The 57671-nt window shown below is 64.8% G+C and carries 46 protein-coding genes and 1 pseudogene (1 of these 47 running past the window's edge); 22 read left to right on the top strand and 25 right to left on the bottom strand.

The window, feature by feature from the left end; translation table 11 throughout:
* Both ACMHYJ_RS03805 and ccsB read left to right on the top strand, forming a co-directional pair.
* Positions 1-284: the final stretch of a cytochrome c biogenesis protein ResB gene (locus ACMHYJ_RS03805; RefSeq protein WP_414245197.1), read on the top strand. It extends 1696 nt beyond the left edge of the window; 284 of the gene's 1980 nt are visible here — the last part of the coding sequence; the start codon falls outside the window, past its left edge; it ends in the stop codon at positions 282-284.
* A gap of 47 nt (positions 285-331) precedes the next feature.
* Entirely contained in the window at positions 332-1642 is a 1311-nt protein-coding gene (gene ccsB, locus ACMHYJ_RS03800) for a c-type cytochrome biogenesis protein CcsB (protein WP_414245196.1), read from the top strand.
* A 243-nt stretch (positions 1643-1885) separates the two neighbouring features.
* On the opposite strand, the gene ACMHYJ_RS03795 is transcribed toward ccsB, so the two are convergent.
* Positions 1886-3517 carry a methyl-accepting chemotaxis protein gene (locus ACMHYJ_RS03795; protein ID WP_414244886.1) on the bottom strand — a complete coding sequence of 544 codons (1632 nt, stop codon included), beginning with the start codon at positions 3515-3517 and terminating at the stop codon, positions 1886-1888.
* A 148-nt stretch (positions 3518-3665) separates the two neighbouring features.
* On the opposite strand from ACMHYJ_RS03795, the gene ACMHYJ_RS03790 reads away from it, so the two are divergent.
* The gene (locus ACMHYJ_RS03790; RefSeq protein ID WP_414244885.1) at positions 3666-4028 is read left to right on the top strand and encodes a helix-turn-helix domain-containing protein; all 363 of its coding nucleotides are present in this window, start codon (positions 3666-3668) and stop codon (positions 4026-4028) included.
* Positions 4029-4160: 132 nt separating this feature from the next.
* Here the strand turns inward: ACMHYJ_RS03790 and ACMHYJ_RS03785 are convergent, their stop codons facing one another.
* The 4 genes from ACMHYJ_RS03785 to ACMHYJ_RS03770 all read right to left on the bottom strand — a co-directional run bounded on the left by ACMHYJ_RS03785 (position 4161) and on the right by ACMHYJ_RS03770 (position 11097).
* The gene (locus ACMHYJ_RS03785; RefSeq protein WP_414244884.1) at positions 4161-7058 is read right to left on the bottom strand and encodes a putative bifunctional diguanylate cyclase/phosphodiesterase; all 2898 of its coding nucleotides are present in this window, start codon (positions 7056-7058) and stop codon (positions 4161-4163) included.
* Between the two features lie 134 nt (positions 7059-7192).
* Positions 7193-8467 carry a diaminopimelate decarboxylase gene (gene lysA, locus ACMHYJ_RS03780; RefSeq protein ID WP_414244883.1) on the bottom strand — a complete coding sequence of 425 codons (1275 nt, stop codon included), beginning with the start codon at positions 8465-8467 and terminating at the stop codon, positions 7193-7195.
* 6 nt (positions 8468-8473) lie between these two features.
* Positions 8474-8647 carry a hypothetical protein gene (locus ACMHYJ_RS03775; RefSeq protein WP_414244882.1) on the bottom strand — a complete coding sequence of 58 codons (174 nt, stop codon included), beginning with the start codon at positions 8645-8647 and terminating at the stop codon, positions 8474-8476.
* On the bottom strand, positions 8647-11097 hold the full coding sequence (locus ACMHYJ_RS03770; RefSeq protein WP_414244881.1) for a penicillin-binding protein 1A: 2451 nt from the start codon (positions 11095-11097) through the stop codon (positions 8647-8649). The genes ACMHYJ_RS03775 and ACMHYJ_RS03770 overlap by 1 nt, the downstream gene beginning before the upstream one ends.
* Positions 11098-11268: 171 nt before the next feature.
* Here ACMHYJ_RS03770 and ACMHYJ_RS03765 point away from each other — a divergent pair, with 171 nt between their 5' ends.
* From ACMHYJ_RS03765 to ACMHYJ_RS03750, 4 genes are all read left to right on the top strand, one after another.
* Positions 11269-11844: a shikimate kinase gene (locus ACMHYJ_RS03765; RefSeq protein WP_414244880.1), complete on the top strand. Its 576-nt coding sequence runs from the start codon at positions 11269-11271 to the stop codon at positions 11842-11844.
* A 4-nt stretch (positions 11845-11848) separates the two neighbouring features.
* The gene (gene aroB / locus ACMHYJ_RS03760; RefSeq protein WP_414244879.1) at positions 11849-12925 is read left to right on the top strand and encodes a 3-dehydroquinate synthase; all 1077 of its coding nucleotides are present in this window, start codon (positions 11849-11851) and stop codon (positions 12923-12925) included.
* Positions 12926-12927: 2 nt separating this feature from the next.
* The gene (locus tag ACMHYJ_RS03755) at positions 12928-14055 is read left to right on the top strand and encodes a deoxyguanosinetriphosphate triphosphohydrolase (protein ID WP_414244878.1); all 1128 of its coding nucleotides are present in this window, start codon (positions 12928-12930) and stop codon (positions 14053-14055) included.
* A gap of 210 nt (positions 14056-14265) precedes the next feature.
* Positions 14266-16995, top strand: a complete 2730-nt coding sequence (locus tag ACMHYJ_RS03750; RefSeq protein ID WP_414244877.1) for a diguanylate cyclase — start codon at positions 14266-14268, stop codon at positions 16993-16995.
* A 25-nt stretch (positions 16996-17020) separates the two neighbouring features.
* On the opposite strand, the gene uvrA is transcribed toward ACMHYJ_RS03750, so the two are convergent.
* Complete coding sequence (gene uvrA / locus ACMHYJ_RS03745; protein WP_414245195.1) at positions 17021-19873, bottom strand: excinuclease ABC subunit UvrA; 2853 nt, start codon at positions 19871-19873, stop codon at positions 17021-17023.
* Between the two features lie 155 nt (positions 19874-20028).
* On the opposite strand from uvrA, the gene ACMHYJ_RS03740 reads away from it, so the two are divergent.
* Positions 20029-21234: an MFS transporter gene (locus ACMHYJ_RS03740; protein WP_414244876.1), complete on the top strand. Its 1206-nt coding sequence runs from the start codon at positions 20029-20031 to the stop codon at positions 21232-21234.
* A 419-nt stretch (positions 21235-21653) separates the two neighbouring features.
* On the opposite strand, the gene ACMHYJ_RS03735 is transcribed toward ACMHYJ_RS03740, so the two are convergent.
* The 5 genes from ACMHYJ_RS03735 to ACMHYJ_RS03715 all read right to left on the bottom strand — a co-directional run bounded on the left by ACMHYJ_RS03735 (position 21654) and on the right by ACMHYJ_RS03715 (position 27342).
* Positions 21654-22673, bottom strand: coding sequence for a peptide ABC transporter ATP-binding protein (locus ACMHYJ_RS03735; protein ID WP_414244875.1), 1020 nt, complete (start codon positions 22671-22673; stop codon positions 21654-21656).
* A complete protein-coding gene (gene dppD / locus ACMHYJ_RS03730; RefSeq protein WP_414244874.1) occupies positions 22670-23665 on the bottom strand; it encodes a dipeptide ABC transporter ATP-binding protein in 996 nt (331 codons plus the stop codon). The genes ACMHYJ_RS03735 and dppD overlap by 4 nt, the downstream gene beginning before the upstream one ends.
* Positions 23666-23677: 12 nt before the next feature.
* Complete coding sequence (gene dppC, locus ACMHYJ_RS03725) at positions 23678-24568, bottom strand: dipeptide ABC transporter permease DppC (RefSeq protein WP_414244873.1); 891 nt, start codon at positions 24566-24568, stop codon at positions 23678-23680.
* Positions 24568-25593 carry a dipeptide ABC transporter permease DppB gene (dppB, locus tag ACMHYJ_RS03720; RefSeq protein ID WP_414244872.1) on the bottom strand — a complete coding sequence of 342 codons (1026 nt, stop codon included), beginning with the start codon at positions 25591-25593 and terminating at the stop codon, positions 24568-24570. The genes dppC and dppB overlap by 1 nt, the downstream gene beginning before the upstream one ends.
* Positions 25594-25743: 150 nt before the next feature.
* A complete protein-coding gene (locus ACMHYJ_RS03715; RefSeq protein WP_414244871.1) occupies positions 25744-27342 on the bottom strand; it encodes an ABC transporter substrate-binding protein in 1599 nt (532 codons plus the stop codon).
* Positions 27343-27752: 410 nt separating this feature from the next.
* Between ACMHYJ_RS03715 and ssb the strand changes: the two genes are divergently transcribed.
* Positions 27753-28232: a single-stranded DNA-binding protein gene (ssb, locus tag ACMHYJ_RS03710; RefSeq protein ID WP_414244870.1), complete on the top strand. Its 480-nt coding sequence runs from the start codon at positions 27753-27755 to the stop codon at positions 28230-28232.
* A gap of 259 nt (positions 28233-28491) precedes the next feature.
* A pseudogene (locus ACMHYJ_RS03705) lies at positions 28492-28782 on the top strand (transposase); the annotation flags it as partial.
* A 30-nt stretch (positions 28783-28812) separates the two neighbouring features.
* On the opposite strand, the gene ACMHYJ_RS03700 reads toward ACMHYJ_RS03705, so the two are convergent.
* The 3 genes from ACMHYJ_RS03700 to ACMHYJ_RS03690 form a co-directional block, all read right to left on the bottom strand.
* A complete protein-coding gene (locus tag ACMHYJ_RS03700) occupies positions 28813-29100 on the bottom strand; it encodes a type II toxin-antitoxin system RelE/ParE family toxin (protein ID WP_414244869.1) in 288 nt (95 codons plus the stop codon).
* Entirely contained in the window at positions 29093-29335 is a 243-nt protein-coding gene (locus ACMHYJ_RS03695) for a type II toxin-antitoxin system ParD family antitoxin (RefSeq protein WP_414244868.1), read from the bottom strand. Before ACMHYJ_RS03695 ends, ACMHYJ_RS03700 begins: the two co-directional genes overlap by 8 nt.
* 92 nt (positions 29336-29427) lie before the next feature.
* Positions 29428-30156, bottom strand: a complete 729-nt coding sequence (locus tag ACMHYJ_RS03690) for an ABC transporter substrate-binding protein (RefSeq protein ID WP_414244867.1) — start codon at positions 30154-30156, stop codon at positions 29428-29430.
* Positions 30157-30424: 268 nt separating this feature from the next.
* Between ACMHYJ_RS03690 and hutI the strand changes: the two genes are divergently transcribed.
* Positions 30425-31678: an imidazolonepropionase gene (gene hutI, locus ACMHYJ_RS03685; RefSeq protein ID WP_414244866.1), complete on the top strand. Its 1254-nt coding sequence runs from the start codon at positions 30425-30427 to the stop codon at positions 31676-31678.
* A 44-nt stretch (positions 31679-31722) separates the two neighbouring features.
* Here the strand turns inward: hutI and hutH are convergent, their stop codons facing one another.
* The 6 genes from hutH to ACMHYJ_RS03655 all read right to left on the bottom strand — a co-directional run bounded on the left by hutH (position 31723) and on the right by ACMHYJ_RS03655 (position 38299).
* Positions 31723-33240 carry a histidine ammonia-lyase gene (gene hutH / locus ACMHYJ_RS03680; protein ID WP_414244865.1) on the bottom strand — a complete coding sequence of 506 codons (1518 nt, stop codon included), beginning with the start codon at positions 33238-33240 and terminating at the stop codon, positions 31723-31725.
* A 74-nt stretch (positions 33241-33314) separates the two neighbouring features.
* Positions 33315-35030, bottom strand: coding sequence for a urocanate hydratase (gene hutU / locus ACMHYJ_RS03675; RefSeq protein ID WP_414244864.1), 1716 nt, complete (start codon positions 35028-35030; stop codon positions 33315-33317).
* Between the two features lie 159 nt (positions 35031-35189).
* Positions 35190-35969 carry an ABC transporter ATP-binding protein gene (locus tag ACMHYJ_RS03670; RefSeq protein ID WP_414244863.1) on the bottom strand — a complete coding sequence of 260 codons (780 nt, stop codon included), beginning with the start codon at positions 35967-35969 and terminating at the stop codon, positions 35190-35192.
* A gap of 53 nt (positions 35970-36022) precedes the next feature.
* Complete coding sequence (gene hisM, locus ACMHYJ_RS03665; RefSeq protein ID WP_414244862.1) at positions 36023-36739, bottom strand: histidine ABC transporter permease HisM; 717 nt, start codon at positions 36737-36739, stop codon at positions 36023-36025.
* The gene (locus ACMHYJ_RS03660) at positions 36736-37425 is read right to left on the bottom strand and encodes an ABC transporter permease (RefSeq protein ID WP_414245194.1); all 690 of its coding nucleotides are present in this window, start codon (positions 37423-37425) and stop codon (positions 36736-36738) included. Before ACMHYJ_RS03660 ends, hisM begins: the two co-directional genes overlap by 4 nt.
* 97 nt (positions 37426-37522) lie before the next feature.
* Entirely contained in the window at positions 37523-38299 is a 777-nt protein-coding gene (locus ACMHYJ_RS03655) for a transporter substrate-binding domain-containing protein (RefSeq protein ID WP_414244861.1), read from the bottom strand.
* A gap of 144 nt (positions 38300-38443) precedes the next feature.
* Here ACMHYJ_RS03655 and ACMHYJ_RS03650 point away from each other — a divergent pair, with 144 nt between their 5' ends.
* A complete protein-coding gene (locus tag ACMHYJ_RS03650; protein ID WP_414244860.1) occupies positions 38444-39556 on the top strand; it encodes a DUF2817 domain-containing protein in 1113 nt (370 codons plus the stop codon).
* A gap of 49 nt (positions 39557-39605) precedes the next feature.
* On the opposite strand, the gene hutC (ACMHYJ_RS03645) is transcribed toward ACMHYJ_RS03650, so the two are convergent.
* From hutC (ACMHYJ_RS03645) to ACMHYJ_RS03630, 4 genes are all read right to left on the bottom strand, one after another.
* Positions 39606-40343 (bottom strand): histidine utilization repressor, encoded by a 738-nt coding sequence (gene hutC / locus ACMHYJ_RS03645; RefSeq protein WP_414245193.1) that lies wholly within the window; start codon positions 40341-40343, stop codon positions 39606-39608.
* 231 nt (positions 40344-40574) lie between these two features.
* Positions 40575-41741 (bottom strand): L-lactate dehydrogenase, encoded by a 1167-nt coding sequence (locus ACMHYJ_RS03640; protein ID WP_414244859.1) that lies wholly within the window; start codon positions 41739-41741, stop codon positions 40575-40577.
* A 98-nt stretch (positions 41742-41839) separates the two neighbouring features.
* The gene (locus ACMHYJ_RS03635; protein WP_414244858.1) at positions 41840-42691 is read right to left on the bottom strand and encodes a hypothetical protein; all 852 of its coding nucleotides are present in this window, start codon (positions 42689-42691) and stop codon (positions 41840-41842) included.
* Between the two features lie 164 nt (positions 42692-42855).
* A complete protein-coding gene (locus tag ACMHYJ_RS03630) occupies positions 42856-43800 on the bottom strand; it encodes a LysR substrate-binding domain-containing protein (RefSeq protein ID WP_414244857.1) in 945 nt (314 codons plus the stop codon).
* 240 nt (positions 43801-44040) lie between these two features.
* Here ACMHYJ_RS03630 and hutG point away from each other — a divergent pair, with 240 nt between their 5' ends.
* Positions 44041-45006 (top strand): formimidoylglutamase, encoded by a 966-nt coding sequence (hutG, locus tag ACMHYJ_RS03625; RefSeq protein ID WP_414244856.1) that lies wholly within the window; start codon positions 44041-44043, stop codon positions 45004-45006.
* On the opposite strand, the gene hutC (ACMHYJ_RS03620) is transcribed toward hutG, so the two are convergent.
* On the bottom strand, positions 45003-45734 hold the full coding sequence (hutC, locus tag ACMHYJ_RS03620) for a histidine utilization repressor (RefSeq protein WP_414244855.1): 732 nt from the start codon (positions 45732-45734) through the stop codon (positions 45003-45005). The genes hutG and hutC (ACMHYJ_RS03620) overlap by 4 nt on opposite strands.
* A 334-nt stretch (positions 45735-46068) precedes the next feature.
* On the opposite strand from hutC (ACMHYJ_RS03620), the gene ACMHYJ_RS03615 reads away from it, so the two are divergent.
* The 9 genes from ACMHYJ_RS03615 to ACMHYJ_RS03575 all read left to right on the top strand — a co-directional run bounded on the left by ACMHYJ_RS03615 (position 46069) and on the right by ACMHYJ_RS03575 (position 57484).
* Entirely contained in the window at positions 46069-47553 is a 1485-nt protein-coding gene (locus tag ACMHYJ_RS03615; RefSeq protein ID WP_414244854.1) for a nucleobase:cation symporter-2 family protein, read from the top strand.
* A 226-nt stretch (positions 47554-47779) separates the two neighbouring features.
* Positions 47780-48667, top strand: a complete 888-nt coding sequence (gene rfbA / locus ACMHYJ_RS03610) for a glucose-1-phosphate thymidylyltransferase RfbA (protein ID WP_414244853.1) — start codon at positions 47780-47782, stop codon at positions 48665-48667.
* The gene (rfbC, locus tag ACMHYJ_RS03605) at positions 48667-49212 is read left to right on the top strand and encodes a dTDP-4-dehydrorhamnose 3,5-epimerase (protein WP_414244852.1); all 546 of its coding nucleotides are present in this window, start codon (positions 48667-48669) and stop codon (positions 49210-49212) included. Before rfbA ends, rfbC begins: the two co-directional genes overlap by 1 nt.
* Before the next feature lie 24 nt (positions 49213-49236).
* On the top strand, positions 49237-50250 hold the full coding sequence (locus ACMHYJ_RS03600) for a glycosyltransferase family 2 protein (RefSeq protein WP_414244851.1): 1014 nt from the start codon (positions 49237-49239) through the stop codon (positions 50248-50250).
* 17 nt (positions 50251-50267) lie between these two features.
* The gene (locus ACMHYJ_RS03595) at positions 50268-51062 is read left to right on the top strand and encodes a SapC family protein (protein WP_414244850.1); all 795 of its coding nucleotides are present in this window, start codon (positions 50268-50270) and stop codon (positions 51060-51062) included.
* Between the two features lie 180 nt (positions 51063-51242).
* A complete protein-coding gene (locus tag ACMHYJ_RS03590) occupies positions 51243-52976 on the top strand; it encodes a type I secretion system permease/ATPase (protein WP_414244849.1) in 1734 nt (577 codons plus the stop codon).
* An 8-nt stretch (positions 52977-52984) separates the two neighbouring features.
* Complete coding sequence (locus ACMHYJ_RS03585; RefSeq protein WP_414244848.1) at positions 52985-54352, top strand: HlyD family type I secretion periplasmic adaptor subunit; 1368 nt, start codon at positions 52985-52987, stop codon at positions 54350-54352.
* Between the two features lie 2 nt (positions 54353-54354).
* Positions 54355-55755 carry a TolC family outer membrane protein gene (locus tag ACMHYJ_RS03580; RefSeq protein WP_414244847.1) on the top strand — a complete coding sequence of 467 codons (1401 nt, stop codon included), beginning with the start codon at positions 54355-54357 and terminating at the stop codon, positions 55753-55755.
* Between the two features lie 4 nt (positions 55756-55759).
* A complete protein-coding gene (locus ACMHYJ_RS03575) occupies positions 55760-57484 on the top strand; it encodes a TolC family protein (protein ID WP_414244846.1) in 1725 nt (574 codons plus the stop codon).
* Positions 57485-57671 lie beyond the last annotated feature (187 nt).

Raw genomic sequence — 57671 nt, 5'->3', positions numbered from 1 at the left:
TGGCCTTGCAGCTGACCCGCTTCGACCAGGTGCAGGCCAGTGTCTTCCAGGTCGCCCGCAGTCCGGGCAAGACCACGGTGTATATCGGTTGCCTATTGCTGGTTCTCGGGGTATTTTCAATGTTTTATATCCGCGAACGGCGGGTCTGGGTCTGGGTTCGGCCGTCGGCCGATGGCAGCAGCTGGCTGGCCGCCATGACGACCCAGCGGCGCAATCTGGATTTCATCCACGAATTTCAGCGCCTGCGCGCTGCCTTGCTCCACCTCGGAGGTTCAAACAAATGACCACTGAAACCCTCACGCCCGCGGCGGCCGCCCTGTGGGCCGGCGACATGAACACCAGCGGCGATCATCGCGGCCGCCGCGGCCGACCCGACTGGACCGACGTGGCGTTTTTCCTGTTGCTGGCCGTGGGGGCCGGCCATGTGATCAGCAGTTACGGCCAGTTGATGGACTACTACGAGAAGCTCATTCTGGTCGGGGCGGTGGGCCTGTTCAGCTGGATGGCCTGGCTGTGGCGACCGTTGCGCACGCTGATGCTGGGTGCCGGGGGCTGTGCCTTGCTGGCCATCTGGCTGTACAGCCCCACCGGCGATCTCTTGCAGGGTGATCTTTCCCGCGCAGAATCGGTTTTCCTGCTCAAGTACCTGCTGTCCTCGCAGTCCGCCATCTTGTGGATGTGCGCCTTGTTCGTTCTGGCCACCCTGTGCTATTGGGTGGGGTTCGCCAGCGATACGGCGGCCTGGCTGGGGTCGGTGCTGACCTGGTCCGCCGTGTCTTTCGGCGTCATCGGCCTGTTGGTGCGCTGGCGCGAAGGCCACTTGATGGGGCCCGACATCGGCCATATTCCCGTCAGCAATCTCTACGAAGTCTTCGTGCTGATGTCGCTGATCACGGCGCTGTTCTATCTGTACTACGAACGCCGCTACGCCACGCGGGCGCTGGGCGGCTTCGTGCTGCTGGTCATCAGTTCTCTGGTGGTGTTCTTGCTGTGGTATTCCTTCACACGCGACGCCTTCCAGATTCAGCCGCTGGTGCCCGCATTGAAAAGCTGGTGGATGAAGCTGCACGTCCCGGCCAATTTCATTGGCTACGGCACGTTCAGCCTGGCCGCCATGGTGGGCTTCGCTTATCTGGTCAAGTCCCATGGCGAAACCCGCAGCTGGAAGCCCCTGATTCCGGTCTTCTTGCTGGGAGCCATTCTGTGCGCCGAGCCCTTTGTCTTTGGTTCGCGCCAACTGTCGGCCACCTGGATGCTGTACTTCGGCATCGGCGCTCTGATCGTGGGCGCGATCCTGGCCTTTCGCGCGCCCATCGCCCGGCGCCTGCCTTCCCTGGAGCTGCTGGACGACATCATGTACCGGGCCATTGCGGTGGGCTTCGCCTTCTTTACCGTGGCAACCATCCTGGGCGCGCTGTGGGCCGCCGATGCCTGGGGAACCTACTGGCAGTGGGATCCCAAGGAAACCTGGGCGCTGATCGTCTGGCTCAATTATGCGGCCTGGCTGCACATGCGGTTGATGAAAGGGCTGCGCGGGTCGATGGCGGCCTATTGGGCACTCAGTGGGCTGCTGGTCACCAGCTTTGCGTTCCTGGGGGTCAATATGTTCCTGTCGGGGCTGCATTCCTATGGGGAGCTTTAAGGGCGCTGGTTCGGGTCACGAGCTTTTACCTGCAGTCTGCATCTCGCCATTGCCTGGGGGGCTGGGGCGGGACAGATCGCGGTTTGGCGGCTGCGCCGAGGGGGTTGGGGTGGCTCCAACAGCCCCGCCCCAGCCCCCCAGGCAATGACTGACGAAGCGCGTGACGCAGGACGCTGAATGAGGCGTTGGAGCGGGGCAGGTCGCGGTTTGACGTGCGCCGAGGCGCTTGAGGCGGGCGCCAACTCACATTTTCGCGGTCAATGCCAGGGGTTTGCCCGGGGAGGGGATCAGGCGGGCGTGCGGCGTCGGCGCCCGGGGTGATGCTTGGGCTTGAGTGGTGCTGCCCAGGTTGAAGGTGGCGACCAGGTCGGCCAGGGTGGTGGCTTGGTCTTCCAGGCTGCTGGCGGCGGCAGCCGATTCGTCGACCAGGCTGGCGTTTTGCCGGGTGACGTCGTCCATTTGCGTGACGGCGATATTGATTTCTTCGATGCCGGTGGTCTGTTCGCGGCTGGCGGCGCTGATTTCCCCCATGATGTCCGTGACGCGGTTGATGCTGGTGACGATGTCCCGCATGGTGTCGCCCGCGTGGGCGGCCTGGTCGTTGCCCTTGGCGGTGGCGTCCACCGAGGCGTCGATCAGATCCTTGATTTCCTTGGCGGCGCCGGTCGAGCGCTGGGCCAGGGCGCGCACTTCGGCGGCGACCACGGCGAAGCCGCGGCCCTGTTCGCCGGCGCGGGCGGCCTCGACGGCGGTGTTGAGCGCCAGGATGTTGGTCTGGAAGGCGATGGAATCAATGACGCCGATGATGTCGGCCACCTGCTGGGACTTGCTGTTGATCTCGCCCATGGTCTGAACCAGATCGGCCACCAGGGCACCGCCCTCGCTGGCCGTCTTGGCGGCGGTGCTGGCCAGCGTATTGGCCTGCTGGGCATTGTCGGCGTTCTGGCGCACGGTCGAAGTGATTTCTTCCATGGTGGCGGCGGTCTGTGCCAGGGAGCTGGACTGCTGCTCGGTGCGGGCGGACAGATCCAGATTGCCCATGGAAATTTGCTTGGCGGCTGTTGCAATGGTGTCGGCGCCGTTGCGAACCTCGCTGACTGTTGCATGCAGACCCTGAACCATCTGGCCCAACGCGCTTTCCAGCTTGGTGAATTCGTCCTTGCCGGTGGCCTGGATCGTCTGGCTGAGATTGTGGTCGGCGACGGCTTCAGCCAGCGCCACGGCATGCGTCAAGGGGCGTGTGATGGATCGGGTGATCAGCCAGGCGAAGACCAGGCTGGCGAGGACGGCAGCCAGGGTCATGGCCGCGATGAGGATGACCAGCATCCGGCCCTGGGATTGATTTTGCTGGACTTGACCGGCGACCGCCTGGGTCAGGAAACTGGTCAGATGGCTGATGGCCTGCAGGTACTGGGTTGCCAGCTTGGGCATATCTTGGGTGAAGAAGGCGCGTGTCTCGGCAGTGGCCTCTTTTTGCAGCTGCTGGAAGGCTTGTTCCCGGGGATGAAGATAGCGGTTCTGGGCCTCGATCGCCTGGGTGAACAAGGCTTTGGCTTCCGGGGAAAACAGCAGGTGCTCGGCTGCGCTTCGGTAGTGTTCCGTGCGCTCGAAGGACTCGTTCATCCGGGTTTGGAAAATGCGCAGGATGGCGGGGTCTGTCGTCGTGGCCGTGGCCAGTGCCTGGTTGGCGTTTGTCTGGACTTCGGCTGCCCAGTGCAGAGCCGCCGTCAGGGTCTCTTGCCGCTTGATCAGTATGCCATTGGCCTTGTCTGTGGCGATCAGGCTGGACAGTCCGATGCCCGCGATGCTGAGTAGCAGAACGATGATAAGACCAAACCCCAGCCCAAGCCGTGCTGTTATTTTCAGATTCCGCATGGTTTCCTCTCGGATTGAATTCGAGACAAACAGTATCTGGATGACACACGACTTTTTAAGATGATAGTCAACTTGTTAAGTCCTTAAACATATTTGGATGATAGTCAACTATTCAGGTTGGATATCACACATCAAGGATCGACAAATCATGCAAAGTTCCCTGGCAAAATCTTTAGGCCATACCATTGCCAGACATCGCAAGGCCCAGGGCTTGACGCAAGACTCGATTGCAGAGCAGTTGGGTATTGGCGTCGAGGCGGTCTCTCGCATCGAGCGGGGCGTGGTGCTCCCTTCCCTTGATCGCCTGGCGATGCTGGCCGATATTTTTCAGTGCCAGGTTTCTGAACTATTGACGGAAACCAGCCCGCGGTGTACTGATCAATTGGGCTATATGAACAATATGCTGGGGCGGCTGGACGCCACGGATCGATCCATGGTGCTGGCGATGATTGAAATGCTGACGAATCGCCTGTGCCAAGGGCGGCACCCCGACGTCACGCCCAATCACTGACGCCACTGAACAGGCCGGGCGCTGTTCTGGACGGCGCGCTTCAGGCAGGCCCCCAGGCAACGGCGAGGCATTGCTGAAAGCCGAAAACGGTCGCCCCGCCGGGTGCGCCGGGCAAAGGCCGGCTGCAACCGCTTAAATCCGTCGCCCGCTGACTTCTTCGACGAAGGCCACCGCCGCCGGATTGTCGATCAGCGGCAGGATGTTTTCGTGCAGCAGCATTTCGGATGGCGTGCGCGCGGCGGAAATCACATAGCCCTGCACATAATCCACCCCCATCTCCGCCAGCGTCCGCAGGGTGGCGGCGTCTTCCACCCATTCGGCGATGCATTCCATGCCCAGGTTGTGGGCCAGGTCCACGATGCTGTTGACGATGGCGATGTTGGCCTCGCTGGTCAGCATGTCGCGGATCAGGGAGCCGTCGATCTTGATGGTGTCGGCGGGGAGTTCCTTGAGGTACGAGAACGACGTGTAGCCGGCCCCGAAGTCGTCCAGCGCCACGCGCGCGCCCATGCGCTGCAGACGGCGCATGAACTGCCGGGTGCGTTCCAGATCCTGCAGGGCCACGCCTTCGGTGATTTCCACGCACAGGCGGCGGGTGAACTGCGGCTGCTGGTTGAGTATCCCGAACAGGCTGTTGATGAAGCGGTCGTCGTTCAGCGACACGCCGCTCAGGTTGATGTTGACTTGCTGGGTGTTGATCAGCTTCAGGTGGTGCTTGGAAATCCACTCCAGCGCCGTCGTGAAGACCCATTTGTCGATCACCGTGATCATGCCGTTGTCTTCGGCCGCCTGGATGATCTTCTGGGTCTGCAGGGGGTGGCTGCCGTTGCTGCGCACGCGCAGCAGGACTTCGAAATTCAGGGTCTTCAAGGGATGGCGCAGCGACATGATGGGCTGCATGGCCAGGTAGATGTCGTCCGGGGTCTTGCCTTCATCCAGTTGTTCGAACACGCGCAGCTCGTTGATGTGGTCGAACAGTTCGTGCGCGTTTTCCTCGTAGAGCACAATGTCCTGGTGCTGTTTGCGGGCGTCGCGGCAGGCCCGCGAGGCGGCGGCGATGGCGTCTTTGGGGCCCATGCGGGGGTCGAGGTCGATGACCCCCATGGCGCTTTTGATCTGGAAGGCGCGGTCGCCGACGTAGAAGGGGGCGCTGTTCAGACTGTCGACCATGTCCTGCGCCATGCGGCGGGCTTCGCGGGCGCGGATGCCGGGGAACAGGATGACAAAATCATCGCTGCCGATGCGGCCGAGTTTTTGTTGATCCGTCAGGGAATAGCGGACGCGGTCGCAGGCCAGCTGCAGCAGCTGGTCGCCCGCCGAGTGGCCAAAGAGATCGTTGACGCGCTTCAGGTGATCCAGGCTGAGGTACGACATGGCGCAGGGCGTGCCGGATTGCTGCAGCTGGCCGATGGCGCCTTCCATGGCGGATTCGATGCCGTGCCGGTTGAGCGTGTTGGTCAGCACGTCGGTGTCGGTCATCAGGCGCAGGTTGCGCAAGGTCTCCGAGCGCGCCGTGACGTCTTGCAGCGAACCTTCGATGCGGCTGCCCGCCAGCGTGGCGCGCAGCAGGAAACAGCGGCTCGGGGCCTTGGGGTCGTCGCTCAGTTGCTGGATTTCGGTGTCTGTGCCGTTTTCCGTGGCCAGCGAGACAGCGACCCAATCGACATCGGCGAAGAAATGGCCCCAATCCAGGGAGAGCGATTCGGTGTCGTCCTGGATTTGCAGCATCTGGCGCGCATTGTGGTTCAGGTGTTCAAAATGCCGGGTGGCGCCCAGGGTGAACAGGCCCAGGGGGGAGAGTGAGTCGTGCGCAATGAGTTCGCTGCGTCTGCGCAGCCGGATCTGCCGGTCTTCGCGGATGCGGTTGGCCGTGGCCAGAGCCACCAGGAGGTTGCACGCCAAAAAGATGAGAATGGTGGGCCAGCCTTTGAATAACTGTGCCTGATCCAGGCCGATCAGCACCAGGCCGACCCCCAGCAGCGTAATGGCGGCGCAGACGCCCAGGGTGTGCCAGAACAGGGATCGTGTGGTGTAGCGAAACAGCGCATGGATCAAGATGGAGGCGGTCAGGGCCGAACCGGCCCAGGCGGCGATGAAGGTGGCGGCCAGGAACAGGCCCGCCGAGGGCACCAGCAGGGGAATGGCCAGCAACAGGGTCAGGGCCAGCCCCGCCATTTGCAGCCGCCGATGCAGCTTGGGGCCCAGGCTGTAGCGGAACAGCCGGGTAAACAGCAGCCAGGTGGTGGTAAAGGACAGCAGCAGGGTGATTTTGCGCGACCAGAGCAGGCTGTCGGGGTCCAGCAGATGGCCCAGCCAGAGGTGATCCCAACCCAGTGCCCACGCGCCCAGGCGCAGATTGCAGAGGAACCAGCAGGCCAGCAGCACATAAAGGTGGTCGCGGGTGGTCAGGCTGACGATGGCCGTGAACGCCGCCAGGATCAGCAGGCCGCCTTCAAGCAGCCCCAGGGCATAGGCGTTTTCCGCCCGCGTGGCCGCCATGGCGCGCGCGTCCCATTGGGTGACGGAAATCTGGCTGGGGGCGGTATTGTCCATCTGGCAGACCACCTGGCCGGAGGCCCCCGCCGGCAGGGCCGCGACGTGCCCCAGGATGCTGCTGTGGGTTTCGAGCGCGGTGGGCGGCTGGCCGGTGGGCAGCAGCCAACAGGCGACGGAATCGATCAGGGTGCTGGACAGCAGCAGGGCGTGGCTCAGATCGGGCTGGCGCTGGTCGAGTGCGGCCAGCAGCCAGACGGAGCCCGCCGGCAGAACCGCGCCGAGGCGGGTGGGGTTGGCCTGCAGCGCGGTCGCTGCGGAAGCGGGGGTACTGTAGAGCCCGGTGGAGAAATGGGTGGCCAGTCCCAGGCCCTTATTGGTGCCGGCATAGTGGTTGGGGAACAGCCCGGCGCTGAAAAGCAGCGCCAGCGCCAACAGCAGCGGAAAGACGTAGTACAGCAGAAATACCCGGGGCTTTCGCTGCCGGACGGCAGACGGCGAGAAAAGCCGATTGGAGGAATCCTGCTGAACTGACATATGGCGGTTGCTGAAATACTGAGAAAGATTGCCGGAAAACCGTTTGGCCACCCCATGACGGATTTAACGGCCACGGCCGGGCCGATTTTAGCCGCTTTGGTTTGTGCGGCGCACCAAGGGAAATCCAGCAGAGTTTATTGCCCGGCGGCGGGGATGCGTTCCAGGGCGTACAGGCTGTCGATGGTTTCGCGCGCGCGGATCAGCCAGCTTTGCCCGCCGTCCACCAGGACTTCGGCGGCCCGGGGGCGGCTATTGTATTGGCTGGACATTGAAAAGGCATAGGCCCCGGCGGACTGGATCGCCAGCAGGTCGCCCTGGGCGAGCGCCAGGCTGCGGCCCCGCGCCAGCCAGTCGCCGCTTTCGCAGATCGGGCCGACGATGTCATAGGTGCGGGCGGCGGTTTGCGCGCGCGGCTCGACGGGGGCGACCTGGTGCCAGGCTTCGTACAGGGCGGGGCGCATCAGGTCGTTCATGGCGGCGTCCACGATGGCGAAATTGCGCGCCTCGGTGTGCTTCAGGTATTCCACGCGGGTCAGCAGCACGCCGGCATTGCCCACCAGGGAGCGGCCCGGTTCCAGGATGATTTGCAGTCCGTCCAGGCCGCGCTGCGCCAGCGCGTCGAAGACGGGATTCAGCAGATCGGCCGGATCGGGCGGGATTTCATCGGTGTAGCGGATGCCCAGGCCGCCGCCCAGATCCAGGTGGCGCAGGGTGATGCCTTCGGCGGTCAGTTGGTCGATCAGGGCCAGGAGCTTGTCCAGCGCGTCCAGATAGGGGCTGATCTCCGTGATCTGGGATCCGATGTGGCAGTCGACCCCCACGATTTCCAGCGCCGCGTGCTGCCGGGCCTGGCGATACAGGGCGGGTGCCTGGCGGATGTCGATGCCGAATTTATTGTCTTTCAGGCCGGTGGAGATATACGGATGGGTCTTGGCGTCCACATCGGGGTTGACCCGCAGCGAGACCGGGGCGCGCACCCCGGCTTCCCGGGCGATGTCGGCCAGGCGTGCGAGTTCGCCGGCGGATTCGACGTTGAAGCACTTGATGCCGGCGGCCAGCGCCTGGCGGATTTCCCAGGCTTGCTTGCCCACCCCGGAGAAAACGATGCGGTCGGCCGAGGCCCCGGCGGCCAGCACCCGGGCCAGCTCGCCCCCGGAGACAATGTCGAACCCGGCCCCCAGTTGCTGGAATTCGTGCAATACGGCCAGGTTGGAATTGGCCTTGACCCCGTAGCAGACCAGCGCGTTGCGCCCGGCGATGGCGTTTTCGTAGCGTTGCCAGGCCGACCGCAGCGCGGCGCGCGAGTAGACGTACAGGGGGGTGCCGTGTTGCCGGGCCAGCGCGGCCAGGGGAATGTCTTCGGCGTGCAGGACGCCATCTCGCAGCGGGAAATGGAGCGCAGTCTTCATCGGGGATCAGAGTGGGGTGTCGGGGGGCAGCGTGCTGGGCGGGGCGATCAGGGCGGGGTCGGCCGACGGGGGCGGGTCGGCCGGCTGCAGCGGGCCTTTCATGCCGCAGCCGGCCAGCAGTGCGAACAGACAGCAGGCGGCGGCGCAGGCGGGCAGCCGCGAGAGCGGAAGCTTGATCATCAGAAGGGGACTCGGACAGGTTGGGGCACGGCGGCTTCGGGGTCGTTGGTGCCGTGCAGTTGATCGAGCAGGGCGCCGATGCCGTCTTGGGCGGCACCGGGGGCGGCTGCGCCGGGGTCGAAGTCGCCGGGCGCGGGCAGGCCGACGCGGGCAATCGCCGTGCCGGGCGGGAATTCCGAAAAATAGAAATCGCCCCCGATGCGGGACAGGCCGCTGGGCATCGGGCCGGGCGGGATTTCGGGCTTGCCCGCCAGGGCGACTTTCATGTAGTCGGACCAGATCGGCAGGGCGGCCCCGCCGCCGGTTTCGCCCTGGCCCATGGATTTTGGCTGGTCGAAGCCCATCCAGGCGATCGTGACGATTTCCGGGTTGAAGCCGGCGAACCAGGCGTCTTGCGAATCGTTGGTGGTGCCGGTCTTGCCGCCGATGTCGTTGCGTTTGAGTTCGCGGTGGGCGCGCGCGCCCGTGCCGGAGGTGGCGACCCCCCGCAACAGGTCGTTCATGACGTAGGCGGTGCGGGGGTCGATGACGCGGGCCAGGGTGTCGCCGGCCACGGTGGGCCGGGCGCGCATCAGCACCTTGCCGCTGCTGTCGGTCACGGAATCGATCAGGTAGGGCGGCACCCGGTAGCCGCCGTTGGCGAAGACGGCGTAGCCGCCCGCCAGCTGCAGCGGCGTGACGCTGCCCGCGCCGAGCGCCAGGGGCAGGACGGCGGGCTGGCGCGAACGGTCGAAGCCAAAGCGCGTGATGTAGTCCTGGACGTATTGCGGGCCGACCGCCTGCATAATGCGGATGGACACCATGTTTTTCGATTTGTACAGCCCCTGGCGCATGGTCAGCATGGGCTCGTAGGCGCGGCCGTAGTTCTTTGGATTCCAGGCCTTGGAGCCGGTTTGTTCGGCGGTCAGGGAGAAGGGCTCGTCGGAAATCTGGGTGGCCGGGGTCAGGCCGCGTTCGAGGGACGAGGCATAGATGAAAGGCTTGAAGGATGAACCGGGCTGGCGCCACGCCTGGGTGACGCGGTTGAACTTGCCTTCTTCGTAGTCGAACCCGCCCACCATGGCCAGCACGCCGCCGTCCTGGGCGCGCAGCGATACCAGGGCGGCCTGGATGGTCGGTTTGTTGATGAGTTCCCAGGCGCCGTCCGTTTTTTCGTGGACGTACACCACGGCGCCCCGGCTGATCTTGACGGGCGGTTTGGCATTGGCGGCCAGGCCCCGCGCGATGACGCGCAGCGCGCTTTTGTCGGTGATGGTGATGATGCGGTGCGGGCTGCGGGCGACCTTGACCTCGGTGGGGCTGGCGGACAGCACGATGCCGGTCAGCAGATCGCCGTTGTCCGGGTATTTTTCCAGGACGGTGTCCAGGATGTCGTTGAAGGCTTCGGCCTGGTCTTCGATGCCGGCGGGCAGGTCGATGGTTTCCTCGGGGCCGGGGTAGTAGGCCCGACGCGTGTAATCCAGGATCCCGTTGCGCAGCGCCTGGTAGGCGGCTTCCTGATCCTTGGAATTGATGGTGGTGTAGATGTTGAAGCCGCGTGAATAGATGTCGTCCTGGTAGACGCCGTATAGCAGTTGGCGGGCGAGCTCGGCGGGGTATTCGCCATGCACGGCATACCGCCCGGAGGGCGTCCCGGGCGCCGATTTGATCTCGATGGGCTGATCCATGGCCTGCTGGTATTCGGCGTCGGTCAGGTAGCCCAGGGTGCGCATGCGGCCCAGCACATAGGCTTGGCGCGATTTGGCGCGGTCGAAATTGGCAATGGGGTTGAAGCGCGACGGGGCCTTGGGGATGCCGGCCAGCATGGCGGCCTCGGCAGGGGTGATCTCGGCCAGCGGCTTGCCGAAATACGTGCGGCTGGCGGCGGCAAAGCCATAGGCCCGGTGCCCCAGGAAGATCTGGTTCATGTACAGATCCAGGATTTGATCCTTGGACAGCGTGGCTTCGATCTTGAAGGTGAGCAGCAGCTCGTAGAATTTCCGCGTGTAGGTTTTTTCGGACGACAGGTAGAAATTGCGCGCCACCTGCATGGTGATGGTGCTGGCCCCCTGGGTCTTGGACATGTGCACGACGTTGGCAATGGCGGCGCGCAGCACGCCGGTCCAGTCGATCCCGCCGTGCTGGTAGAAGCGGTCGTCCTCGGCGGCGAGGATGGCGGACTTCATGATGTCGGGGATTTCGTTGAAGCGCAGCACATTGCGCCGTTCTTCGCCGAATTCGCCGATCAGGACGTGGTCGGCCGTGTAGATGCGCAGGGGCACTCGGGGCCGGTAGTCGGTCATGGCGTTGAGATCGGGCAGATTGGGCCAGGCCAGGGCCAGGGCCAGGGACAGCAGCAGGACGCCGCACAGGCCCAGGCCGGCAAACAGCACGAATGCCTTCAGCATCAGGCGAGCCAGCCACGAACGGGCGGGCGCCTTGGGCGTGGAGGTTTTTTTGGTGGTTCTCATCAGGAGCGATTGTAAGCCCTGGCGGGCGCGCGCCAGGGTTTCATGGCGGGGGGGATGTAACAGATGCTGTAAAAAAACCATGGCGGGCCGTGGGCAGCGTGCCCGATCGGGCGCCATACATGTCGGCACCAATGCGATAATACACGTAAATCCATGTCAATCCGTATAACTATGCCGTTGTTTGCCACTTCCGATGCGCCGCCGCACCCCCCGGACGACACGCCCTGGATACAGCCTATTTTCCTGGTGGGCATGATGGGGGTGGGCAAGACCACCATCGGCCGCCAGTTGGCGGCCGCCCTGGGGCGTCCGTTCACCGATCTGGATCATGCCATCGAGGCGCGCAGCGGGGTGCGCGTCGCCACGATTTTCGACATCGAGGGCGAGGCCGGGTTCCGCCGCCGCGAAACCATGATGCTGGACGAATGCTCACAGCGATCGGGCCTGGTGCTGGCGACCGGGGGCGGGGCGGTGCTGGCCCCCGAAAACCGGGCCATGCTGCGCGAACGCGGCTGCGTAGTGTATTTGTATGCCGGGGCGGACGAACTCTACCGGCGGGTGGCCCGCGACCGCAACCGCCCCCTGCTGCAGACCGAAGACCCGCGCCGCCGCATCGCGGATCTCCTGGCGCAGCGCGAACCCTTGTACGACAGCGTGGCCGATATCCGCCAGGATACCGCCCAGCAGCCCATCAACCAGGTCTTGCGCAATCTGCTTGCCAGCTTGCCGGCCGCCGCTACCTCTTAGCCGCATGCATACCGTTTCCGTCGCCACGCCCGGGGGGCATTATCCTATTCATATCGGCCGGGGCCGCCTGGAGGCGCTGGCCGCCAGTGTGCCCGCCGATGCCACCGCCCTGGCGGTCATCACCAACACCACCGTGGCCGATCTCTACGGCCAGCGCGTGCACGACGCGCTGGCGGCCGCCGGCAAGCCCATCCATTGGGTGCGGCTGCCCGATGGCGAACAGTACAAAACCTGGGATTCCCTCAATCAAATCTTCGATGCCCTGCTGGGCGCGGCGCTGGACCGCAAGGCGGTGCTGATCGCCCTGGGCGGCGGGGTGGTGGGCGATATGGCCGGGTTTGCGGCCGCCTGCTACATGCGGGGGGTGCGCTTCGTCCAGGTGCCCACCACGCTGCTGGCCCAGGTGGATTCCTCGGTGGGGGGCAAGACCGCCATCAATCATCCCCTGGGCAAGAACATGATCGGCGCGTTCTACCAGCCCCAGGCCGTCGAGATCGACCTCCAGGTGCTGGCCACCCTGCCGGCGCGTGAAATCTCCGCCGGCCTGGCCGAGGTCGTCAAGTACGGCATGATCGCCGATGCGGCGTTTTTTGCCTGGTGCGAAGCCCATGTGCAGGCGCTGCGGGCGCTGGACGACGAGGCCATCGCTTATGCCGTGCGCCGCGCTTGCGAGCTCAAGGCCTGGGTGGTGTCCCAGGACGAGCGCGAATCCGGCTTGCGCGCCATCCTCAATTTCGGCCATACCTTCGGGCACGCCATTGAATCCGGCCTGGGCTATGGGCAATGGCTGCATGGCGAGGCCGTGGGGTGCGGGATGGTGCTGGCCGCGCAGTTGTCCGTGCAGGCCCGCGGGCTGGATCCCGCCGTGGCGGCGCGCATCCAGGCCCTGGTACAGGCCATCGGCTGCCCCGTGCGGCCGCCCGCGCTGGGGCTGGACCGATGGTTCGACCTGATGCGGGTCGATAAAAAAACCGAAGGCCGCCACATCCGCTATGTCTTGTTGCCCGGCCTGGGCCAGGCCTGCCTGCAGGCGGTCGATGACGACAAGGTGCGCCCGCTGCTGGCGGCCGCGGGAGGCTGACCATGGCCGCCCTCGCCCCCTATGCCTGCCATCCAGAAGCCACCCGGGGGCGCTTGCATCCAGAACCGCCCCCGCAGGGGCGCAGCCATTTCCAGCGCGACCGCGACCGCATCGTGCACTGCTCGGCCTTCCGGCGCCTGGAATACAAGACCCAGGTGTTTCTCAACCACGAAGGCGATCTGTTCCGCACGCGCCTGACGCACAGCCTGGAGGTCGCCCAGATTGCCCGCACCCTGGCGCGCAATCTGGGGGTGCACGAAGACCTGACCGAGGCCATCGCTCTGGCGCACGACCTGGGGCATACCCCTTTCGGCCATGCGGGCCAGGACGAACTGAACGCCTGCATGCGCCAGTTCGCCCCGGACGCGGGCGGCTTTGAGCACAACCTGCAAAGCCTGCGGATCGTGGATACGCTGGAAGAACGCTACGCCGCCTTCGATGGGCTGAACCTGTGCTTTGAAACCCGCGAGGGCATTCTCAAGCACTGCGCGCGCCGCCATGCGCGCCAGCTGGGGGCGGTGGGGGCGCGCTTCCTGGATGGCACCCAGCCCTCGCTGGAAGCCCAGTTGACCAACCTGGCCGACGAAATCGCCTACAACAACCACGACATCGACGACGGCCTGCGCTCGGGCCTGATCACGATTCCCCAGCTGCTCGACGTGGATATCTTCGCCGCCCACTACGATCTGGTTCATCGGCGCTACGCCATCACCGACGACAAACGCCTGGTGTCGGAGGTCATCCGCGCCATGATCAATACGCTGGTGCTCGACCTCACCCGCACGACGGCGGCCAATATCGCCCGTTTGCAACCCGGCGATGCCGATGCCGTGCGGGCCGGCCCGCCGCTGGCGGCGTTTTCAGAGGCCATCGGGGCGCAGGCGGACGCCTTGAAGCGGTTCTTGCGCAAAAACCTGTATCGGCATGCCCAGGTGATGCGCATGACGCACAAGGCCCAGCGGATCGTGCGCGAACTGTTTTGCGCCTTTTTCGAGGAACCCCGCCTGCTGGCCGATGAATATCGGCGCGACGAGCCCGCCCGGCAGGCGCGGGCCATCGCGGACTACATCGCCGGGATGACCGACCGTTATGCGATCCGCGAGCATCGGCAGTTGTTTCAGCTGGATTGATCCGGGGCGGGGCCGCTTCAGCGGGCGCGGACAGTGCGCCCAGTATCCTGTCCGGTTGGCTCGTGTTCTTGAATTCGGCGCCCGCCTTGCCGCGCTGCGGGCTAATCCGGGTAGCCGGAGAACTTGTCCGATGACATACTAAACACCCTGGAAAGCATTTGCCTTCGTCTTTTGGGCACAAGATCAATAATCCTCCCAAAGAGGCCCGCCATGAAAAGGGTGCTGTTTGCCGTCGCGCTGCTGCTGATCGGGCTGGGGGCGACCTTCGCGCTCGATGCCTGGGATCGGGCGCGTGAACAGCAAGGCGCGCTCGATCGGCTGCGAACCCAGGTTCTGGCGGGCACTCAGCGTTTGGCGGACGACCTGCAGGCCTTGCACGCCTTGAACAATCGCCTGGCCGCCGCGCTGGCCCGGACGGCGCCGGGCCAGGAAGCCGCATCGTTTGCCGACCAGGCCGCCGCATTGCGCCGGCAGCGCCCGGATCTCATCAGCATCGTGTATGTGGATCAACTGAAAATCGCGCTGGTCTATCCCACTGCGGGCAATGAGAACGTGATCGGCCTGGATTACCGCCTGCATCCAGAGTTCATGTCCAAAATCCGGCAGATGCTCCGGCTGCGCCGGCCGGTACTGGACGGGACGGCCCGCCTGGTGCAGACCGGCCATGTGGGGCTGATCCTGCGGGCGCCGCTGTTTTCGCCGGGCCCCGCCGATGCCGATGCCGGTGCGGTGTATCGCGGGATGACCGCCGTGACCGTCGATCTGGAGCATGTCCTGCTGCGGGCCGGCCTGGCCGGGCCGGATCTGGCGTTCGACCTGGCGATCCAGGGCTGGGACGACCAGGGATCCGGCCGGGTGTTGTATGGCCTGCCCGAAAACTTCAATCTGCCCCACGTGGAGACCGCGATTGATCTCTCCGACGGCCGCTGGGTGCTGGCGGCGGTGCCTCGCGCCGATCTGCGCGGCGATGGTTCGCGCCGCTGGTTCATCCGCGGCCTGGGGGGCGGGCTCACACTGCTGTTGCTGCTGGGTTTTTATTTGCTGGGGCGTCAGGATGTCCGGCCGGCGGCGCAGGGCGGGTCGCTGGCCGTCCAGGCGAAGGGCCTGATGCCTTTGCGCACCTTGTGGTTGTTGGCGATTTTGGTGCCTTTGCCGCTGATCGCGTCGCTGTCCGGCTGGCTGGTGTTTTCCGCGTCGGTGCAAGGCACCCAGCAGATGGAACAGCATCGGGTAAAAGACCTGGCCGGCCAATTGCGCGACAAGGTGTCCGCCTTCTTTGAGATTCCCCGGGCGGCCCTGACCTTCAATGTGCTGCAGCTGAAAGACGGCCTGCTGTCGCTGGATGACCGGCCCAAGCTGTTGCATAGTTTCCTGCTGCAGCTGCGCCAGCAGCCCTTGTTGACGTATCTGTCGGTGGGCACCGCGCAAGGCGATTATCTGGCGGCCAGCCGCCCGCCCCATGACGCCGATCTCAGCCTGCAGGTGATGCAGTCCAGCCAGGCCGACGGGGGGATGATGCACCTGTACCGGGTGGATGACGCCAACCGGCGGCGCACCCGCCTGGAAACCCCGGCCCGGGGCTTCGACCCCCGTTTGCGGCCCTGGTATACCGAAGCCGTTCAGGCGCAGGGATTGCACTGGTATCAGGCCTACCAGTATGCCGTTCGGGCCCCGGATGACCGCCAGAGCAGCCTGGGCATCGGCATGGCCGCGCCGCTGCGCGATGCCGCCGGCCAATTGGTGGGCGTGATGGCGGCGGACGTGGCGCTGTCGCGGGTCAGCCAGTTCCTGCGGCGCGAAGTCGCCGGCCTGGGCGGGACGGCGCTGCTGCTGGATGCAAGCGGCCACCTGCTGGCCAGTTCCCTGGCCGCGCCGGTTTATCGCTGGGACGATGGCAAAGTGCATCAGTTAAGGGCCGACGAGAGCGCGTCGCCCCTGATCCGCAGCCTGGGGGCCGTCATGGCGCGGTCGGGCCGGGAAACCGACCAGCAGCGGGCCCGCATCCGGGACGGCTACCATCAGGTGTTCTGGCAGCCGTTGCCGTTGCCAGACGGCCCCTTGCTGACCCTGGTGCTGTCGTTGCCCGAAAGCCGCCTGGTGGGGGCGGCCGAGCAGTCCATCCAGCGGGTCGGCCTGTTGATCCTGGGGTTGTGGGTGCTGGGCCTGTCGTTGGGGGCCGTGGTGTCCTGGTGGTTGTCCCGGCCCTTGCATGCCTTGGTGGATTGGGCGGGCCGGTTGGCCGATGGCGACACCTTGGCCCGGCCCACGGTGCGCAGTCCGGTGCGCGAAATCGTGGTGCTGGCGCAGTCCCTGGATGGCATGGCGCAGCGCCTGCTGGGCCACCGGCAAATCCTGGAGCAGCAAGTGGCCGAGCGCACCCAGGCGCTGCTTCAGGTGAATCGGCAACTGACCCAGCTGTCCTCGACCGACGGCCTGACCGGCCTGGCCAATCGGCGCCAGTTCGACCAGGTGCTGTCCAGCGGATTTGCGCTGTCGCGGCGCAATCAGACGCCCCTCAGCCTGCTGATGATTGACGTCGATTGGTTCAAGCGCTACAACGACACCTATGGCCACCTGGAGGGCGATGTGGTGCTGCAGCGCCTGGCGCGGGTGCTGCGGGACTTGTTCCGGCGGCCCGGCGATCTGCCGGCGCGCTATGGCGGCGAGGAATTCGCCGTGATCCTGGCCGGCCAGGCCCGGCCCGAGGCCTGCCGGATGGCGGAAAAAATCTGCCAGCACATGGCCGCCCTGGGCATGCCGCACGAGCATGGCATCGGCGGGATCGTCACCGTCAGTGTCGGGGTGGGCCAGTTGGCCCCGGGGGAAGACGAAGACCGGGCGATCCATGCGCTGATCAATGAGGCGGATGGCGCCCTGTACCGGGCCAAGCACGCGGGCCGCAATCGGGTGGATTGCGGCGAGCCCAGGCGCCGAAGATGAGTATTTGAATTAGCCAAACAGGACACTAGAGCACGGCTTTCAGCCATGCGCCGGTATGGCTGCCGGGGGTGGCGGCCACGGTTTCCGGGGTGCCCTGGGCCACGATCCGCCCGCCGCCCGCCCCGCCTTCCGGCCCCAGATCCACCACCCAGTCGGCGGTTTTGATGACGTCTAGATTGTGTTCGATCACCAGCACGGTGCTGCCCGCGTCCACCAATTGCTGCAGCACGTCCAGCAAAACGGCGATGTCCGCGAAGTGCAGGCCGGTGGTGGGCTCGTCCAGCACATACAGGGTGCGGTCCGAGCCGCGCCGGGATAGTTCCTGGGAGAGCTTCACGCGCTGGGCCTCGCCGCCCGACAGAGTGGTGGCGCTTTGCCCCAGGCGGATATACGACAGGCCCACGTCCATCAGGGTCTGCAGCTTGCGGGCCACCGAAGGCACGGCGGCGAACAGATCCAGCGCCTGGGCCACGGTCAGGTCGAGGATATCGCTGATGGTATGGCCGCGATAGCGGATGTCCAGGGTTTCGCGGTTGTAGCGCTTGCCGGCGCAGACTTCGCAGGGCACGTACATGTCCGGCAGGAAATGCATTTCCACCCGCACCACGCCGTCGCCCTGGCAGGCCTCGCAGCGCCCGCCCTTGACGTTGAAGGAGAAGCGTCCCGCGTCGTAGCCGCGCAGGCGGGCCTCGGGGACGTTGGCGAACAGATCGCGGATGGGGGTGAACAGGCCGGTGTAGGTGGCGGGGTTGCTGCGCGGGGTGCGGCCGATCGGGTTCTGGTCGATGCTGATGATTTTTTCCACGTGTTCCAGGCCTTCCAGGCGCGCGAAGGGCGCGGGATTGGCCTGCGCCCGGTGCAGTCGCTGGGCCAGCGCCGTCACCAGGGTGTCGTTCACCAGCGTGGATTTGCCCGAGCCAGACACCCCGGTGATACAGCTGAAGCGCCCGATGGGCAGGGCGAGATCCACGGCCTGCAGATTGTTGCCGCTGCAGCCCAGAATGCGCAGCCAGCGCGTGTCCGCCTGCTCGGTGTCCACCGGGCGGCGGGCGGGGATGGCGATGCGCCGGGCGCCGGACAGGTATTGGCCGGTCAGGGACTGCGGCTGCGCGGCGATATCCTGCGGGGTGCCCTGGGCCACCACCTGGCCGCCGTGTTCACCCGCGCCTGGGCCCATGTCCAGCACGTGGTCGGCGGCGCGGATCATGTCCTCGTCGTGCTCCACCACGATGACGCTGTTGCCCAGGTCGCGCAGCTGTTGCAGGGTGCTGATCAGGCGCTGGTTGTCGCGTTGGTGCAGGCCGATGGAGGGTTCGTCCAGCACGTACATGACCCCCGTCAGGCCCGAGCCGATCTGGCTGGCCAGGCGGATGCGCTGGGCTTCGCCGCCCGACAGCGTGTCGGCGCTGCGATCCAGCGACAAATAGCCCAGGCCGACATTGTCCAGGAAGTCCAGGCGCACGCGGATTTCCTGGACAATGCGCTCGGCCACTTCGCGCCGGGCGCCCCCCAGGGCGCTGGTCTGGAACCAGCGCCGGCAGTCGGCCAGCGACAGGGCTTCGATTTCGTAGATCGCCCGGCCCCGGCGCTCGCCGGGGCCCGCATCTTCGCCGATCAGGACATGGCGGGCCTCGCCGCAGAGCCGCGCCCCGTGACATTCGGGACAGGGGCGGGTGTGGCGCAGGCGAGACAGCTCGTCGCGCACGGCATTGGAATGGGTTTCGCGCCAGCGGCGTTCCAGGTTGGGGATGACGCCTTCGAAGGCGTGCCGGCGGATGCTGGGGATGCCGCCTTCACCCAGGTATTGGAAGGCGATTTCCTCGTCGCCCGAGCCCCGCAGCAGGCGGGTTCGTACGGTGTCGTCCAGATCCTGGTAGGGGGTGTCCAGGCTGAAGTGATAGTGCTGCGCCAGGCTGGCCATCATGGCGTAGCTGAAGGCATTGCGCCGATCCCAGCCGTGGATGGCGCCGGCGGCCAGGCTCAGTTCGGGGAAGGCCACCACGCGCTCGGGGTCGAACGCTTCGACCTGGCCCAGGCCGTTGCAGCGGGGACAGGCCCCCACCGGATTGTTGAAACTGAACAGCCGGGGCTCCAGCGTCCCCATGCCGCGCGCGCAGACGGGGCAGGCATAGGCGGCGGAAAACGCGCGTGTTTCCTGGGTGTCCAGGTCAAGGATCGTGCTGCGGCCTTGGGCGAGATCCAGCGCGGTCTCGAAGCTTTCGGCCAGGCGCTGGCGGCTGTCGGGCCGCACGCGCACGCGGTCGACCACCACGTCCAGATCCCAGGGGCCGTCGATGGCGGGCAGCGGCTGGCTGCCGTCGATCGGGGTGATCGCGCCATTGATGCGGGCGCGCACGAAACCCAGCGCCTGCAGGCGGCGGCATTCGGCGGTCAGGTCGTCCTGGCGGCCCGGCGCCAGGGGGGCCAGAATGGCCAGGCGGGTGCCTTCGGGCAGGGCCAGCACCTGATCCACCATCTGGCTGACGCTTTGCGCCCGCAGCGGCAAGTGGTGTTCCGGGCAGAACGGCGTGCCCACCCGCGCATACAGCAGGCGCAGGTAATCGTGGATTTCCGTGACCGTGCCGACGGTGGAACGCGGGTTGTGGCCGGCCGTTTTTTGTTCGATGGCAATCGCGGGCGACAGGCCGGTGATTACATCCACGTCGGGCTTGTCCATCATCTGCAGAAACTGCCGGGCGTAGGCCGACAGGCTTTCCACATAGCGGCGCTGGCCTTCGGCATACAGGGTGTCGAAAGCCAGGGACGATTTGCCCGAGCCCGACAGGCCGGTGACGACCACCAGACGGCGGCGGGGAAGATCCACCGAAATATTCTTCAGGTTGTGGGTGCGGGCACCCCGGATGCAGATGGCGTCCATGCCGGTAGGGAGGTTCAGGTTTTTCAAAGGACAACTTGCTACTATAACGCGCAGCGTCCATGCGACCGCATGGGGCTGGTGTTTTCTGATCTTCTGCGGCCCAGTGCCCGCCCGGCGCCGCCCGCCGGGAAATCTTTTTCTACTGCGGTTTTTCTATGGCCCGATCTGCCCGCTCGTCCACTCCCCGCCTGAAGCTTACTGTGCTGGAACGCCGTAGCAGCATTGCCCTGGCTTTGCTGTTTGCCGCCCGCATGCTGGGGTTGTTTCTGCTGACGCCCATTTTCGCGGTGGCGGCCGTGACGTTGGCGGGGGGCGATGATCCTGTCCGGGTGGGGCTGGCCCTGGGGGCCTATGGCCTGACCCAGGCCATCATGCAAATCCCCCTGGGGATGGCGTCCGACCGCTACGGCCGCCGCCCGGTCATTGTGTTCGGCATGCTGCTGTTCGTGCTGGGCGGGGTCATCTGCGCCCTGAGCAACGATGTGGACTGGGTTACGGTCGGGCGCGTCATCCAGGGGCTGGGGGCGGTGTCGGCGGCCATCACGGCCTGGATCGCCGATGCCACCCGCCCCGAAGTCCGTACCCGGGCCATGGCCATGGTCGGGGGCTCCATCGGGATTTCCTTTGCCTTGTCGCTGGTGCTGTCGCCCATGCTGGTGGGGCAGTTCGGTCTGTCGGGCCTGTTCTGGGCCATCAGCCTGCTGGGTTTCGTGTGCTTGCTGATCGCCATGTTCTTCGTGCCCGACGTGCCCAAGTCCGAAGACGACATCATCCAGGTCACGCCGCACGATGTTCTGGCCAAGCGCGATCTGCTGCGCCTGAACTTCGGGGTGTTCTGCCTGCATTTCATCCTGATGGCGCTGTTCATGGTGGCTCCGGGCCTGTTGGGGCGGCTGGGCGGGTTCGATATGGCCACGCTGTGGCAGGTGTACCTGCCGGTGATTCTGGCGTCGTTCGTGCTGATGGTGCCGGCGGTGTTTTACACCGAGACCCGCAAGGCCCACAAGGCCGCGCTCGAACTCTCCGTGTTGGGCCTGGCGCTGGTGCTGGGGGTGTTGCCCTGGCTGGACGGTTCGTTCGCGCTGGTGGTGGCGGCCCTGATCGGGTTTTTCGTGTTCTTCAATATCCTTGAAGCCCTGCAGCCCTCGCTGGTGTCGCGGGTGGCGCCGCCCGCCTATAAGGGTCTGGCGCTGGGTTTCTACAATACGGCGCAGTCGCTGGGGGTGTTTGCCGGGGGCCTGCTGGGCGGGGTGCTGGTGCGCGGCAGCGGGCCCAATATGGTGTTCTGGATGTGCGCGATGCTGGCGGTGGTCTGGTTGTATACGGCGCGGGGGTTCAAGGATATCCGGGGGGAGCGCTGAAGGGTATTGTTGAGCTGGGAGCTGGGAGCTGGGAGCTGGGAGCTGGGAGCTGGGGCTTTGGGGGCTTCAGCGGCATATCATGGGTGGAGTGCTTTTTAGTGACAGCTCATCGTTGCGCGGGGTGGCGGGCGGGACAGGTCGTATGTTGGCGGCTTCGCCGAGTAGGTTGGGGCGTACTCCAACAGTCCCGCCCGCCACCCCGCGCAACGATGTGACGACCATTGAAATGCTGCAAGAAACGGCAAGTGGCGAAAGCACGCGGGGATGTCTACGCTGTTTTGTGACCGGTCAACGAACGCAACCAAGGCAGCAAGGGCAACAAAGGGCCATCGTTGTGCCCCGTTAAAGTCTGCGCCCTCCGAGCCCCCGCGCCGCGCAGGCGTGTTCAGAACCCAGGCAGGCGCTGAACACAATCGTCTTCAGGGCGTGCCCAGATCCTGTTCCACCGCATAGCAGGCCACCAGGCGCCCGCCCTGGTTTTTCAGGGTGGGGATTTTTTCGCGGCATACCGGCATCACGCGTGGGCAACGGCTGCTGAAAGGGCAGCCGGGGGGCGGGTTCAGCGGGCTGGGCAGTTCGCCCGAAATCCGAATGCGCTCACCGTGGCCCTCCTGGTTCAGGCGCGGGGTGGCCGACAGCAGCGCCTGGGTGTACGGGTGCAGCGGCTGGTTGAAGATGGCCGCCTTGCTGCCTTGTTCCACGACCCGGCCCAGGTACATCACCATGACTTCGTCGGCCAGGTGCTCTACCACCGACAGGTCGTGCGAAATGAACACGTATGACAGGCCCAGCTCGTTTTGCAGATCCTTCATCAGGTTCAGCACCTGGGCGCGCACCGAGACATCCAGGGCGGATACGGCCTCGTCGGCCACCAGAATTTCCGGATCCAGCATCAGGCCCCGCGCAATGGCGATGCGCTGGCGCTGGCCGCCGGAGAACATGTGCGGATAGCGGCTGTAGTGCTCGGGGCGCAGGCCCACGCGCGCCATCATGGCCTGCCCGCGTTCGCGCCGCTGGGCGGCGCTCAGGGACGTGTTGATCAGCAGGGGTTCTTCCAGGATGTCGCTGATGCGCTTGCGCGGATTGAGCGACGCGTAGGGGTTTTGGAAGATGATCTGGATCTTCTTGCGCCGCAGGCGGGCGAGTTCGGGGCTGGTGTGGGAGACATCCTGGCCGCGGTACAGCAATTGTCCCGCCGTGGGAGGCTCGATCATGGTGAGCACGCGGGCCAGGGTCGATTTGCCACAGCCGGATTCGCCCACCACGGCCAGGGTCTTGCTGGCCTGCAGGGTGAAGGACACCCCGTCCAGCGCCTTGACGGAGCGCTTGGGCTTCATGAAACCGCCTTCGACCTGGTAGTGGCGTTTCAGGTCGATGGCTTGCAGCACGATGTCGGAATCGGTGGCCGGGGCCGCGTCGGGGGTTGCGGTGGTGTTCATGCGGAAATCTCGGTGGGTGCTTCGACAGGCTGGCCCTGGTCATTGAGCGGCGTGTGGCATTTGACTTGGCGCCCTTCGGGCCCGCGCAGCGCGGGTTCTTCGGTGCGGCAGCGGTCTGTGGCGTAGGGGCAGCGCGGGCTCAACAGACAGCCCTTGGGGCGGTCGTAGCGCCCGGGCACCACGCCGGGCAGGGAAACTAGCCGGTCGCTGTCCTTGGAGAATTCGGGCAGCGCGCGCAGCAGGGCCTGGGTATATGGGTGGCGCGGGGTGCGGAAGATTTCATTGGCCGGGCCGGATTCCACCAATTGGCCCGCGTACATCACCAGGATGCGATCGGCGGCTTGGGCCACCAGGGCCAGGTCGTGGGTGATCAGCACCAGACCCAGGCCCTGCTGGCGCTGCAGATCCAGCAGCAGATCCATGATTTGCGCCTGGATGGTGACGTCCAGCGCGGTCGTGGGCTCGTCGGCGATCAGCAGACGCGGGCTACAGGCAATGGCCATGGCGATCATGACCCGCTGGCTCATGCCGCCCGACAGCTGGTGCGGGTAGGCGCGCAGGCGCGATGCCGGGTCGGGGATGCCGACCTGATCCAGCAGTTCCAGCACCCGGGCGCGCAGGGCCTTGCGCGACCCGCCCTGGTGCACCCGCAGGGCTTCGCTGATCTGGTATTCCACCGTATAGCAGGGGTTCAGGCTGGTCATCGGATCCTGGAAGATCATGGAGATCTTGGAGCCGACGATTTCCCGGCGTTTTCTTTCGGGCAGCGACAGGAGATTCTGGCCCTCGAAGCGCAGGGCGTCGGCCTGCACGCGGCCGGGGAAATCGATCAGGCCCATCAGGGCCAGCGAACTGACGGATTTGCCCGAGCCGGATTCGCCGACCAGGCCGACGACTTCGCCGGCGTTGACGTGGTAACTGACGCGATCCACCGCCTTGAAGGGTGCGGATTCATCGCCGAAATGCACGGACAGGTTTTGAACTTCCAACATGGTCTGCCCTTCCTAGACTTTCAGGCGCGGGTCCAGCGCATCGCGCAGGCCATCGCCCATCAGATTGAATGCCAGCACGGCCAGCAGGATGGCCAGGCCGGGGAATGTGACGACCCACCAGGCGCTTTGCGCGAACTGCAGCACGTCGGCCAGCATGGTGCCCCATTCGGGGGTGGGGGGCTGGGCGCCCATGCCCAGAAAGCCCAGGGCCGCCATGTCCAGGATGGCATTGGAAAAGCCCAGCGAAGCCTGCACGATCAGGGGGGCGACGCAGTTGGGCAGGATGTTGATGAACATCTGCCGCCAGGCGCCCGCGCCCACCACGCGCGAGGCGATGACGTAGTCGCGGGTCATTTCGCGCAGCACGGCGGCGCGGCTCAGGCGGACGTAGTGCGGCAGGGCGACGAAGCTGAGGGCCAGCGAGGCGTTGACGATGGACGGCCCGAAGATGGCCACCAGCACCAGGGCCAGCAGCAGGCTGGGCAGGGCCAGCATGATGTCCACCAGACGCATGATGGTGATGTCCACCACGCCGCCCGTGTAGCCGGCCAGGACGCCGAAGAAAATCCCCAGCACCAGCGAAATGCTGACCACCAGAAAGCCCACCAGCAGGGACAGCCGGGCGCCGTAGATCAGGCGCGACAGCACGTCGCGCCCCACGTCGTCGGTGCCCAGGATGAATTGCCAACTGCCGCCGTCTTGCCAGACGGGCGGTTGCAGCAGGTGTTCGCGGAACTGGGCGGTGGGATCGTGCGGGGCGATCAGGTTGGCGCCGATGGCGATCAGCAGCATGACCACGATGTAGATCAGGCCGGTCAGCGCCCCTTTGTTGCGGGAAAAATCCTGCCAGAAGGACTTGAAAGGCCCCGGCGGGGCGGGCATGGTTTGGGTCAGTTCAGTCATTATCGCCCCTGTTTCTGGCGAATTCGCGGATCGGCGAAGCCATACAAAATATCAACAAGCATATTGACCAGAATAATGATGGTGGCGACGATCAGCACCCCGCCCTGGACGACGGGATAGTCGCGCTGCGCCAGGCCCTGGATCAGCCAGCGGCCGATGCCCGGCCAGGAGAAAATGGTTTCCGTCAGGATGGCGCCCACCATCAGCACCCCCACTTGCAGGCCGATCACGGTAATCACGGGCAGCAGGGCGTTGCGCAGGGCGTGCACGATCACCACGCGCAGGCGCGACAGGCCCTTGGCGCGCGCCGTGCGGATATAGTCTTCGTTCAGGACTTCTAGCATGGACGAGCGCGTCATGCGCACGATCACGGCCAGGGGAATCGTGCCCAGCACGAAGGCGGGCAGCAGAATATGGTGCAGGGCGTCCCAGAAATCGCCCGCTTCGCCGAACAGCCAGGTGTCGATCAGCATGAAGCCGGTCAGGGGGTCGCTGGGATCCAGGAACAAGGCGGCGCTGACGCGCCCGGAGACCGGCATCAAGTCCCATTGCACCGAGACCAGCATGATCAGCATCAGGCCCCACCAGAACACCGGCATGGAATAGCCCGCCAGCGCGGCGGTGATCGACGCATGGTCGAACCAGGAGCCGCGCTTGACGGCGGCCAGCACGCCCACGGGGATGCCGATGACCAGGGCGATACACATGGCCACGAAGCTGAGTTCCAGGGTGGCCTGGAAGCGCGGCATGAATTCTTCCCAGATCGGGCCGCGGGTCGTCAGCGACGTGCCCAGGTCGCCGTGCAGCACGCCCCAGATATAGTGCCCGTACTGGACGAGCCAGGGCTGATCCAGGCCCAGTTGCGCCATCATGGCCGCGTGCTGTTCCGGCGACAGGCCGCGTTCGCCCGCCATGATCAGCACGGGGTCGCCGGGGATCAGGTGGATGAAGACGAAAGTCAGCAGGGTAATGCCGATGAACGTCGGAATGGCCAGCCCGACGCGTTTGAGTATGAAAAAAAACATAATGCGGATGGGCCCGTATAGGAGCTCGCCCGGCGCATGCCAGGCGAGGAATAAGCGTCTGCCGGGCCTGGAAGCATTCAGGCGCCGGCAAGTGCCCGGCCAGCGGCGGTCACGCGGAGCGCGCGCCGGGCTGGCCGGGGCAGCAAGGCCTTATTTTTCCAGGCTGACCTGGTCAAAGGTGTGGCGGCCCAGGGGGGACACCGTGTAGCCCTTGACTTCCTTGCGCAGGGGCTCGAACACCGTCGAGTGCGCGATCATGACGGCCGGGGCCTGGTCGTGCATGACCTGCTGCGCCTGCTTGTAGAGTTCTACGCGCTTGGCGTGATCCGCCGTGGTGCGGGCGGGCAGGATCAGGTCTTCGAAGGGCTGGTAGCACCAGCGGGAATAGTTGGAACCCGATTTGGCGGCGGCGCAGCTGAACAGGGTGGCCAGGAAGTTGTCGGGATCCCCGTTGTCGCCCGTCCAGCCGATCAGCATGGTCTGGTGTTCGCCGTTCTTGGTGCGTTTCAGGTATTCGCCCCATTCGTAGGACACGACTTTGGCCTTGACGCCGATCTTGGCCCAGTCGGCCTGGATCATTTCGGCCATGCGCCGGGCGTTGGGGTTGTACGGGCGCTGCACCGGCATGGCCCACAGGTCGGTTTCAAAGCCGTCCGGGTAGCCGGCTTCGGCCAGCAAGGCCTTGGCCTTGGCGATATCGTGCGGCCAGTCCTGGACATCGTCGTTGTAGCTCCACATGGTAGGCGGCAGCAGGTTCTTGGCGGGTTGGCCGGCACCCTGGAAGACGGCTTCGATGATGGCGGGCTTGTCGATGGCCATGGACAGGGCCTGGCGCACCTTCAGGTTGTCGAAGGGTTTCTTGGAGGTATTGAACGACAGGTAACCGACGTTCAGGCCGGCTTGTTCCATCAGCTGGACGTCCGGGTTTTTCTTGATGGCGTCCAGGTCGGCCGGGTTGGGATACGGCATGGATTGGCATTCGTTCTTTTGCAGCTTGGCATAGCGCACCGAGGCATCCGGCGTGATGGCGAACACCAGGCGGTCGACCTTGGCCTTGTCGCCCCAGTAGTTCTCGAACTTCTTGTACAGGATGCGGGCGTCTTTCTGGTAGGTGACGAATTCGAAGGGGCCGGTGCCGACCGGGTCGGTATCGACCTTGGTGGGGGTCTTGGCCTTCATCATGGCATCGGCGTATTCAGCCGATTGGATCGAGGTGAAGTCCATGCCCAGGTTGGCGATGAACGGGGCCTCCGGGCGGGTCAGCACGAAGCGCACCGTGTTGTCGTCGACCTTTTCGACCTTTTCGATCAATTCGCCCATGCCCATATCGTTGAAATATTGATACGAGGCGTTGGAGACCTTGTGGTACGGGTGGTTTGGATCCAACTGGCGCAGGAAGGAAAACACCACATCGTCGGCGTTGAAATCGCGGGTGGGGGTAAAGCCCTTGTTGGCGTGGAATTTCACCCCTTTGCGCAGGTGGAAGGTATAGGCTTTGCCGTCTTCGCTGACATCCCAGGATTCGGCCAGGCCGGGCACGACTTCGGTGCTGCCGGGCTTGAATTCGACCAGGCGGTCAAAGACGGGGTGGATTGCGTCATTCGAGGTGCCGGACGTGAAGAACGCGGCGTTGAAGCCTTCGGGCGAACCCTCGGAGCAGTAGACATAGGTGGTGGCGGCTTGGGCGGAGCCGAAAGCCAGGGCCAGGGAGACCAAGGACAGGCCCAGAGTACGTTTGGAAATTTTCATTTTCTCCTCGCGGATGTGCGTGAATCTGCGAGAACATAGCATGAAATGGCGTGTTTGCCGTAGTCCCAGGGCATCAAGGATTACCCGAATGCCGATTTGTGCAACTTTGTTAAAACCCGCATGGTTGCTTGTTTTCGATCGGTTTCCAGGTTTTTTTGTTGAACAAAGATTTTGTGTATACAACGTGCCTGGGTTCTACCTTGATGGCGTGAAGGTATTACTTTTGTGCGAACCGGATGGCGCGCAAGGCCGGGCGGTGGCGGCCGGGCCGCCCGGCCTGTTTTGCCCGGTTTCCAGGGTTAACCCGATTGGGCGATAATGTCACTTTTGCCGACTCCGCCGGGACAGGCGGCGGGCCGATCCCCGATAATGGCAAGCACATACATTGATCAAATCACAGGATTCCCACCATGGCCTCAGTCAACAAAGTCATTCTCGTCGGTAATCTGGGGCGCGACCCGGAGGTCCGCTACAGCCCGGATGGCGCCGCCATCTGCAATGTGTCCATCGCCACGACCAGCCAATGGAAGGACAAATCCACCGGCGAACGCCGCGAGGAAACCGAATGGCACCGTGTCGTGTTCTATAACCGCCTGGCTGAAATCGCCGGCGAATACCTGCGCAAGGGCCGCGCTGTTTATGTCGAGGGCCGCCTGAAGACGCGCAAATGGCAAGACAAGGATACCGGCGCCGACCGCTACAGCACGGAAATCGTGGCCGACCAGATGCAAATGCTGGGCGGCCGGGACTCGGCCGGCGAAGCAGGCGGCGATGCCGGCTTTTCGCAGCCGCCCGCCCGCCGCGCCCCGCAGCAGCAGCAACGGCCCGCCGCCCCGGCGGCGGCCCCGGCCAGCAACCTGGCCGATATGGACGACGATATTCCGTTCTAAGGTCTACCCTCCTTGTGAGTGTTAAAAAAACCCAGTAGCTCGTTGAGGCTACTGGGTTTTTCCTTGTGCGCCCAGCATGGGCGCACTCCTGCGGGTGCAAGTCCCGCCATAAGCGGCGTCGAGCCGGAGCGAGGACTCAGCAGAGGTCATCGTAGTCGTCGAACGCGCGGGCTGGAAAGGCTGAGGGCGAGGCGGCGAAGGATCGAACAAGAAGGAGTATGACTCGCCATGTCGATGCAACTCGTATTGCCTCAGATGCCCCACGCTGCAACCGGGTGATATCGTCGTGGCCGACAACCTGTCTTCTCATAAGGCTCAAGGCGTCAGAGCGGCCATCGAAGCAGCCGGTGCCTCGCTGCGTTACCTGCCGCCGTATTCGCCGGACCTCAACCCGATCGAGAAGATGTTCTCCAAACTCAAGGCCCTATTACGCAAAGCCGCCAAACGGACCGTGGACGATCTGTGGAACGAAATCGGCAGGGTGCTGGAGCTGTTTACGCCCGCAGAATGCGCCAATTACTTTGCTTCATGCGGATACGTAAATAAATAAATCGAAAATGCTCTAGCGCTGGCGTTTAGGCTACAAATGCCGCTCTACATCTTGGCGTTGATGCAAGATGCGGATGACATCCAAGCGGTCGGCGTACATTAGGAAGTAAATGACATGCGAGCCGCATAGGTATTTCTGGAAGTCTGGCAACCCCGAGGGGCGGCCCTGCTTGAGGCCAGCGGCGAGCCCTTCAAATGCTTCGACAAAGTTGCGGTGATAGGTATCCGCTTGTTCCATCGACCAGCGTTTGGCCGTATACAGCCAGATTTCCTCAAGGTCGGCTTCGGCCAGTGGTGACAGCCGATAAGGCTTAGCCATGCTCGGCGTGCATCCGGCTCAGGAACGCTTCGCTATCGAACGGGCGCGGTTCGCCAGACTCAAGGCCCGCATTGAGTGCTTCTTGCAAGGCGCGTACCTTGGTTTCGTGCTCTTCCAGCAACCGTAACCCCGCCCGGACGACATCACTGGCACTGCCATAGCGACCGCCTTGCACCTGGGTATCAATGAAGCTGGTGAAGTGCTCACCAAGGGTGACAGAGGTATTTCGGCTCATGATGTAATCTCCTGTTGGGGTACCAATATATACCAAATAATGGTAGTTAAGCAGAAGATCTCGATCCTAGTGCGATGGAGGCGTTTACTCAGCTAGACGGCGGCCGACACCCCGGTCACCCGGTGCCGCGCCAATGATTGCGCGATGGCACCGCTGGCTTTCATCCGGGCGACAAAATCGTCCAGAAAATCCGCTGCGGCATTGCCGCGGGCCTTGGCCACCCCCATGGCCTGCTGGATGACCATGAAGCGTTCGTCCAGCAGCCGCAACCCGGTCAGAGACTGGGTGTCGGCTTCCAGCTGCTGCCTGACCCCGGCGGCGACTTCCCAGCCCTGGGACAGGAAAGTGGACACCACCGCCTGCGACGAAGGCGCCCGTATGATTTGCGCGGCTTGCAGGTGGCGCGTCAGGAACAGATCGTAGGCGCTGCCTTGGCCCACCACCACCCGGTTGCCCGCCTGATCCACCTGCGGGTTGCGGCGGATGGGCGAGTCTTCCCGAACCAGGTAGTAGCCTTCGATCAGGGCGTAGGGCGCGGTGAATGCGATTTTCTCGCCGCGCACCGGATCGATGGCAAAAAAACCGAGATCGGCCTGGCCGTCGCCCACGGCGCGCACGGATTCGCCGGCGGTCTTGAATACCTGCAATGTCAGCGGCAGGCCCAGTTGCCCGGCCAGCGCCTGGGCCAGGTCGATGGAGATGCCATGGACTTCCTGGGTGCCGGGGTCTTGCCTGGCCAGCAGGGGATTGCCGATATTGATGGCGGCGCGCAGCGTGCCGGTGGGGGCCAGGGCGGTGGGAAGAGCGGGACGGGTCGTCATGGGATGAGCCTGTGCGTCTGGGTTTGGGTACAAAGCCTGAATACAAAGCCTGCGGTCTTGTTCAATGATACACAGTGCGCCACCGGGGCGGTGCGTGGGGCCGTTCAGCCGCGCAGACGGCGGGCAGGGCTCAAACAGGCAGGTATCTGGGCAAGCCGATCCGTATCATGGCCTGCACAAACCGGCATTGCGTTCGGCGGATCGGCCTTGCCGCGCAGGCGGCAGGCAGGCATAATGGCTTATTGTCTATACAAATAAAGAGGGCTGCATGTCTTCCGGTCAAACCCCCTGCGTCAACGCCCTGGATGCTGGATCAGCCCGCCGCGTGTTGTGGAAAAACCTGCGCCTGGTGCCGCCCGGCTGGCAGGCCGGGCCCGTGCCGGCGTCCGATATGGTCACCGAAGGCCGCCGCATTGCCTGGATCGGGACGGCCGGCCAAGCCCCCGCCCCGGTGGCCGGGGATGCGACGCACGACCTGCAAGGTGCCTGGGTCACCCCCGGCCTGATCGACTGCCACACGCACTTGGTGCATGGCGGCCAGCGGGCCGACGAGTTCGCTCTGCGGCTGGCCGGGGCCAGCTACGAAGACATCGCCCGCCAGGGCGGGGGGATTGTCTCCAGCGTGCGGGCCACCCGCGCGGCCGACGAAGACGCTTTATTCGAGCAGGCGTTGGTGCGCCTGGATGCCCTGCGCGCCGAAGGGGTGACCGCCATCGAGATCAAGTCCGGCTATGGGCTGGATTTGGCCACCGAACGCAAGATGCTGCGTGTTGCCCGCCGCCTGGGGCAGGCGCGGCCGGTGACCGTGCGCACCACGTTTCTGGGGGCGCACGCTTTGCCGCCGGAATACGCGGGCCGGGCCGACGACTATATCGCCCGGGTGTGCGATGTCATGCTGCCCGCCTTGCAGGACGAGGGTCTGGTCGATGCGGTGGATGTGTTTTGCGAAGGCATCGGTTTCAATCTGGCGCAGTCGGAACGGGTTTTGCAGGCCGCCACGCAGCGTGGCCTGCCAGTGAAAATGCACGCCGAACAGTTGTCCCTGCTGGGCGGCACCGCGCTGGCGGCCCGCTATGGGGCGCTGTCGGCGGATCACCTGGAATGGCTGGACGAGGCCGGCGTCCTGGCCATGCGCCAGGCCGGCATGGTGGCGGTGCTGCTGCCGGGCGCTTATTATTTCCTGCGCGATACCCATCTGCCGCCCATCGGGCTGCTGCGCCGCCATGGGGTGCCCATGGCGCTGGCCACGGATTGCAATCCGGGCACCTCGCCCGCGACCTCGCTGCTGCTGATGATGAACATGGCCTGCACCTTGTTCAAGCTGACGGTCGCCGAAGCCCTGGACGGCGTCACGCGCCATGCCGCCGATGCCCTGGGGGCGCCGGACGTCACCGGCCGCCTGGCCGTGGGCCATTTGGCAGATTTTGTGGTGTGGGATGTCGATAGCCCGGCGGAGTTGGCGTATTGGATGGGCTTGCCGCGTTGCAGGCGGGTGGTGCGCCACGGCGAGATCGTGGGATAGCCCGATCTCGCCGTCATCCGCCGCCTCATTGCTTCACCGGCGCGTCAAACCCGATAAGCCCCCGCCAGCACCCGCTGTCCCACGATGTCCAGATCCGGGGCCAGCAGCCGATCCTTGTCATAGAACGGGACATCGGCGCGAATCAAGGCATGCAGCTTTTGCAATGGCTCGGAGGTTTTCAGCGGCGCGTGGAAGTCGATCCCCTGCGCCGCGCACAGCAGTTCGATGCCCACGATGTGCGCCGTGTTGCGTGCCATGTCGGTCAGCCGGCGGGCGGAAAACGTCGCCATGCTGACGTGGTCTTCCTGGTTGGCCGAAGTGGGCAGACTGTCCACGCTGCCGGGGTGCGCCAGCGACTTGTTTTCCGAGGCCAGCGCCGCCGCCGTTACATGGGCGATCATGAAGCCCGAGTTCAGGCCCGGCTCGGGCACCAGAAAAGGCGGCAGGCCCGAGATGCTGGCGTCGATCAGCAAGGCCACCCGGCGTTCGGCCAGGCCGCCGATTTCCGCAATGGCCAGTGCCAGCGTATCGGCGGCGAAGGCCACGGGTTCGGCGTGGAAATTGCCGCCGGAAATCACTTGGCCCGGCTGACCGTCGCGCCCGGCGAAGACCAGCGGATTGTCCGTGACGGCGTTGGCTTCGGTCAGCAGCGTGCCGGCCGCTTGCCGCATCAGGTCGTGGATGGCCCCCATGACCTGGGGCTGGCAGCGCAGGCTGTAGGGGTCTTGCACCTTGTTGTCCGACACCAGGTGCGATTGGCGGATGGCGCTGCCCGCCAGCAGGGCCCGGTAGCGTTCAGCCACCTTGATCTGGCCCGGCTGACCGCGAATTTCATGCACGCGGGGGTCGAACGGCGCATCGCTGCCTTTGGCCGCATCCACACTCAGTGCCCCGGCCAGCACGGCGCTGTCGAACAGGTGTTCGGCCAGGAACAGGCCATGCAAAGCGAGTGCCGTGGACACCTGGGTGCCGTTGATCAGGGCCAGCCCTTCTTTTGCCGCCAACTGGATGGGCGCGATGCCGGCTTGCGCCAGGGCCTGGTCGGCGGGCAGCCACTGGCCATCGCGGCCGATCAGCCCTTCGCCGAACAGCGCCAGCGTCATGTGCGACAAGGGGGCCAGGTCGCCCGAAGCGCCGACCGAGCCTTTTTCGGGGATGTGCGGGATCAGGCCCGCATTGAAAATCCGCAGCAGCGTCTGCACGACGTGCGAGCGGATACCCGAGTAGCCGCGTGCCAGGCTGGCGATCTTCATGGCCATCAGCAGGCGCACGACGCGCGCGTCCAGCGGCTGGCCGACGCCGACGGAATGCGACAGGATCAGGTTGCGCTGCAGGGTTTCCAGCTGGTCGTCGGGGATGCGGGTCTGGGCCAGCTTGCCAAAGCCCGTATTGATGCCATAGGCCGGGTCGCCCCGGTCGATGATGGCCTGGACGATGGCGGCGGAGGCGTCCATGTCCTGGATGGCCTGATCGGGCAGGGACAGCTGGACGCCGCCTTGCCAGATTTGCCGCAGGTCGTCCAAAGTCAAGGTGCCCGGTGTCAGTGTCAGTGAATTGCTCATGATGTGTCTCGCTGGTCTACTCAAAAAGGACGGCTGAGGCAGGTGTCCCGCAGCCGCCGTGTCGATGGCAAAAATCAGTCGCCGGCCCCCAGCATGGGCAGCTTCAGCCCGAAGGATCGGGCGGTTTCGATGGCCAGCGGGTAGCCCGCGTCGGCGTGGCGCATCACGCCGCTGCCGCAGTCGTTGATCAGTACACGCTCCAGCCGGCGGGCGGCGGCGTCTGTGCCGTCGGCCACGATCACCATGCCGGCGTGCTGGCTGTAGCCCATGCCCACGCCGCCGCCGTGGTGCAGCGATACCCAGCTGGCCCCGCCCGCCGTGTTCAGCAGGGCGTTCAGCAAGGGCCAGTCGGACACCGCGTCCGTGCCGTCGCGCATGGCTTCGGTTTCGCGGTTGGGGCTGGCCACCGAGCCCGTGTCCAGGTGGTCGCGGCCGATCACGATGGGGGCTTTCAGTTCGCCCGTGCGCACCATCTCGTTGAAGGCTAGCCCGGCGCGGTGGCGTTCGCCCAGGCCCAGCCAGCAGATGCGCGCCGGTAGCCCCTGGAAATCGATGCGTTCGCGCGCCATGTCCAGCCACTGGATCATGTGGTGGTTGTCCGGGAACAGTTCCTTCAGCTTGCGGTCGGTGGCGTAGATGTCTTCCGGGTCGCCCGACAGCGCCACCCAGCGGAACGGCCCCTTGCCTTCGCAAAACAGCGGGCGGATATAGGCGGGCACGAAGCCGGGGAAGTCGAATGCGTTGCGGATGCCTTCGTCATAGGCCACCTGGCGGATGTTGTTGCCGTAGTCCACCGTGGGGATGCCCAGGGCGTGCAGATCCAGCATGGCCTGCACGTGGCGGGCGCAGGATTGCGCGGCCTCGGCCCGCAGGCGGCTGTGCTGCGCCGGGTCGGCTTGGGCGGCCTGCCATTGCTCTACCGTCCAGCCCGAGGGCAGGTAGCCGTGGATCAGGTCGTGCGCCGAGGTCTGGTCGGTGACCAGATCCGGGCGCGGGCCGCCGGTCTGGGCGCGGCGGGCGATTTCCGGCAGGAGGTCGGCGGCATTGCCCAGCAGGCCGATGGACACGGCTTCCCGGCGGGCGGTGTGTTCGGCGATCAGGGCCAGGGCCTCGTCCAGGTCGCGCGCCTGCTTGTCCAGGTAGCGCGTGCGCAGGCGAAAATCAATGTGCGATTGCTGGCATTCGATGTTCAGAGAGCAGGCCCCGGCGAAGCTGGCGGCCAGGGGCTGCGCCCCGCCCATGCCGCCCAGGCCCGCCGTCACGATCCAGCGGCCCGTATACGACCCGCCGAAATGCTGGCGGCCCGCTTCGACAAAGGTTTCGTAGGTGCCTTGCACAATGCCCTGGCTGCCGATGTAGATCCAGCTGCCGGCGGTCATCTGGCCATACATGAACAGGCCCGCCTGGTCGAGTTCATTGAATTTTTCCCAGGTGGCCCACTTGGGCACCAGGTTGGAGTTGGCCAGCAGCACGCGCGGGGCGTCCGGGTGGGTCTTGAAGACGCCCACGGGCTTGCCGGACTGCACCAGCAGGGTTTCGTCTTCTTCCAGCTTGCGCAGGCTGTCCAGGATGGCATCGAAGCAGGCCCAATTGCGCGCCGCCCGGCCGATGCCGCCATAGACCACCAGGTGCTTGGGGTTCTCCGCCACGGCGGGATCCAGGTTGTTCTGAATCATGCGGTAGGCGGCTTCGATCGTCCAGTTGCGGCAATGCAGCTGGCTGCCGGTGGGGGCGTGGATGTCGCGGCTGGCGTCGTAGCGTGGGTCATTGGCGTGGGGCGATGTGCTCATGGCGGGCTCCTGTGTGCGTGGATTTGACGGAATCGGGTGGGTAAGCAATGTGTCTGTTCAAGGGAACAGGCTGGAAAATGATCTATTGTATATACAACAAGCGTGAAAAAATAAAGACCTTGGGATCGGGGGCGGGAGGCCCTCCCGCGCGGGCGATGGTCAAGCCAGGCTGGCCGTCCTGCCGGCCGACAGGAACTGGATCAGCCGGGCGCTGCTCGGCTGATCCAGCACATCCCGGGGATTGCCTTCTTCTTCGACCCGGCCTTCGTGCAGAAACATGACATGGCTGGAGACATCGCGGGCGAACGCCATCTCGTGGGTGACGACGACCATGGTGCGGCCCTCCTCGGCCAGGGCTTGCATGACGCGCAGTACCTCGCCCACCAGTTCGGGGTCCAGGGCGGAAGTGGGTTCGTCGAACAGCAAGACCTCGGGTTCCAGTGCCAGGGCGCGGGCGATGGCGACGCGCTGCTGCTGCCCGCCCGAGAGAAAGGCCGGGTATTTTTTGGCGTGTTCGTGGCCCAGGCCCACTTTTTTCAGATAGCGTTCGGCCCGATCGATGGCTTCGGCCTTGGCCACCCCCTGAACGTGGATGGGCGCGGCGATGATGTTTTCCAATACCGTCATGTGCGTCCAGAGGTTGAAATGCTGGAACACCATGGCCAGCATGGTATTGATGCGCCGCAGCTGCTGTCGATCGGCGGGCACCAGTTGGCGGTTTTTCTTGTCCAGCCTGGTCTTCAGTTCTTCCCCCTTGACGAAGATGCGCCCGGCGGTAGGCGATTCGAGAAAATTGATGCAACGCAAAAAGGTGCTTTTCCCCGACCCGCTGGCACCGATGATGCTGATGACGTCGCCCCGGTTGGCTTGCAGGGAAACCCCTTTCAGGACTTCGTGGTCACCGTAGTTTTTGTATAGATTTTCTACCTTCAGGTTCATGGGGGACTCTGTCTCTGTATCGGTGGGGGGAGGCTGGCACAGCATGATCGCGGTCAGGAAATCGATCCGGGCGGAATAAAAGCCAGGCAGCGCCTTTCCAGGTGTCTGAATCCGGCCACCAGCGTGAAAGCGATGAGTGCATAAATGAGGGCGGCGATGCCGAATGCGGAAAAGGGCGCGTAGGTGGCGCTGTTGACGTCGCGCGCCACTTTCAGGATTTCCGGCACGGTGGCGGTGAAGGCGATGGAGGTGCTGTGCAACAACAGGATGATTTCGTTGCTGTAGTAGGGCAATGCGCGCTTCATGGCGGCGGGCAGGATGATTTTTGTGTACGTATGCCACCTGGAGAAGCCGAATGCGCGTGCAGCCTCGGATTCGCCGTAGGGCAGTGCGCGGATCGCGCCCGCGAGGATTTCCGTGACGTAGGCGCATTCGTTGATGCAGAACGCCAGCACCGCGCAATTGAAGCCGCTGCGAAAGAAGTTGGCCAGCAGCGGTGTGCCCCGCACGAATTCCAGGCCGAAAATCCCGGTATAGATGATCAACAACTGCACGTACAGCGGCGTGCCGCGAACGACGTAGGTATACACCCAGGTCAGATTCCTGAGCCATGCGTGGCGGCAGGTGCGCAGAATGGCCAAAGGGATGGAGGCCGCCAGGCCGATCGAAAACGACAGCACCAGCAGCCATAGGGTCATGACGGCGCCGGAGATGTTGCCCTGGCCGATGCCCAGATACTGCATCCAGTATTCTTCGAAGATGTCGATCATATGCGCCCCTCGCGCACGCCGCGGCTGAATTTTCGATCCAGGTGGGAAAGAATATATAGGGTGACGGTGGTAAAGATCAGGTAGATGGCGGCCGCCAGCAGAGAGAAGAAAAAGTTTTTTTGGGTGGCCTGGCCGGCTTGCTGCGTGATGCTGATCAGGTCGGTCAGGCCAATGATGGACACCAGTGCCGTTGCTTTGATGATGACCTGGATATTGTTGTTCAGGCCGGGCAGGGCGTGACGCATCATCTGCGGGAAAGTCACCATCCTGAAAATCTGCGGGCCGGACATGCCCGTGGAGCGGGCGGCTTCCAGCTGGCCGCGCGGCACGGCGCGGATCGCTCCGCGAAAGGTTTCGGTCATGTAGGCGCCGTAGATGAACGACAGGGTGACGACGCCGGCGGAGAAGGCGTCGATTTCAATCAGCGCAAGCCCCAGGGCGTCGCAGATCGCGTTCAGCATGATTTGCAGATTGAAGAAAATCAGCAGCATCAGAACCAAGTCGGGGACGGCGCGGATGGCGGTGGTGTAGAGCGTGGCCAGCCCGCGCAAGGCGGCCAGGCGGGAGAGCTTGCAGACTGCCCCCAGGATGCCGATCATCAGCGACAGCGCCGTGGTGACGACCAGCAGGCCGAAGGTCAGCGTGGTGCCTTGCAGAATGTTTGCGCCGTAGCCATAAAACATGATGAGGCGTTTCTCCGGGGATGCTCAAGAGGCGAAGACTGCGGGAGCCTGGGCCGGCACCGCTTGCGGGGTGCCGGCCGCATGAAGGGCGTCGCCGCGATCAGACGGGTTCAAGACCGTATTGCTTGTATTTTTCGATGATTTTTTGGTATTCGCCGGTTTTTTTCAGTGTGTTGATGGCGGTGTCGATGCGGGTCTGCAGTTCGGTGTCGTTCAAGCGCAGGCCCATGGCCACCCCATTGCCAAAGACCTCCGGGTCGACGACGCTGCTGCCGGACATATGGAATTTCGACCCCTGGGGGGTTTCCAGGAAGAACAGGGATGCCGCGCTGTCGGACAGCAAGGCGTCCACGCGTCCCAGTACCAGGTCTTGCTGGGATTTTTCTTCGTTTTGGTACATGACCAGGTTGACCCCTTTGCCTTTCCAGTGTTTGTTGGCGTAGGCCGCTTGCGAGGTGCCTTGGGCCACGCCGATGGTTTTGCCTTTGACGGCTTCCAGGGTGGTGTCGAGATCCTGGGATTTGTCGACCATCATGCGCGACGGCGAGTTATACAGGGTGGTGGAAAACAAGACTTGCTTGGCGCGTTCTTTGGTGATGGTCAGGGCCGACAGGATGGCGTCGATTTTGCGGGCATTGAGCGCGGGGATGGCGCCGTCGAAATTGATGCGCACCCATTTGCATTCCACTTTCATTTCGGCGCAAATGGCGTTGCCGAGGTCAATGTCCACCCCTTGCATGTCGCCTTTGGCGTCGATGCTTTCGTAGGGGGGGAAGGTCGGATCCACCCCCAAACGGATGACGTCGGCCGCCAAGGCGGTACTGGAAACGCAAAAGGCCGTCGCGATCAAGGCCGCCTTTTTGAGGAGTCGGTTCATGAATATCACCAATAGGAATAGGCTGGAAGGGATTTCATCTTAGCAATGCGTAAGTTGTATAGACATTAACGTTTTCCCTAATTTTGCAAATCATCGCTTGGCGGTGAAATTTATATACATTTCGTTCTCTATCAGGAAACCCTCATGACCATCGCCGCTGTTCCTCGCCTGGACACTTATGCGGATCTCCGCACCCATTTTCTTGAAGCAGCCGCACAGGCCGGGGCCCAATTATTCGAGTATGCGCATCCGCTGCGGGGCTTGCAAGACGAGCCCCTGTTCACCGACGTGGCCCGGCTGGGCCGGGCCGATGCCAAAAAGTGGCTGCTGGTGGTGTCGGGGACGCACGGGGTCGAAGGCTACTATGGCTCGGTATGCCAGGCGCTTTATCTGCGGCAGCTGGCGCAGCGCGGCATGGATGAGGCCGTCGGCGTCTTGATGGTGCATCTGATCAACCCCTGGGGGACTGCCTGGAAAAGACGTGTCAACGAAGACAATATCGACCTGAACAGAAATTATCTGGATTTCAGCCAGCCTGTGCCCGTCAACCAGGCCTACGAGGAAATCCATCCGCTGTTTACGGTAGAGCGGGCGTCCCCGCAGGGACGGCAGAAAACGCAGCGGGAGTGGCTGCAAATCCAGCAGCGGCTGGGGCGCGTCGCCTTGAAAAGCAAGCTCGAAGCAGGGCAGTATGCACATCCAGACGGCTTGTTCTATGGCGGCAGCCGCGCCGCCTGGTCAAATCGTACTCTGCGCGAGATTGTGGGCCGATTCCTGCCCCACGCCAGCGATGCGATCAGTCTGGATTTGCACACCGGCGCGGGGCCGTATGGCCATCCCATGCTGATGGCGATTGCGGAACATGACTATCCCGGGATGCAGGATCTGCAGCGGCTCTATGGGCCCTGGCTGTATTCCATCCTGACGCGCCCCGGCCAGGTGACGGATACGGATATTTCCGCCGAGGTCACTGGCTATACCTCGCAGGCGATGGTCGATATGATGGCGGGTGTGCGGTTCGCCCAGTTGGTGGTGGAATGCGGCACCTACGATGGGGCGACGCGCGGCCACCAGTCCATGCTGGACGATCATTTTCTGCACTTGCAGCAACACTTCGACGGGCCTGATTTCCACCGCATCAAGGCGGAAATCCTGGAATTTTTCTACCCTGACGACAGCGATTGGCGCGAGCTGACCTGGGTGCGCACGCGCCAAATACTGGATCGCGCGCTGGCCGCCTTGGCCGCGCGGGCGTGACGCCGCGTCGCGGGCGCACCGGCGCCAGGCCCGCGCCCGCGCCGGATGCCTAAATCTGGCCCGCCAGCTTGTAGCGGTTTCCCGGATACCACATCACTGCCTGCGAGGTAAATGCCCCGCCGGAAAACGTGGCCCGATCCAGCACCAGGCAGGGCTGGTTCAGGGGGATGTCCAAAGGCCCGGCGGTGTCGGCGGTGGGCAGCTTGACTTCGATGGTGTACAGCCCGGTGGGGGACGGGGCCATTCGCATCAGGTATTCATTCGGCGTGATCCGCGACCAGTCCTGGTTCAGGTAGTCGGGCACGCGCTCGGCGTCGACCACGCGGTCTTCCAGTTGGATGGGCACCTTGTTTTCGTGATGGACGATGAGGGAATGAAACAAAGGCGCCCCGGTTCGCAGCCGGAAACGCCGCGCCTGCGCCGCCGTCGCTTTGATTTGCCGCAGCCGCAGCACTTGGCAGGTGTGCAGGTGGCCGCGCTCGTGGATGTCCTGGGCGATGCTGCGGATTTCGATCAGGGTGGATGGAATCTTGGCGGGCGCCACATAGGTGCCGGATCCCTGGTAGCGCAGCAGGATCTGATCGGCGGTCAGTTCGCGCAGGGCGCGGTGCACGGTCATGCGCGATACGGAAAATTGCCGGCACAGGGCCAGTTCGGTGGGGATGACACTGCCCTCTTTCCAGATGCCGCGTGTGATTTGTGCGCGCACATAGTCCTTGATGCGCTGATAGGCGGGGGCCGAAGGCCGGCTGTCCGGGCCGTCCGGCGCATGGCCGGCATCCGGCATGCCGTCCGGCTGTGCGGTGCCAGGCAGCGGGGTTGCACTTGAAGACGTGATTTTTTCCACTTGTGGTGTGATCTTCATGGGGCGTTCTGGGGGCTGTGCGATATCACAGTGTGTGCGATATCACAGCGTTCGTGTGCCGGCGCAAGCGGGGTAGCGGTTTTTGAGGCATCGTGCAAAAGTATAGACGACGCGGGCCGGCGCCTTTAACCCGGCGACGCCGGTGTGTTTGGGTCAGCCGCCTTGCAGAATGTCCGGGTTGACCAGAATGGATCGATCCACGTCCGCAATCGTGGTCTTGCCGCAAAATGCCATGCTGACGTCCAGCTCTTTGGCGATCAGTTCCAGGCAGCGGGAGACTCCGGGGCGGCCCATGGCGCCCAGCGCATACAGAAAGGCCCGGCCGATCAGCACGCCGCGCGCGCCCAGGGCGACGGCGCGCAGCACATCCTGGCCGCTGGTCACGCCGCCGTCCATGAGCACTTCGACTTGTGTGCCCACGGCTTGCACGATGCTCGGCAGGACGGAAATAGTGGAGGGCGCGCCGTCCAATTGGCGCCCCCCGTGGTTGGAAACGATGATGGCGTCGGCGCCGGCCGCCACCGCCAGACGGGCGTCGTCCGCATCGAGAATGCCCTTGACCACGAGTTTTCCGCCCCAGCACTGCTTGATCCATTCCAGGTCTTTCCAGCTCAGGGTGGGATCGAACTGCTCCGCTGACCAGCGTGTCAATGAATGCACGTCTTTCACGCCCTTGGCGTGCCCGATGATGTTGCCGAAGCCATGGCGCCGGGTGCCCATCATGCCCTTGCACCACCGCAGTTTCGTGGCCAGGTCGATGAGGTTTTTCAGGGTGGGCCTGGGTGGGGTGGAGAGGCCGTTTTTGATGTCCTTGTGCCGTTGGCCGACGACCTGCAGGTCGAGCGTGACGATCAGCGCGGCGCAAGCCGCCGCTTTGGCGCGTTCAATCAAGTCCCTGATGAAGGCGCGGTCGCGCATGACATAAAGCTGGAACCAGAATGGCCGCTGTGTATGCGCCGCGACGTCCTCGATGGAACAGATGCTGACGGTAGACAGCGAGAAAGGGATGCCGGATTGTTCGGCCGCCTGGGCGGCGAGAATTTCGCCATCCGCCCATTGCATGCCGGTCATGCCAGTGGGCGCGAGGGCGACGGGCATCGCGGCGGGTTCGCCCAGCAGGGTTGTGCCGATGGTGCGGTGGGCGATGTCCACCGCAACGCGCTGACGGAACTTCAGCTTCTGTAAATCCAGGGCGTTGTCGCGGTAGGTGGACTCCGTCCAGGAGCCCGAGTCCACATAATCGTAGAACATGCGAGGCACGCGCCGCTGGGCAAGGCGGCGGAAATCCTCGGTGCAAGTCATCTGAGCGGGGGACGGCATGGTTCTTCCTTGTGCGGCGCGCGCCATCGCGCGCCATTCTAGGCCCGTGTCCCGCGCATCGTCAACGACTTGACTCGGGTTCCGCCGGCAGGCCGCCCTCAGGCTGGCTGGGCCGATGTGCGCCCGTAGAACAGCTTGGATGTCAGGTCGTTGAGGCGCATGTCCGGTTGCGTGCCATAGGTCAGCACCGAGTTGATGCGTGGCCGTGAACCCGCCACCGGGGTGACGCGGTGCATGGCGTAGCGCCCGCGAAAAAAGGCAAGCGTCCCGGGGGCGCTGGACAGGAGCTTGACCCTGGACGGGTCGTCTTCCAGCACCTTCTGGACTGCGTCGTAGCATTCGTCGGTTTCGGTGCGCAAGGCGGACACATATTCAAACAGCCCCCCTTGCTCGGCGGGTTGGTACATGACCGTGATGGAAAATTCGCTGCGGTCGAAGTGCCAGCCCAGTTCTTCGCCGGGGAAGAATTTCGTGATCTGCAGCGCGTCCAACGGATCGGCGCTGCGATACAGCGCGGATTTTTCCAGCACGGCGGCAATGAAATGGGTCAGGTCGTCCGATTCGTACAACGTGCGCATCGGGGCGTCCGCCGGGATGTAGTCGTAGGCGATGCCGTGTTTGGCCGAGCGCACGACGTGCGCGCGCGGGTGGGCGGCCGGGACGGTATCGTCCACGGGCTCGAAGTACACCGTGTGCGGCCGGTCGGTGATCCAGGCTTTGTCATCCAGACTGTCGGCAATCGAAATCATCTTGGCAACGGCTTGTGGCGTGATGAACCCTTCCAGCACGCAGGCGCCTTCCTGTGCCAGGGCCGCCTGGCATTGCTGGATCAAAGCGCGTCCCGCCGCGCTTTGCAAGTCGTGGATCGGATAGCGCGCCAGATCGACGATGTCGCGGTAGACCGGCGCGGCCGGGCTGGCTTGGGGGCGATGAACGGTATTCGTTTGCATGTCTGTTCTCCAGGATGGGTCGTTGCTTCGAGATTGCGCCGCGTTCGAGACTTCATCTTAAGGCAAGTTGTATGGACAATAGATCGGCTTTAGTTTAGAAAAACTAAACGAAAACGGATGCGCCGGCGGTTGCGATAGCGGCCCGGCCACCAGCCGGACGGGCGTCAGGCGAGCAATTGCGCGTTGAGTTCGGCCTGGTGTTTGCCGCGCACGACCAGCCAGCGGTGAAACGCGCGGCACTGCGGCTTGTGGAAAGTGTCGGGATGCCATTTCAGGACGTAGGGGCGGGGCAGCGGCAAAGCCCGCTTGAACGGAATCAGCAGCCGCCCGGCCATGACATCGGCATACACCATCGAGGCCTGCACCAGGGCGAAGCCCTGGCCCGCCAGGGCCGATTCGATTGTCATGTGCGAGAGCGAGAACGTGCGGCGGATGGGGTGCGCCGCCAGCGCTTTGCGCGCATCGACGCCACAGGCGGCGAACCAATCGGCCCATGCGGGCGGCGAGGCGAATTTTGGCCGCCAGTCTGTTGCCAACAAGGGATAGCGCAGAATATCCGCGGGTTGGTTCAGTGCGGCGTTGGGCCGCAGCAGGGCGGGGCTGCAGACCGGCACCACGCAGTCCGTGAAAAGCTCTATGGTGTTTTGCCTGTTGGGCCTCGTCGTGTCATAAGTAATGCGGAAGTCGATGTCTTCCACGTCGCTGTCTGGTTCGGCGTGACTGGCTTTGAACTGGATGTTCAGCGTCGGGTGATAGCGATCCTGCCAGTCGAAGACCAGTGGCGCCAACCAAGCCGTGAGCACCGAGGGCAATGCGCTGATGGATAGATTGGCGTCGTTGCGGGCGCGCTCCAGCTCGGCCTGGGCTTCGCGCAGCAGTTCAAACGCTGTGGTGCAAGCGCCGTGGAAGCGCTGCCCCGCGGCGGTCAGCCGGACTTGCCTGCCATCTTTCACGGTCAGGTTGGCATCCAGGGTGGTTTCCAGCAGCTTGAGCTGCTGGCTGATCGCCCCGGAGGAAATGCCCAGCCGCCTGGCCGCCTCGGCCAGACTGCGGCTGTGGCCGACCACTTCGAAAACTTGCAGTGAGCGCAGGGGAGGCAGGGGGTTCATGTGTCCAGAATCCGGCCAGGCCCGGGTCGGCTGCCGGGGGCTGACGTGTGCTTGGCGTTGATGGCCGGTGTCGCAAACCAGCTGGCGCCGTAAAAAATATATGCATCGGCAAGCGGCTGTCAATGCGATTTGCCAGCCGCGGCGATGGGGCTGGCATAGAAAAGTATATACTTTTTGGGAATGGGCTTGCGTCGGGATCTTCTGCGCGGCGTCGATAGCCGGCCATTGGAGGGCGGAAGGGTGGAACAGAAAATCTGGCAGGGCCGAGATGATTCGGCAGAAGGCGGCGACACGCGACGCCTGTTTCAATTGGTGCGTCACGATGCGGCGTGGCGGGCCGGCGATGCCGTGCTGCTGGGCTTTGCCAGCGATGCCGGTGTGCGGCGCAACCATGGCCGCCCTGGCGCGGCCGGCGGGCCCTTGCAGGTGCGCCGCCTGCTGGCGGGCCTGCCCGCCCACCGCCTGGATGCCCTGTGGGATGCCGGCGATGTGGTGTGCGAGGCCAATGCCCTGGAGGCCGCGCAGGTGGCATTGGGCGCGCGGGTGACGCGCATTCTGGATAGCGGGGCGCGCCTGGTGGTGATGGGGGGCGGGCATGAGGTGGCCTGGGGGGATTTCCAGGGGCTGCGCGACCACCTTTACGGCCCGGGCGGCGCGGGCGGCCGCTTATTGATCCTGAACCTGGATGCCCATTTCGATTTGCGCACCAGCCGCCCGGGCAGCTCCGGCACCCCTTTCGATCAGATATTGGAAGACAGCCGCCTGCGCGGCCTGCCGGTGCGATATGCCTGCTGGGGGGTGTCCCCCTTGGGCAATACCGCGAGCCTGTACCAGCATGCGCGAGACCTGGGGGTGCAGTATGTCGAAGACCTGCACATGCAAGACCGTTTCCTGGATCAGCGCCTGGCGCAGCTGGATGCCCTGCTGGATCAGGCCGAGCATGTCTACCTGACCATCGACCTGGATGTTCTGCCGGCGTCCGTGGCGCCGGGGGTGTCCGCCCCCGCCCCCCTGGGGGTGCCGCTGTCCGTCATCGAAACGCTGGCCCGCCACGTGCATGCATCCGGGAAATTACGGCTGGCCGACCTGGCCGAATTCAACCCCGAATACGACATCGACCACCATACCGCCCGTGTGGCCGCGCGCTTGGCCTGGCTGCTGCTGCAGCCGGGGGCCGGGGGTGGCCGCGCACAGGACGATGCTTAAATTCGCCCCGCTAGCTTGTAGCGGTTTCCTGGATACCACATCACCGCCTGCGAGGTGAACGTCCCGCCGGAAAACGTGGTGCGATCCAGCACCAGGCAGGGCTGATCCAGCGGGATGTCCAAAGGATCGGCGGTGTCGGCGGTGGGCAGCTTGACTTCGATGGTGTACTGCCCCGACGGCGCCGGCGCCACCTGCATCAGGTATTCGTTCGGTGTGGTGCGCGACCAGTCCTGATCCAGATAATCGGGGACGCGCCGAGCATCCACCACGCGGTCTTCCAGCTGGATGGGCACGTTGTTTTCGTAGTGGACGATGAGGGAATGAAACAAAGGCGCGCCCGCCCGCAGCTGAAAACGCTTCGCCTGCGCGGTGGAGGCCTTGATCCGCCGCAGCTGCAGCACCCGGCAGGTGTGCTGGTGGCCGCGCTCGTGGATGTCCTGGGCGATGCTGCGGATTTCGATCAGGGTGGACGGGATTTTGGCGGGCGCCACATAGGTGCCGGATCCCTGGTAGCGCAGCAGGACTTGATCGGTGGTCAGTTCGCGCAGGGCGCGGTGCACGGTCATGCGCGATACGGAAAACTGCTTGCACAGGGCCAGCTCGGTGGGGATCAGGTCGCCTTCGGCCCAGATGCCGCGCTGAATCTGCTGCAATACATAGTCCTTGATGCGCTGGTAGGCGGGGGTTTCCCGCGTTTTGCGCACTACGGCCTGATCCTGACGGCGCATGCTTCGGTTCCTGTGGGTGGGGCACGCTCTATTCTAATCAGAACTGGCCGCCAGCGGATTCCCGCCGGGGCGCGTTGCGCCGCCGCGCCCGCCCGCCGGTCGTGGCGGCGCCCAGGCGGGGCGGGTCAGTGTTTACCCTGGCAGACCCGGGAGATTGCCGGAATCCCACAGGGTTAACCCGGGATTATGTGTGAACCTTAAACCACCTTATCGTCGGATGCTTATAGCCGCTGGAAGCCGCCTTCGGTACATTGGCTGGAAATCGCTTGATCCGCGTGCCGGGCCGCCGTAGCCTGTGTCCGGCAAGCCCGTCCGATAATTCCTGGAGACAACTATGAGCAAATCCGTCGCCCCGGTCGATGAAGTCTTGCCGATCGGCCAGCTCGGCGCCCTGGGCCTGCAACACGTGCTGGTCATGTATGCGGGCGCGGTCGCCGTGCCCCTGATCATCGGCCGGGCGCTCAACCTCGATGCCCATGAAGTATCCCTGCTGATCGCCGCGGACTTGTTCGCCTGCGGCATCGCCACAATCATCCAGTCCTTCGGCGCCACGCAATGGTTCGGGATCAAGCTGCCCGTGATCATGGGGGTCAGCTTCGCCCCGGTGGGCCCGATGATCCACATCGCCAACAGCAATCCCGGCCACGAAGGGGCCCAGTTATTGTTCGGCACGATCATCGCCGCCGGGATCATCACCATCATCATCGCGCCGTGGATCAGCCGGCTGCTGCGCTTTTTCCCGCCCGTGGTCACCGGCACAATCATCGCCATCATCGGCATTACCCTGATGCGGGTGGGCATCAATTGGATTTTCGGCAATCCCTTCGGCCCCACCGCGCCGTCCGTGGTCGATCCCAACTACGCCGAATGGCTGAACAGCATACAGGCCGCGGCGGGGGCGCCCGGATCGCCCCTGACCGCCGTGCCGCAGGGCTTGTCCATCGTGCCCACCGTGCCCAATCCCCGGTACGCCAATCTCACCGGGGTGGGGATCGCCACCATCGTCCTGCTGTCGATCCTGCTGATCGCCAAGTTCAGCAAGGGCTTTCTGGCCAATATCGCCGTGCTGCTGGGGATCATCATCGGGGCGATCGTCGCTACTTCGATGGGGATCATGACCTTCGAGAAGGTGGGCAAGGCCGATTGGGTGGATATCGTCCTGCCTTTCCATTTCGGGATGCCGAAATTCGATTTCTGGATGATTCTCACCATGACGCTGGTCATGATCGTCATCCTGATCGAATCCACCGGCATGTTCCTGGCGCTGGCCGACATGACCGGCAAGGAAATCAAGCAGAAAGACCTGGCGCGCGGCCTGCGCACCGATGGCCTGGGCACCCTGATCGGCGGGATTTTCAATACCTTCCCGTATTCCAGCTTTTCGCAGAACGTGGGTCTGGTGGCCGTGACCGGGGTGCGCAGCCGCTTCGTCTGCGTGGCCAGCGGGGTGATTCTGCTGGTTTTGGGTTTGCTGCCCAAGCTGGCGGCGCTGGTCGAATCCCTGCCCACCGTGGTGCTGGGCGGCGCGGGCCTGGTGATGTTCGGCATGGTCACGTCCACGGGGATTCGCATCCTGGGCGGGGTGGATTTCAAGGAAAACCGCCATAACGCCATGATTGTGGCCATTTCCATCGGCATGGGCATGATTCCCGTGGTGGCCCCCAATTTCATGCAGTGGACGCCCAAGGCCATCCACCCCCTGATCGAATCCGGGATCTTGCTGACGTCCCTGTCGGCGGTGCTGCTGAATGTCTTTTTCAATGGCGCGCCGCATGACACGCAGGCGGCGGTCGAAGCCGCCAAGCAGGCCGAGGCCTGATTCTCCGGGCGGCGCGGGGCGGGTGCCGGGCCAGCGGCCTGACCCCCGCCCCGCCGGTCGTCCGGGCCGCCTGTCGCCTCATCGGGCGATGGGCCGGTTTCGCGTGCGCCGCATGACCTGGGCGGCGCCTCGCCGGGCCGTGGCGCATCCCGCGAACGCGGTCTGTGCCGCGAGAGGGCCCCTTGGTTAAAATAGGCCTCAATTACCCACTTCCATCATCCAACCCATGACACGACAACGCAAAGGGATCATCCTGGCGGGCGGCTCCGGCACCCGCTTGTATCCCGTCACCCAGGTGGTCAGCAAGCAGCTGATGCCGGTGTACGACAGCCCCATGATCTATTACCCGCTGTCCACCCTGATGCTCAGTGGCATTCGCGATGTGTTGCTGATTTCCACCCCGCGCGACACCCCGCGTTTCGCCGAACTGCTGGGCGATGGCGGGCAGTGGGGCATGAATATCCAGTACGCCACGCAGCCCAGCCCGGACGGCCTGGCGCAGGCTTTCATCATTGGCCGCGACTTCATCGGCAGCCACCCCAGCACCCTAGTGCTGGGCGACAACATTTTTTATGGCCACGACCTGGCCCGCCGCCTGCGGGCCGCCAGCCAGCAGGCCGAGGGCGCCAGCGTGTTCGCCTACCATGTGCAAGACCCCGAACGCTACGGGGTGGTCGAATTCGATGCGGGCCACAAGGCGCTCAGTATCGAAGAAAAACCCGCGCGCCCCAAAAGCAATTACGCGGTTACGGGCCTGTATTTCTACGACAATCAGGTGTGCGACATCGCCGCCAGCGTTCGTCCCTCCGCCCGAGGCGAGCTCGAAATCACCGACGTCAACCAGCACTATCTGCGGCAAGGCCAGCTGAACGTCCAGATCATGGGGCGGGGGTATGCCTGGCTGGATACCGGCACCCACGACAGCCTGCTGGAAGCCAGCCAGTTCATCGCCACCCTGGAAAAACGCCAGGGCCTGAAGGTCGCCTGTCCCGAGGAGGTCGCCTGGCGGCACGGCTGGATCACTGCCGATCAGGTGCGCGCCATCGCCGGCCCCCTGGCCAAGAACTGCTATGGCCAGTATTTGCTGCGCCTGGTGCAGGCGGGGGACGCCTGATGTTCCAAGCCTGTGCCCTCCCCGATGTCTTTCTGGCGGAACCCCGCGTGTTCGGCGACGAACGGGGCTTTTTCTTTGAAAGCTTCAATGCCCGGGCGTTTCGCCAGGCCACCGGCCTGGATCCGGATTTTGTCCAGGACAATCATTCCAAGAGCGTGCGCGGCGTGCTGCGCGGCCTGCACTACCAACTGCCCCCCCATGCCCAGGGCAAGCTGGTGCGGGTGGTCCAGGGGCAGGTGTACGACGTGGCCGTCGATATCCGGCGCGGGTCGCCCACGTTCGGCCGGTGGGTGGGCGAAATCCTGTCCGCCGACAACAAAAAGCAGTTGTGGATACCCCCGGGCTTTGCCCATGGCTTCGTGACGCTGTCGGAGACTGCCGAATTCCTGTACAAGACCACGGCGTTCTATGCCCCGGATCACGAGCGCTGCATCCGCTGGGACGATCCCGCCCTGGCCATCGACTGGCGGCTGGAAGGCCTAGCCCCCACGGTGTCCGCCAAGGACGCGGCCGGGGTGGCGTTGGCCGACGCCGAAGTCTTTTGATCCGCCGTCTTGCCGCGAGTTGCCATGCCGCCGATCCATCTGCCTGACCGTGCGCCCGGACAGGTGGCCGCGCGGGCGCTTGAGCCGGTGACAGAAGCCACGCCGGGCGGCCGCCCGGCCGCCCGGGTGGCGATCCTGATGTGCACCTGGCAGGGGGGGCGGTATCTGGCGCCTCAGCTGGATTCGTTTTTGGCCCAGCGGCATCCGCATTGGCGCTTGTGGGTGTCCGACGACGGCAGCACCGACGACACGCTGGATATCCTCCGGCAATACCAGTCCGGCCGGATGGCGGGCCGTCTGCAGCTGTGCCGGGGGCCGGGGCGCGGTCTGGCGGCCAATTTCCTGTCCTTGGCGTGCCGCCCCGATATCGACGCGGATTACTATGCCTTTTCGGATCAGGACGATATCTGGGAAGCGGATAAGCTGGCGCGGGCCATTGCATGCCTGCGCACGCTGCCGGCGAATGTCCCGGCCCTGTACATTGCGCGCACCCGCCTGGTGGATCAGGACAACCGCGCCTATGGCGAATCGGCGCGCTACACGCGTCCCCCCGGTTTCGGCAACGCCCTGGTGCAAAACATCGGGGGCGGCAACACCATGGTGTTCAACCCCGCCGCGCGGCGCCTGTTGTGTCTGGCGGGGGCCGACGTGGCTGTCCTGGCGCACGACTGGTGGCTGTACATGCTGGTGGCGGGCTGCGGCGGGCGCGTATACTACGACGATTATCTGTCCCTGCGTTATCGCCAGCATGGCAATAACCTGATGGGCAGCAATCTGGGCTTGGCCGCCCGCTGGCATCGCGCCCGACTGCTGCTGCGGGGCCAGTTTCATCGCTGGAACACCGCCAATCTCACGGCCTTGCAGCGTGTTCGGGATCACCTGGATCCCGCCTCCCGGCGGACGCTGGACGCCTTCGTCCAGGGGCGCGCCCAGCCGCTGGCGCCGCGCCTGCGCTGGTTCGCCCGCAGCGGCCTGCGCCGCCAGACCCCGCTGGGCAATCTCGGCCTGCTGGTCGCCGTCCTGTTCGGCAAGCTCTAGCACACAACGGAACCCCTATGCCTGATTTTCATGTGATTACCCCCGCCGACCATGCCGACAAAAGCTGGCGGCCCAGTCCGGGATACGGCTTTGCCGCGCGCGACACCATCGCCGCCCTGGTCATGCAGGAAATCCCGCGCGCCTGCCTCTGCCTGCCCGTGGCCTTTGCGCTGACCGACGACCATTACATGCCGGTGGCCGTGCAGGGCTTGGCGCAGGGACAGAACCTGCTCGTGGGTGCGGACGGCCGCTGGCTGGCCGACTACATTCCGGCGGTCTACCGCGGCTACCCGTTTGCCCTGGCCCGCACCAACGACGATCAGACCGTGTTGTGTTTCGACCATGACAGCGGTTTATTGCAGGCCGGCGCCGCCCAGGGCGACAGCCAGCCGTTTTTCGACGCGCAAAACCAGCCGGTCGAGCGTCTGCGCCAGATTTTGCAGTTTCTCAGCCAGGTGCAGGCCAATCTGCCGGCCACCCAGGCCTTGTGCGCCGCTTTGCGGCAGCATGACCTGATCGAGCCCTGGGCCATCAATATCCAGGGAGAGGATGGCCAGACCACCACGCTGCAGGGTTTGTTCCGCGTGAGCGAAACCGCCCTGAATACGCTGCCCGCCGATGCGTTCCAGGCGCTGCGGGAATCCGGCGCCTTGCCGCTGGTGTATTGCCAGCTGCTGTCCATGCAGCATCTGCAGCGCCTGGGGGCGTTGGCCCGCGCCCAGGCGGCCCGCGCCGAAGCCTTGCCGCAAAGCCCGGCGGGCGATCTGGACCTTGAGTTCCTGAACAGCGGCGGCACGATCAAGTTTCATTGAGGGCCGTCAGAAAACCGTCAGCCGGTGTTCATGCAGAATTAAGGCTTAACATGCTATATTAAAACGCTTTTCTGTTCTTGTCTTTAAAGCGGGCTTTGCGCATGGCGCGGGCCAGGTCGGCCAGGGCAGTTGCCTGCGTCAGCGGCCCATTCCGTGGCCGCCATTCATATTCTCGGTTCAATGATTCCACACAACCGCACCGAACTGGGCGAAGCGCTGTTTCGTTTTCGCCGCATCCTCTACAGTCTGGCGGCCTTCAGTTTCGTCATCAACATGCTGGCCCTGACGCCGTCGCTGTACATGCTGCAGGTCTACGACCGCGTCTTGAACAGCCAGAACGAAACCACCCTGCTGGTGCTGTCGCTGCTGGTGGTGGCGATCTTCGCCCTGTCGGGGCTGCTGCAACTGGTGCGGTCTTCCGTGCTGATCCGGGTGGGCAACCGCTTCGACACCATGCTGAACCAGCGGGTGTTCACCGCCGCCTTCGAGCGCAACCTGCGCCGCGAGGGCGGCAACCCGTCCCAGGCCATCCAGGACTTGACCCGCCTGCGCCAGTTTCTGACCGGCAATGCCCTGTTCGCCGTGTTCGACATCCCCTGGACGCCCATCTACATCGCCGTGGCCTTCATGGTGCACCCGCTGCTGGGGGCGATGAACGTCTTCGGGTCGTTCGTGCTGGTCATCATGGCCTACCTGACGCACGTGGCCACCCACAAGCCGCTGGACGAATCCAACCAGGCCGCCGTGCGCGCCAATGCCTTCGCCAACAGCCATTTGCATCATGCCGAGGTCATCGAGGCCATGGGCATGCTGCCGGGCCTGCGTTCGCGCTGGCTCAACCAGCATCGCCGCATGCTGGGGCTGCAGACTCTGGCGTCCGACCGCAATGCCCGCATCAGCGGCATTTCGCAGTTCGTCCGCATCTCTTTGCAGTCCCTGATCCTGGGCGTGGGGGCCTTGCTGGTCATCCAGGGCAAGATCACCGCCGGCATGATGATCGTCTGTTCCATCCTGATGGGGCAGGCCCTGCGCCCGGTCGAAATGGCCATCAATTCCTGGAAGCAGTTCATCGCCTGCAAGGGCGCTTATGCCCGCCTGGACGAAATGCTCAAGACCGCGCCGCCGCGCGGGGCCAGCCTCAGCCTGCCCGCGCCCCGCGGCCATCTGCTGCTGGAAAACGTCTTCGCCACGCCGCCGGGCGCGCGCGCCGCCGTGCTGAAGGGCCTCAACTTCAGTGTCGATGCCGGCGACGTGGTGGGCGTGATCGGCCCCTCGGGGGCGGGCAAGTCCACCCTGGCCCGCCTGCTGGTGGGGGTCTGGGGGGCCCAGGCCGGCAATGTGCGCCTGGATGGCGCCGATATCTATCGCTGGAACAAAGACGAACTCGGTCCGCACATCGGCTACCTGCCCCAGGATATCGAACTTTTCGAAGGCAGCGTGGCCGAAAACATTGCCCGCTTCGCCACGCCGGACGCCAATCAGGTGATTGCCGCGGCCAAGCAGGCCGGGGTGCACGACATGATTCTGCGCCTGCCCCAGGGCTATGATACGCAGATGGGGATGAACGGTTCTTCCCTGTCCGGCGGCCAGCGCCAGCGGGTGGCCCTGGCGCGCGCCATCTACGGCAATCCGGCGCTGATCGTGCTGGACGAGCCCAATTCCAATCTCGACGAGGCCGGCGAGGCCTCTTTGGTCGAAACCTTGCGGGTTCTGAAGGCCCAGGGCTCTACCGTCATCGTCATCACGCACCGCACCAGCGTCTTGTCCGCCGTCGATAAACTGCTGGTGATGCGCGATGGCGTGGTCATGATGTACGGGGCCCGCGAGGACGTGCTGAAAGGCCTGCAACAGCAACAACTGCAGGCGCGCGCCGCCGCCGGCAACGGCCCGCTGCAGGTCGCCGCCGGCCGATAGAGACCCCCATGAAGCTATTTTCACGCAAAACCACCGCCGAAGACGACATCAATGCGGCCCTCGAAACCCCGGGCAGCCACGTCGATGAAAATTTCGTCCGGCCTCTGCGCATCGGCCTGCTGGCCTTGTTCATCGGCTTCGGCGGTTTCGTCGCCTGGGCGGGCTTCGCCCCGCTGGACGAGGGCGAGCCCGCCAACGGCGTGGTCGAGGTCGTGGGCAACCGCAAGACCATCCAGCACCTGGAAGGCGGCACCGTGGACGCCATCCTGGTGCGCGACGGAGATCGGGTCAAGTCCGGCCAGGTGCTGCTGCGCCTGAATCCCACCCGCGCCCTGTCCGACCGCGGGGTGGCCAGTTCGCAGTACATCATCGCCCGCACTACCGAAGACCGCTTGTTGGCCGAGCGTGAAGGCCTGGACGCCATCGTGTTCGACGAAGCGCTGACCCGGCGCTTCCACGACGACCCGCGCTACAAGCGGGCGGTGGCCGCCCAGGAAGAACTGTTCCGCACGCGCCGCGCCGCCCTGAACGGCGAGGTCGCCATTCTGCGCGAGAACCTGGCGGGGGCGGAGGCCCAGCTGGAAGGCCTGTTGCAGGTGCAGGCCAGCCGCAAGGAACAGATTGGTTACATCAACAAAGAACTCGCCGGGGTGCGCGAACTGGCCAAGGACGGCTACCTGCCGCGCAACCGCCTGCTCGAACTCGAACGCGATGCCGCGCAGCTGCAGGGCGCTCTGTCCAATGCGGTGGTCGATACCGGGCGCACGCGCAACCAGATCGCCGAACTCAAGCTGCGCATTCTGCAGCGCCAGCAGGATTACCAGAAAGAAGTCCAGTCGCAACTGAGCGATGTGCAAAAAGAAGCTACTTCGCTGGCCAACCGGCTGGCCGCCCTGGATTACTCGGTCGAACAGACCGACATCCGTTCGCCCATCGAAGGCACGGTGCAAAACCTGAAAATCCACACGGTGGGCGGCGTCATCGCCCCCGGGGCCGAGCTCATGGAAGTCATCCCGGACGATGCCTCCTATGTGGTGGACGCCCAACTGCCGGTTCAGGCCATCGACCGCGTCTATCCCGGGCTGCCGGTCGAGATCACCTTCCCCGCGCTCAACCACGCCAAGACGCCCAGCGTGCCGGGCGAGCTCATTACCGTGTCGGCCGACCGCATTACCGACCCGCGCTCGGGCATGCCGTACTACCAGGCCAAGGTCAAGCTCCTGCCCGAAGGCCAAAACATGATTGATGAAGTCGGCGGAGACATCCGGGCCGGGATGCCCGCGACCGTGATGATCAAGCTGGGCGAGCGCACTTTGTTCAGCTATCTGCTCAAGCCTTTCCTCGAACGCCTGCACACCTCGTTGACGGAAAAATGATCTTGCGTGCCCGTGTCCTTGCCCTGCTGCTTGGTTTGATGCTGCCGCTGGCCGCCGCGCCGGGGGCGGCCCAGGGGGCGGACGCGCAGGCGGATGCCGGCCAGGCCGCCGCCCCGGTGTCCTTGGCCGCCGCCTGGCAATTGGCCAAGGCCAACGATCCCAGCTACCAGGCCGCCATCAGCGAACGCCAGGCCGGGCAGGCCAACCGCGCCCTGGGGCGGGCCGCCCTGCTGCCGCAGATCAGCGCCAGCGCGGGCCGCAGCCGCACGCGGGGCACGCTGCAGGCCCCGGATGCGCGTGGCGATGTCGCCGATGTCGACCTGGCCTACATGACCCGCACCAACCAGATCCAGGCCAGCCAGGTGCTGTTCGACTGGACCAAGATCGCCAATGCCCGCCAGGGGTATGCGCGCGCCGACTTCAGCCTGGCGGTTTTCGACACCAAGGCGCGCGATACCGCCACGCGCCTGGTCAATCGCTATCTGCAGGCTTTGTTGTCCTACGAAAACGTGGCCTTGTCGCGCGGCGACCTGGACACCAGCGACAAGAACATCGACATCGCCCAGCGCCGCTACCAAGCGGGCGAGGGCACCATCACCGATGTGCGCGAAGCCACGTCGCGCCGAGACCTGTCGCGCGCCAACCTGATCCAGGCGGAAGACAGTCTGGCGATCGCCCGGCGCGAACTCCAGGCCATGATCGGGGCCGATCCGGCCACCGTCCTGGGCTTGTCGCCCGATTTTCACCCGTTGCCGCCGGATCCCCTCGACCTGGCCGTCTGGCAGGCGCGCGCCGAGCAGGCCAATGCCGATATCCGCAGCAGCCAGCAAAACCTGCGGGTCGCGGAACGCGAGGTCGACAAGGCCATCGGCGGTTTCCTGCCGACGGTCAGCGGCGTGGCGGCGCGCAGCGTCAACCAGTCGGATTCAGTTTCGACGCGCGATCAGTACAGCTACTACAACAGCATCGGCGTACAGGCCAATGTCTCGATTTTTTCCGGTGGCCAGACGATTGCCCAGGTGCGGCAGGCGCGCCATGGCCGGGATCAGGCCGGGCACCAGTTGGCGGCCGCCCAGGCCCAGGTCGGGGTGGATGTGACACGCCAGTACCAGGGGGTGGTCAGCGGGGCGCAGCGCATTGCCGCCTTGGAAACCGCCGTGCGCACGGGGGCGCAGTCGCTGGAGGCCATGCAGAAAAGCTACCAGGGCGGCACCCGCAGCATCAGCGACATCCTGGACGCTCAGGATCAACTGTTCACGGCGCGCCGCGACCTGGCTCAGGCGCGTCTGGAATACGTCAATGCCCGGATCGGCCTGGATGCCGTGACGGGCGCCTTGGACGATGAGGCGATTGCGCGGGCGACCGCAACCTGGTTTGGCCCCGATGTCGTCCAGCTGGACTGAGTCCATGGTTCGCCTGCTTGCCGTTGTGCTGCTTTCCCTCGGGTTGTCGGCGTGCGCCGCGCTGGACGGGATGTGGCCGTCCGGTGCGTCGGACGCCGCCGGCCGCGAGGATGCCGCCGCTGGAAACCTGTCGGCGCACGAACCTCCCGCGGCAACCCCGCCGGATGCCGCGCAGCCCTTGGGCCAGCCCGGCGGCGCGGCGGATGACCGCCCGGCCGAGGCTGGTGGGGCCGGCCCGGCGGCCGGGGTGCTGTCGGCGGCGCTGGACGCCCTGGATCGGCGCCGGGCCGGCCAGTTGACCTTGGCGCAGGCCTGGCCCCTGGCGCTGGCGCACGACGCCGCCTGGCAGGCGGCCACCAGCGCCCGCCTGGCCTCCGGGACGTTTCGCGCCCAGGGCCTGGCGGGCCTGCTGCCCCAAGTCCAGGCCGGGTTTTCGCGCAGCCGCATCGACGGCCTGCGCCGGCAGCCCTGGTTGTTCGATCTCATGCGCGAGTCGGTTCTCGAATACGATTCGACCAACGCCTATGTGCAGCTGCAGCAGCCGTTGTTCGACCTGGGGCGCTACAACACCTGGCGCTGGGCCCAGGCCCGGGCCGACCAGGGGGATGCCGATTGGCAGGCGGCGCGCCAGGATCTGGCTGCCCGTCTGAGCGACGCCTGGGTGGCCGTGCTGGGCGCGCAGGATGCTCTGGTGCTGCGCCAGGCGCTGGCCGAATCCCTGGAAGGCCAGATGAAAGGCCAGCAAGCTTTATTCCGGCACGATGAGGGCAGCGTGACCGATGCCCGCCAGGTGCAGTCCCGCCTGGAAATCGCTCGGGCCGATGCGATCCAGGCGCGCGCCGGCCTGCTGGTGGCCCGGCAAGCCCTGCAGGCCATGCTGGGCGTGCCCATCGGGGAAGGCCCCGATCAGCGCCAGCCGGTGGCCCCGCAATTCGCGGTCGCGGAAACGCCGGCCGCCGGCGCCGCCCCGGCGCGGCCGGCCGCCGGCGTCGGGATGCCGCCGGCGGTTTCCCCGGCCGGCGGCCATGCCGAAGCCGATGCCGATGCCGATGCCGATGCCGATGTTTCGGCCGCGTTGACCACGATCCAGGCCGTCGCGCTGCCGCCGCTGCGGCCCGCCCGGCTGGTGGATTGGCTGGATCTGGCGCGTGCCCGCAACGCCGACATTGCCGCCCAGCGGGCCAGTCTGCGGGTGGCCCAGGCCGACGTCAGCCGGGCGGCCAGCCGCCACGCGCCCACGCTGGCCTTTGTGGCCAGTTGGGCCAAGGCCGACAGTGAAAACCTATCGACACTGAGCCAGCGCACCAATACCTACGTCCTGGGCCTGCAGCTGAATGTTCCTTTGTTTTCCGGCGGCTACGACACGGCCTTGACCGCCCAGGCCCGCGACCAGGCGCGCCAGGCCAGCCATACGCTGGATGCCACGCTGGCGCAAACCCTGGCGGACGTCATGCGCCACTACCAGGCGGTGACCGGGGGCGAGCAGCGTATCCGCGCGCTGGAATCCGCCGCCGAGTCCGCCGCCCTGAGCCTGGAAGCCGCCCGTAAAATCCAGCACTATGGCCTGGGCAGCACTCTGGATACCCTGAAAATGCAGGATCGGCTGTTCAATGTACGCGCCCAGCTGAACCAGGCCCGCCTGGATTATCTGCGCGCCCGGATCGCCCTGCTGGCCGCCGCGGGCATCCCTTTGGACGATATTTTCCTGGGCCACGTCTTCGCGTCCTGAGTGGCGGCGGGCCGCCGCGCCATGACGCAAAAAAGACCCCCACGCCGCGCGAGCGATGCCCGCTTGCTGCCCCCCGAGGGGGCTGTCTTTGCCTTGGGACGGCCCGGCGGCAAAAAATGGCCGGCGTCAAGCCCTTCGTGCAAATTAATCGAGGCTTGAAACCATATACGGGACAATAGGTTAGCTC

The organism is Castellaniella hirudinis, from assembly GCF_047468865.1.
Classification (GTDB): domain Bacteria; phylum Pseudomonadota; class Gammaproteobacteria; order Burkholderiales; family Burkholderiaceae_B; genus Castellaniella; species Castellaniella hirudinis_A.
This window is presented reverse-complemented; position numbering and strand designations above follow the sequence as displayed.

Bases quoted from the DNA above. Each gene is read 5' to 3' on its own strand.
- dppC (WP_414244873.1), bottom strand. From the start codon at position 24,568: ATGACTGAACTGACCCAAACCATGCCCGCCCCGCCGGGGCCTTTCAAG.
- ACMHYJ_RS03770 (WP_414244881.1), bottom strand. From the start codon at position 11,097: ATGAGAACCACCAAAAAAACCTCCACGCCCAAGGCGCCCGCCCGTTCG.
- ACMHYJ_RS03670 (WP_414244863.1), bottom strand. From the start codon at position 35,969: ATGAACCTGAAGGTAGAAAATCTATACAAAAACTACGGTGACCACGAA.
- ACMHYJ_RS03790 (WP_414244885.1), top strand. From the start codon at position 3,666: ATGCAAAGTTCCCTGGCAAAATCTTTAGGCCATACCATTGCCAGACAT.
- ACMHYJ_RS03775 (WP_414244882.1), bottom strand. From the start codon at position 8,647: ATGATCAAGCTTCCGCTCTCGCGGCTGCCCGCCTGCGCCGCCGCCTGC.
- ACMHYJ_RS03650 (WP_414244860.1), top strand. From the start codon at position 38,444: ATGACCATCGCCGCTGTTCCTCGCCTGGACACTTATGCGGATCTCCGC.
- ACMHYJ_RS03630 (WP_414244857.1), bottom strand. From the start codon at position 43,800: ATGAACCCCCTGCCTCCCCTGCGCTCACTGCAAGTTTTCGAAGTGGTC.
- hutU (WP_414244864.1), bottom strand. From the start codon at position 35,030: ATGAGCACATCGCCCCACGCCAATGACCCACGCTACGACGCCAGCCGC.
- ACMHYJ_RS03785 (WP_414244884.1), bottom strand. From the start codon at position 7,058: ATGTCAGTTCAGCAGGATTCCTCCAATCGGCTTTTCTCGCCGTCTGCC.
- ACMHYJ_RS03795 (WP_414244886.1), bottom strand. From the start codon at position 3,517: ATGCGGAATCTGAAAATAACAGCACGGCTTGGGCTGGGGTTTGGTCTT.
- ACMHYJ_RS03690 (WP_414244867.1), bottom strand. From the start codon at position 30,156: ATGACGACCCGTCCCGCTCTTCCCACCGCCCTGGCCCCCACCGGCACG.
- hutC (WP_414244855.1), bottom strand. From the start codon at position 45,734: ATGCGCCGTCAGGATCAGGCCGTAGTGCGCAAAACGCGGGAAACCCCC.
- ACMHYJ_RS03635 (WP_414244858.1), bottom strand. From the start codon at position 42,691: ATGCAAACGAATACCGTTCATCGCCCCCAAGCCAGCCCGGCCGCGCCG.
- ACMHYJ_RS03615 (WP_414244854.1), top strand. From the start codon at position 46,069: ATGAGCAAATCCGTCGCCCCGGTCGATGAAGTCTTGCCGATCGGCCAG.
- ACMHYJ_RS03755 (WP_414244878.1), top strand. From the start codon at position 12,928: ATGGCCGCCCTCGCCCCCTATGCCTGCCATCCAGAAGCCACCCGGGGG.
- aroB (WP_414244879.1), top strand. From the start codon at position 11,849: ATGCATACCGTTTCCGTCGCCACGCCCGGGGGGCATTATCCTATTCAT.
- hutH (WP_414244865.1), bottom strand. From the start codon at position 33,240: ATGAGCAATTCACTGACACTGACACCGGGCACCTTGACTTTGGACGAC.
- ACMHYJ_RS03575 (WP_414244846.1), top strand. From the start codon at position 55,760: ATGGTTCGCCTGCTTGCCGTTGTGCTGCTTTCCCTCGGGTTGTCGGCG.
- uvrA (WP_414245195.1), bottom strand. From the start codon at position 19,873: ATGGACGCCATCTGCATCCGGGGTGCCCGCACCCACAACCTGAAGAAT.
- rfbA (WP_414244853.1), top strand. From the start codon at position 47,780: ATGACACGACAACGCAAAGGGATCATCCTGGCGGGCGGCTCCGGCACC.
- ACMHYJ_RS03740 (WP_414244876.1), top strand. From the start codon at position 20,029: ATGGCCCGATCTGCCCGCTCGTCCACTCCCCGCCTGAAGCTTACTGTG.
- ACMHYJ_RS03640 (WP_414244859.1), bottom strand. From the start codon at position 41,741: ATGCCGTCCCCCGCTCAGATGACTTGCACCGAGGATTTCCGCCGCCTT.
- ACMHYJ_RS03600 (WP_414244851.1), top strand. From the start codon at position 49,237: ATGCCGCCGATCCATCTGCCTGACCGTGCGCCCGGACAGGTGGCCGCG.
- ACMHYJ_RS03735 (WP_414244875.1), bottom strand. From the start codon at position 22,673: ATGAACACCACCGCAACCCCCGACGCGGCCCCGGCCACCGATTCCGAC.
- ACMHYJ_RS03590 (WP_414244849.1), top strand. From the start codon at position 51,243: ATGATTCCACACAACCGCACCGAACTGGGCGAAGCGCTGTTTCGTTTT.
- hisM (WP_414244862.1), bottom strand. From the start codon at position 36,739: ATGATCGACATCTTCGAAGAATACTGGATGCAGTATCTGGGCATCGGC.
- hutC (WP_414245193.1), bottom strand. From the start codon at position 40,343: ATGCCGGATGCCGGCCATGCGCCGGACGGCCCGGACAGCCGGCCTTCG.
- dppD (WP_414244874.1), bottom strand. From the start codon at position 23,665: ATGTTGGAAGTTCAAAACCTGTCCGTGCATTTCGGCGATGAATCCGCA.
- ACMHYJ_RS03715 (WP_414244871.1), bottom strand. From the start codon at position 27,342: ATGAAAATTTCCAAACGTACTCTGGGCCTGTCCTTGGTCTCCCTGGCC.
- ccsB (WP_414245196.1), top strand. From the start codon at position 332: ATGAACACCAGCGGCGATCATCGCGGCCGCCGCGGCCGACCCGACTGG.
- ACMHYJ_RS03750 (WP_414244877.1), top strand. From the start codon at position 14,266: ATGAAAAGGGTGCTGTTTGCCGTCGCGCTGCTGCTGATCGGGCTGGGG.
- ACMHYJ_RS03585 (WP_414244848.1), top strand. From the start codon at position 52,985: ATGAAGCTATTTTCACGCAAAACCACCGCCGAAGACGACATCAATGCG.
- rfbC (WP_414244852.1), top strand. From the start codon at position 48,667: ATGTTCCAAGCCTGTGCCCTCCCCGATGTCTTTCTGGCGGAACCCCGC.
- ACMHYJ_RS03695 (WP_414244868.1), bottom strand. From the start codon at position 29,335: ATGAGCCGAAATACCTCTGTCACCCTTGGTGAGCACTTCACCAGCTTC.
- ACMHYJ_RS03655 (WP_414244861.1), bottom strand. From the start codon at position 38,299: ATGAACCGACTCCTCAAAAAGGCGGCCTTGATCGCGACGGCCTTTTGC.
- ssb (WP_414244870.1), top strand. From the start codon at position 27,753: ATGGCCTCAGTCAACAAAGTCATTCTCGTCGGTAATCTGGGGCGCGAC.
- dppB (WP_414244872.1), bottom strand. From the start codon at position 25,593: ATGTTTTTTTTCATACTCAAACGCGTCGGGCTGGCCATTCCGACGTTC.
- ACMHYJ_RS03700 (WP_414244869.1), bottom strand. From the start codon at position 29,100: ATGGCTAAGCCTTATCGGCTGTCACCACTGGCCGAAGCCGACCTTGAG.
- hutI (WP_414244866.1), top strand. From the start codon at position 30,425: ATGTCTTCCGGTCAAACCCCCTGCGTCAACGCCCTGGATGCTGGATCA.
- ACMHYJ_RS03765 (WP_414244880.1), top strand. From the start codon at position 11,269: ATGCCGTTGTTTGCCACTTCCGATGCGCCGCCGCACCCCCCGGACGAC.
- ACMHYJ_RS03595 (WP_414244850.1), top strand. From the start codon at position 50,268: ATGCCTGATTTTCATGTGATTACCCCCGCCGACCATGCCGACAAAAGC.
- lysA (WP_414244883.1), bottom strand. From the start codon at position 8,467: ATGAAGACTGCGCTCCATTTCCCGCTGCGAGATGGCGTCCTGCACGCC.